General features: G+C 70.1%; 59 protein-coding genes and 1 tRNA gene (1 of these 60 cut by a window edge). 17 read left to right on the top strand and 43 right to left on the bottom strand.

From position 1 onward, the window contains the following. The 6 genes from folE to dacB form a co-directional block, all read right to left on the bottom strand. On the bottom strand, positions 1–468 hold the 5' portion of the coding sequence (gene folE / locus IEZ17_RS20800; RefSeq protein WP_189302290.1) for a GTP cyclohydrolase I FolE. The gene continues 138 nt to the left of window position 1, outside the view; only the first 468 of its 606 coding nucleotides appear in the window; its start codon is at positions 466–468; the stop codon falls past the left edge of the window. A gap of 107 nt (positions 469–575) precedes the next feature. Beyond that, entirely contained in the window at positions 576–2,591 is a 2,016-nt protein-coding gene (ftsH, locus tag IEZ17_RS20795) for an ATP-dependent zinc metalloprotease FtsH (RefSeq protein WP_189302288.1), read from the bottom strand. A 283-nt stretch (positions 2,592–2,874) separates the two neighbouring features. After that, the gene (hpt, locus tag IEZ17_RS20790) at positions 2,875–3,414 is read right to left on the bottom strand and encodes a hypoxanthine phosphoribosyltransferase (protein WP_189302356.1); all 540 of its coding nucleotides are present in this window, start codon (positions 3,412–3,414) and stop codon (positions 2,875–2,877) included. Between the two features lie 113 nt (positions 3,415–3,527). Next, positions 3,528–4,535, bottom strand: coding sequence for a tRNA lysidine(34) synthetase TilS (tilS, locus tag IEZ17_RS20785; RefSeq protein ID WP_189302286.1), 1,008 nt, complete (start codon positions 4,533–4,535; stop codon positions 3,528–3,530). A 195-nt stretch (positions 4,536–4,730) separates the two neighbouring features. After that, complete coding sequence (locus IEZ17_RS20780) at positions 4,731–5,879, bottom strand: Rv3626c family coenzyme F420 biosynthesis-associated protein (protein WP_189302276.1); 1,149 nt, start codon at positions 5,877–5,879, stop codon at positions 4,731–4,733. 443 nt (positions 5,880–6,322) lie between these two features. After that, positions 6,323–7,936, bottom strand: a complete 1,614-nt coding sequence (dacB, locus tag IEZ17_RS20775) for a D-alanyl-D-alanine carboxypeptidase/D-alanyl-D-alanine endopeptidase (protein ID WP_189302275.1) — start codon at positions 7,934–7,936, stop codon at positions 6,323–6,325. A gap of 86 nt (positions 7,937–8,022) precedes the next feature. On the opposite strand from dacB, the gene IEZ17_RS20770 reads away from it, so the two are divergent. Then, positions 8,023–8,517: an inorganic diphosphatase gene (locus IEZ17_RS20770; protein ID WP_019888410.1), complete on the top strand. Its 495-nt coding sequence runs from the start codon at positions 8,023–8,025 to the stop codon at positions 8,515–8,517. A gap of 202 nt (positions 8,518–8,719) precedes the next feature. Here IEZ17_RS20770 and IEZ17_RS20765 read toward each other — a convergent pair whose 3' ends face one another. The 10 genes from IEZ17_RS20765 to IEZ17_RS20720 all read right to left on the bottom strand — a co-directional run bounded on the left by IEZ17_RS20765 (position 8,720) and on the right by IEZ17_RS20720 (position 19,757). Next, entirely contained in the window at positions 8,720–9,574 is an 855-nt protein-coding gene (locus IEZ17_RS20765; protein ID WP_189302273.1) for an HTTM domain-containing protein, read from the bottom strand. A 146-nt stretch (positions 9,575–9,720) separates the two neighbouring features. Beyond that, positions 9,721–9,906 (bottom strand): linaridin family RiPP, encoded by a 186-nt coding sequence (locus IEZ17_RS20760; RefSeq protein ID WP_189302271.1) that lies wholly within the window; start codon positions 9,904–9,906, stop codon positions 9,721–9,723. Between the two features lie 124 nt (positions 9,907–10,030). After that, positions 10,031–10,615: a hypothetical protein gene (locus IEZ17_RS20755; protein WP_229852447.1), complete on the bottom strand. Its 585-nt coding sequence runs from the start codon at positions 10,613–10,615 to the stop codon at positions 10,031–10,033. A gap of 2 nt (positions 10,616–10,617) precedes the next feature. Then, positions 10,618–11,637: an alpha/beta fold hydrolase gene (locus IEZ17_RS20750; RefSeq protein WP_189302267.1), complete on the bottom strand. Its 1,020-nt coding sequence runs from the start codon at positions 11,635–11,637 to the stop codon at positions 10,618–10,620. A gap of 72 nt (positions 11,638–11,709) precedes the next feature. After that, complete coding sequence (locus IEZ17_RS20745) at positions 11,710–12,057, bottom strand: helix-turn-helix domain-containing protein (protein ID WP_189302265.1); 348 nt, start codon at positions 12,055–12,057, stop codon at positions 11,710–11,712. A 209-nt stretch (positions 12,058–12,266) separates the two neighbouring features. After that, the gene (locus tag IEZ17_RS20740) at positions 12,267–12,512 is read right to left on the bottom strand and encodes a hypothetical protein (protein ID WP_189302263.1); all 246 of its coding nucleotides are present in this window, start codon (positions 12,510–12,512) and stop codon (positions 12,267–12,269) included. A gap of 658 nt (positions 12,513–13,170) precedes the next feature. Then, the gene (locus tag IEZ17_RS20735) at positions 13,171–14,637 is read right to left on the bottom strand and encodes a phytoene desaturase family protein (protein WP_189302261.1); all 1,467 of its coding nucleotides are present in this window, start codon (positions 14,635–14,637) and stop codon (positions 13,171–13,173) included. Beyond that, positions 14,634–16,568, bottom strand: a complete 1,935-nt coding sequence (locus IEZ17_RS20730) for an ABC transporter ATP-binding protein (protein WP_189302258.1) — start codon at positions 16,566–16,568, stop codon at positions 14,634–14,636. Before IEZ17_RS20730 ends, IEZ17_RS20735 begins: the two co-directional genes overlap by 4 nt. Before the next feature lie 546 nt (positions 16,569–17,114). After that, positions 17,115–18,884 (bottom strand): threonine/serine exporter family protein, encoded by a 1,770-nt coding sequence (locus IEZ17_RS20725; RefSeq protein WP_189302256.1) that lies wholly within the window; start codon positions 18,882–18,884, stop codon positions 17,115–17,117. A 153-nt stretch (positions 18,885–19,037) separates the two neighbouring features. Further along, positions 19,038–19,757, bottom strand: a complete 720-nt coding sequence (locus tag IEZ17_RS20720) for a DedA family protein (RefSeq protein WP_189302255.1) — start codon at positions 19,755–19,757, stop codon at positions 19,038–19,040. Positions 19,758–20,058: 301 nt separating this feature from the next. On the opposite strand from IEZ17_RS20720, the gene IEZ17_RS20715 reads away from it, so the two are divergent. Further along, a complete protein-coding gene (locus IEZ17_RS20715; protein WP_189302253.1) occupies positions 20,059–20,424 on the top strand; it encodes a YbjQ family protein in 366 nt (121 codons plus the stop codon). Between the two features lie 132 nt (positions 20,425–20,556). Here IEZ17_RS20715 and IEZ17_RS20710 read toward each other — a convergent pair whose 3' ends face one another. Further along, a complete protein-coding gene (locus IEZ17_RS20710) occupies positions 20,557–21,315 on the bottom strand; it encodes a MerR family transcriptional regulator (protein WP_189302355.1) in 759 nt (252 codons plus the stop codon). 165 nt (positions 21,316–21,480) lie between these two features. Between IEZ17_RS20710 and leuE the strand changes: the two genes are divergently transcribed. The 3 genes from leuE to gad all read left to right on the top strand — a co-directional run bounded on the left by leuE (position 21,481) and on the right by gad (position 24,395). Then, positions 21,481–22,182, top strand: coding sequence for a leucine efflux protein LeuE (leuE, locus tag IEZ17_RS20705; RefSeq protein WP_189302251.1), 702 nt, complete (start codon positions 21,481–21,483; stop codon positions 22,180–22,182). A gap of 157 nt (positions 22,183–22,339) precedes the next feature. Then, positions 22,340–22,963 (top strand): NAD(P)H:quinone oxidoreductase, encoded by a 624-nt coding sequence (gene wrbA, locus IEZ17_RS20700; protein ID WP_189302249.1) that lies wholly within the window; start codon positions 22,340–22,342, stop codon positions 22,961–22,963. Positions 22,964–22,979: 16 nt separating this feature from the next. Further along, the gene (gene gad, locus IEZ17_RS20695) at positions 22,980–24,395 is read left to right on the top strand and encodes a glutamate decarboxylase (protein WP_189302247.1); all 1,416 of its coding nucleotides are present in this window, start codon (positions 22,980–22,982) and stop codon (positions 24,393–24,395) included. Here the strand turns inward: gad and IEZ17_RS20690 are convergent. The 4 genes from IEZ17_RS20690 to IEZ17_RS20675 all read right to left on the bottom strand — a co-directional run bounded on the left by IEZ17_RS20690 (position 24,392) and on the right by IEZ17_RS20675 (position 28,215). Further along, on the bottom strand, positions 24,392–25,063 hold the full coding sequence (locus IEZ17_RS20690; RefSeq protein WP_189302245.1) for a PadR family transcriptional regulator: 672 nt from the start codon (positions 25,061–25,063) through the stop codon (positions 24,392–24,394). The two genes, gad and IEZ17_RS20690, sit on opposite strands and share 4 nt — an antisense overlap. Before the next feature lie 72 nt (positions 25,064–25,135). Beyond that, positions 25,136–25,684: a DinB family protein gene (locus IEZ17_RS20685; RefSeq protein WP_189302243.1), complete on the bottom strand. Its 549-nt coding sequence runs from the start codon at positions 25,682–25,684 to the stop codon at positions 25,136–25,138. Between the two features lie 144 nt (positions 25,685–25,828). Continuing rightward, positions 25,829–27,286 carry an aldehyde dehydrogenase family protein gene (locus IEZ17_RS20680; protein WP_189302241.1) on the bottom strand — a complete coding sequence of 486 codons (1,458 nt, stop codon included), beginning with the start codon at positions 27,284–27,286 and terminating at the stop codon, positions 25,829–25,831. Positions 27,287–27,351: 65 nt separating this feature from the next. Then, complete coding sequence (locus tag IEZ17_RS20675) at positions 27,352–28,215, bottom strand: Sco1979 family transcriptional regulator (RefSeq protein ID WP_189302239.1); 864 nt, start codon at positions 28,213–28,215, stop codon at positions 27,352–27,354. Positions 28,216–28,528: 313 nt separating this feature from the next. Between IEZ17_RS20675 and IEZ17_RS20670 the strand changes: the two genes are divergently transcribed. Beyond that, on the top strand, positions 28,529–29,059 hold the full coding sequence (locus tag IEZ17_RS20670) for an ATP-binding protein (RefSeq protein ID WP_189302238.1): 531 nt from the start codon (positions 28,529–28,531) through the stop codon (positions 29,057–29,059). A 178-nt stretch (positions 29,060–29,237) separates the two neighbouring features. Here IEZ17_RS20670 and IEZ17_RS20665 read toward each other — a convergent pair whose 3' ends face one another. From IEZ17_RS20665 to rpmG, 7 genes are all read right to left on the bottom strand, one after another. After that, positions 29,238–29,477 (bottom strand): DUF397 domain-containing protein, encoded by a 240-nt coding sequence (locus IEZ17_RS20665; RefSeq protein WP_189302236.1) that lies wholly within the window; start codon positions 29,475–29,477, stop codon positions 29,238–29,240. Positions 29,478–29,612: 135 nt separating this feature from the next. Continuing rightward, complete coding sequence (locus IEZ17_RS45230; protein WP_308427678.1) at positions 29,613–29,837, bottom strand: SRPBCC family protein; 225 nt, start codon at positions 29,835–29,837, stop codon at positions 29,613–29,615. A gap of 198 nt (positions 29,838–30,035) precedes the next feature. After that, on the bottom strand, positions 30,036–30,425 hold the full coding sequence (locus IEZ17_RS20655; RefSeq protein WP_229852445.1) for an ArsR/SmtB family transcription factor: 390 nt from the start codon (positions 30,423–30,425) through the stop codon (positions 30,036–30,038). A 57-nt stretch (positions 30,426–30,482) separates the two neighbouring features. Next, positions 30,483–30,719, bottom strand: coding sequence for a 30S ribosomal protein S18 (gene rpsR, locus IEZ17_RS20650; protein WP_189302234.1), 237 nt, complete (start codon positions 30,717–30,719; stop codon positions 30,483–30,485). Between the two features lie 96 nt (positions 30,720–30,815). Then, positions 30,816–31,964: a CobW family GTP-binding protein gene (locus IEZ17_RS20645; protein WP_189302232.1), complete on the bottom strand. Its 1,149-nt coding sequence runs from the start codon at positions 31,962–31,964 to the stop codon at positions 30,816–30,818. Continuing rightward, positions 31,964–32,218: a type B 50S ribosomal protein L31 gene (locus tag IEZ17_RS20640; protein ID WP_189302230.1), complete on the bottom strand. Its 255-nt coding sequence runs from the start codon at positions 32,216–32,218 to the stop codon at positions 31,964–31,966. Before IEZ17_RS20640 ends, IEZ17_RS20645 begins: the two co-directional genes overlap by 1 nt. 6 nt (positions 32,219–32,224) lie before the next feature. Further along, positions 32,225–32,389 (bottom strand): 50S ribosomal protein L33, encoded by a 165-nt coding sequence (gene rpmG, locus IEZ17_RS20635; RefSeq protein ID WP_189302228.1) that lies wholly within the window; start codon positions 32,387–32,389, stop codon positions 32,225–32,227. Positions 32,390–32,463: 74 nt separating this feature from the next. Between rpmG and rpmB the strand changes: the two genes are divergently transcribed. From rpmB to tatA, 3 genes are all read left to right on the top strand, one after another. Beyond that, the gene (rpmB, locus tag IEZ17_RS20630; protein WP_189302226.1) at positions 32,464–32,700 is read left to right on the top strand and encodes a 50S ribosomal protein L28; all 237 of its coding nucleotides are present in this window, start codon (positions 32,464–32,466) and stop codon (positions 32,698–32,700) included. Further along, complete coding sequence (rpsN, locus tag IEZ17_RS20625) at positions 32,700–33,005, top strand: 30S ribosomal protein S14 (protein ID WP_189302224.1); 306 nt, start codon at positions 32,700–32,702, stop codon at positions 33,003–33,005. Before rpmB ends, rpsN begins: the two co-directional genes overlap by 1 nt. 111 nt (positions 33,006–33,116) lie before the next feature. Next, positions 33,117–33,332, top strand: coding sequence for a Sec-independent protein translocase subunit TatA (gene tatA / locus IEZ17_RS20620; protein WP_189302222.1), 216 nt, complete (start codon positions 33,117–33,119; stop codon positions 33,330–33,332). A 21-nt stretch (positions 33,333–33,353) separates the two neighbouring features. On the opposite strand, the gene IEZ17_RS20615 is transcribed toward tatA, so the two are convergent. From IEZ17_RS20615 to IEZ17_RS20590, 7 genes are all read right to left on the bottom strand, one after another. After that, positions 33,354–34,199, bottom strand: coding sequence for a nitrilase-related carbon-nitrogen hydrolase (locus IEZ17_RS20615; RefSeq protein WP_189302220.1), 846 nt, complete (start codon positions 34,197–34,199; stop codon positions 33,354–33,356). Between the two features lie 207 nt (positions 34,200–34,406). Next, the gene (locus IEZ17_RS20610; protein WP_189302218.1) at positions 34,407–34,775 is read right to left on the bottom strand and encodes a rodlin; all 369 of its coding nucleotides are present in this window, start codon (positions 34,773–34,775) and stop codon (positions 34,407–34,409) included. Between the two features lie 437 nt (positions 34,776–35,212). Then, a complete protein-coding gene (locus IEZ17_RS45690) occupies positions 35,213–35,293 on the bottom strand; it encodes a hypothetical protein (protein WP_506005251.1) in 81 nt (26 codons plus the stop codon). Between the two features lie 387 nt (positions 35,294–35,680). Further along, positions 35,681–35,965: a hypothetical protein gene (locus IEZ17_RS20605; RefSeq protein WP_189302216.1), complete on the bottom strand. Its 285-nt coding sequence runs from the start codon at positions 35,963–35,965 to the stop codon at positions 35,681–35,683. 270 nt (positions 35,966–36,235) lie between these two features. Continuing rightward, positions 36,236–36,469: a chaplin gene (locus IEZ17_RS20600; RefSeq protein ID WP_189302215.1), complete on the bottom strand. Its 234-nt coding sequence runs from the start codon at positions 36,467–36,469 to the stop codon at positions 36,236–36,238. Between the two features lie 359 nt (positions 36,470–36,828). After that, positions 36,829–37,242 carry a rodlin gene (locus IEZ17_RS20595; RefSeq protein WP_189302213.1) on the bottom strand — a complete coding sequence of 138 codons (414 nt, stop codon included), beginning with the start codon at positions 37,240–37,242 and terminating at the stop codon, positions 36,829–36,831. 245 nt (positions 37,243–37,487) lie between these two features. Then, the gene (locus IEZ17_RS20590) at positions 37,488–37,760 is read right to left on the bottom strand and encodes a chaplin (protein WP_229852444.1); all 273 of its coding nucleotides are present in this window, start codon (positions 37,758–37,760) and stop codon (positions 37,488–37,490) included. A gap of 252 nt (positions 37,761–38,012) precedes the next feature. Between IEZ17_RS20590 and IEZ17_RS20585 the strand changes: the two genes are divergently transcribed. From IEZ17_RS20585 to IEZ17_RS20575, 3 genes are all read left to right on the top strand, one after another. Then, complete coding sequence (locus IEZ17_RS20585) at positions 38,013–39,128, top strand: winged helix DNA-binding domain-containing protein (RefSeq protein ID WP_189302210.1); 1,116 nt, start codon at positions 38,013–38,015, stop codon at positions 39,126–39,128. A 292-nt stretch (positions 39,129–39,420) separates the two neighbouring features. Next, positions 39,421–41,100 carry a bifunctional 3'-5' exonuclease/DNA polymerase gene (locus tag IEZ17_RS20580; protein ID WP_189302208.1) on the top strand — a complete coding sequence of 560 codons (1,680 nt, stop codon included), beginning with the start codon at positions 39,421–39,423 and terminating at the stop codon, positions 41,098–41,100. Positions 41,101–41,432: 332 nt separating this feature from the next. Then, a complete protein-coding gene (locus IEZ17_RS20575; protein ID WP_189302206.1) occupies positions 41,433–42,437 on the top strand; it encodes an alpha/beta hydrolase in 1,005 nt (334 codons plus the stop codon). A gap of 845 nt (positions 42,438–43,282) precedes the next feature. Here IEZ17_RS20575 and IEZ17_RS20570 read toward each other — a convergent pair. Beyond that, complete coding sequence (locus IEZ17_RS20570) at positions 43,283–43,906, bottom strand: TetR/AcrR family transcriptional regulator (RefSeq protein ID WP_189302204.1); 624 nt, start codon at positions 43,904–43,906, stop codon at positions 43,283–43,285. A 132-nt stretch (positions 43,907–44,038) separates the two neighbouring features. Between IEZ17_RS20570 and IEZ17_RS20565 the strand changes: the two genes are divergently transcribed. From IEZ17_RS20565 to IEZ17_RS20555, 3 genes are all read left to right on the top strand, one after another. Further along, entirely contained in the window at positions 44,039–44,773 is a 735-nt protein-coding gene (locus IEZ17_RS20565; RefSeq protein WP_229852442.1) for a spheroidene monooxygenase, read from the top strand. A 51-nt stretch (positions 44,774–44,824) separates the two neighbouring features. Beyond that, a complete protein-coding gene (locus tag IEZ17_RS20560; protein ID WP_189302202.1) occupies positions 44,825–45,175 on the top strand; it encodes a DeoR family transcriptional regulator in 351 nt (116 codons plus the stop codon). A 284-nt stretch (positions 45,176–45,459) separates the two neighbouring features. After that, positions 45,460–45,858: a RidA family protein gene (locus IEZ17_RS20555; RefSeq protein ID WP_189302349.1), complete on the top strand. Its 399-nt coding sequence runs from the start codon at positions 45,460–45,462 to the stop codon at positions 45,856–45,858. Positions 45,859–46,145: 287 nt separating this feature from the next. Here the strand turns inward: IEZ17_RS20555 and IEZ17_RS20550 are convergent, their stop codons facing one another. The 4 genes from IEZ17_RS20550 to IEZ17_RS20535 all read right to left on the bottom strand — a co-directional run bounded on the left by IEZ17_RS20550 (position 46,146) and on the right by IEZ17_RS20535 (position 50,826). Beyond that, positions 46,146–46,973 carry an arylamine N-acetyltransferase family protein gene (locus tag IEZ17_RS20550; RefSeq protein ID WP_189302200.1) on the bottom strand — a complete coding sequence of 276 codons (828 nt, stop codon included), beginning with the start codon at positions 46,971–46,973 and terminating at the stop codon, positions 46,146–46,148. A gap of 344 nt (positions 46,974–47,317) precedes the next feature. Beyond that, the gene (locus IEZ17_RS20545; protein ID WP_189302347.1) at positions 47,318–48,433 is read right to left on the bottom strand and encodes an acyltransferase family protein; all 1,116 of its coding nucleotides are present in this window, start codon (positions 48,431–48,433) and stop codon (positions 47,318–47,320) included. Positions 48,434–49,220: 787 nt separating this feature from the next. After that, positions 49,221–49,808, bottom strand: coding sequence for a DUF3995 domain-containing protein (locus IEZ17_RS20540; protein WP_189302198.1), 588 nt, complete (start codon positions 49,806–49,808; stop codon positions 49,221–49,223). A gap of 142 nt (positions 49,809–49,950) precedes the next feature. Beyond that, complete coding sequence (locus IEZ17_RS20535; RefSeq protein ID WP_308427677.1) at positions 49,951–50,826, bottom strand: glycerophosphodiester phosphodiesterase; 876 nt, start codon at positions 50,824–50,826, stop codon at positions 49,951–49,953. Between the two features lie 426 nt (positions 50,827–51,252). Here IEZ17_RS20535 and IEZ17_RS20530 point away from each other — a divergent pair, with 426 nt between their 5' ends. Then, a complete protein-coding gene (locus tag IEZ17_RS20530; protein WP_189302195.1) occupies positions 51,253–51,435 on the top strand; it encodes a DUF6336 family protein in 183 nt (60 codons plus the stop codon). Beyond that, complete coding sequence (locus tag IEZ17_RS20525) at positions 51,432–51,677, top strand: DUF6336 family protein (protein ID WP_189302193.1); 246 nt, start codon at positions 51,432–51,434, stop codon at positions 51,675–51,677. Before IEZ17_RS20530 ends, IEZ17_RS20525 begins: the two co-directional genes overlap by 4 nt. A gap of 247 nt (positions 51,678–51,924) precedes the next feature. Here IEZ17_RS20525 and IEZ17_RS20520 read toward each other — a convergent pair. From IEZ17_RS20520 to IEZ17_RS20510, 3 genes are all read right to left on the bottom strand, one after another. Continuing rightward, a tRNA-Thr gene (locus IEZ17_RS20520) sits at positions 51,925–51,998 on the bottom strand. 81 nt (positions 51,999–52,079) lie between these two features. Beyond that, complete coding sequence (locus IEZ17_RS20515; protein ID WP_189302191.1) at positions 52,080–53,684, bottom strand: alpha/beta hydrolase; 1,605 nt, start codon at positions 53,682–53,684, stop codon at positions 52,080–52,082. Positions 53,685–53,816: 132 nt separating this feature from the next. Beyond that, positions 53,817–55,064, bottom strand: a complete 1,248-nt coding sequence (locus IEZ17_RS20510; RefSeq protein WP_189302189.1) for a DNA polymerase III subunit delta' — start codon at positions 55,062–55,064, stop codon at positions 53,817–53,819. Positions 55,065–55,206: the final 142 nt, after the last annotated feature.

Genomic DNA, 55,206 nt, shown 5'->3' with positions numbered 1-55,206 from the left:
GACCACGATCACCCCGCGCGGCTCCAGGATCTCCATCAGCGAGTCCGCGATCTGCGTCGTCAGCCGCTCCTGGACCTGCGGGCGCCGGGCGAACACATCGACCAGCCGGGCCAGCTTGGACAGCCCGGTGATCTTCCCGTCGGTGGACGGGATGTAGCCGACGTGGGCCACTCCGACGAACGGGACGAGGTGGTGCTCGCAGTTCGAGACCACCTCGATGCCCTTGACCAGCACCATCTCGTCATGGCCGATGTCGAAGGTGGTGGTCAGCACATCCTCGGGCTTCTGCCACAGACCGGCGAACAGCTCCTTGTACGCCCGTGCCACGCGCGCCGGCGTCTCCAGCAGGCCCTCGCGGTCCGGGTCCTCGCCCACCGCGATGAGCAGCTCGCGGACGGCGTTCTCGGCGCGCTTCTCGTCAAACGTGCCGATCTTGCTGTCGACGTCCAGCGTCACAGGGTCCGTCATTGGTGCCTCGTTCCTTCTGCGCCCGCTCGAAAACGCGGAGTGCCGCGCCCCCAGGCTAAACCTGGTGGGCGCGGCACGTATTCCAGGGCCCGGGCGGGCCGCCGGGCTCAGCTCTCGGGACGCCGGTCCTCGGGGGCCTCCGCCTTTTCCGTCGAAACGGTGCCGGACGCCGCCGCCACGGAGCCGTTGGCCGGGGCCAGCTCCTTCGGCGACAGCACCGGCGGGCGGGTCGAGGGCGTACGGCGCGAGGAGCCGGTCCACGCCGGGCGGGCCGGGCGCTTGACGATGTGCTTGAAGAGTTCGGCGATCTCCTCCTTGTTGAGCGTCTCCTTCTCCAGGAGCGTCAGCACGAGGTTGTCGAGCACATCGCGGTTCTCGACCAGGATCTCCCACGCCTCGTTGTGCGCGGTCTCGATCAGCTTCTTGACTTCCTCGTCGACCAGCGCGGCGACCTCTTCCGAGTAGTCGCGCTGGTGACCCATCTCACGGCCCAGGAACGGCTCGGAGTTGTCCGTGCCGAACTTGATCGCGCCGAGCCGCTCGGTCATGCCGTACTGCGTGACCATCGCGCGGGCCGTCGCGGTCGCCTTCTCGATGTCGTTCGCGGCGCCCGTGGTCGGGTCGTGGAAGACCAGCTCCTCCGCCGCTCGGCCACCCAGCATGTACGCCAGCTGGTCGAGCATCTCGTTGCGGGTGGTGGAGTACTTGTCCTCGTCGGGCAGGACCATGGTGTAGCCCAGGGCCCGGCCGCGGGACAGGATCGTGATCTTGTGGACCGGGTCGGAGTTCGGCGAAGCCGCCGCGACCAGGGCGTGTCCGCCCTCGTGGTACGCGGTGATCTTCTTCTCCTTCTCGGACATGATCCGGGTCCGCTTCTGCGGTCCGGCCACGACGCGGTCGATCGCCTCGTCCAGGAAGTGGTTGTTGATCAGCTTCTCGTCGCTCCGGGCCGTCAGCAGCGCGGCCTCGTTGAGGACGTTGGACAGATCGGCACCGGTGAAGCCGGGGGTGCGCTTGGCGACGGCCGAGAGGTCGACGTCCGGCGCGACCGGCTTGCCCTTCTGGTGGACCTTGAGGATCTCCAGACGGCCCTGGAGGTCCGGGCGGTCGACGGCGATCTGCCGGTCGAACCGGCCCGGGCGCAGCAGCGCCGGGTCGAGGATGTCCGGGCGGTTCGTGGCGGCGATCAGGATCACGCCGCCCTTCACGTCGAAGCCGTCCATCTCGACGAGGAGCTGGTTCAGGGTCTGCTCGCGCTCGTCGTGGCCGCCGCCGAGGCCCGCACCGCGGTGCCGGCCGACGGCGTCGATCTCGTCGACGAAGACGATCGCCGGGGCGTTCGCCTTGGCCTGCTCGAAGAGGTCGCGGACCCGGGAGGCACCGACACCGACGAACATCTCGACGAAGTCGGAGCCGGAGATCGAGTAGAACGGGACGCCGGCCTCGCCCGCGACGGCGCGCGCGAGCAGCGTCTTGCCCGTACCGGGCGGACCGTACAGCAGCACACCCTTGGGGATCTTGGCGCCGACGGCCTGGAACTTCGCCGGGTCCTGGAGGAATTCCTTGATCTCGTGGAGTTCCTCGACGGCCTCGTCGGATCCCGCGACGTCCGCGAAGGTCGTCTTGGGGGTGTCCTTGGTGATCAGCTTCGCCTTCGACTTGCCGAAGTTCATCACCCGGGAGCCGCCGCCCTGCACCTGGTTCATCACGATCAGGATGCCGATGGGCAGGAGGATGAAGGGCAGCAGCGAGATCAGCACGCCGACGAACGGGTTCTGCTTCGACGGGGAGACGGTGTACCCGTCCTTGATCTCGCCGGTCTGGTACTTGGCCTGCAAATTCTTGGCGATGTCGACGCCCTGGTCGCCGATGTAGCTCGCCTGGATCTTGTTGGAGCCGTCGATCTTGTTGTTGCCCGACAGCTCGATCTTGATCTTGTTCTCGTCGCCGGTGGTCAGCTCGGCGGATTTCACCTTGTTGTCAGCGATCGCCTTGACGACCTGACCGGTGTCCACCGTCTTGTAACCGCCGGACGAGCCGACGACCTGCATCAACACGACCACGGCGAGGACGGCCAGCACGATCCACATGACCGGCCCACGGAAGTATCGCTTCACGTCCATCCATACGGAGCCGCTTGAGGCCCCGTCCCTCCTGCCACAGTGAGGCACAACGCCCTCGGGAGGGCTGGTCGTGCGTACGGTGTTTTACTGGCCCGAAAACAGACTGCCTTCGGACGGTACCCCAGCATTGTCACCCGGCGCCTGCGCCGACAGTGAACAATGAAGCCGAGGAATCCCCTCTTCCTGCTCCAACGGCGGGAAACCGCGAACGGTTCCCGCCGGGCGAAGCAGGCTGGTCCGGGCCCTCTCCGGCCACGGCAGCCGGCGAGCGGACGGTGCGCTCTCAGCCGCCGTAGACGTGGGGCGAGAGGGTACCGACGAACGGCAGATTGCGGTACTTCTCCGCGAAGTCCAGGCCGTAGCCGACGACGAATTCGTTGGGAATGTCGAAGCCGATCCACTTCACGTCGATCGCCACCTTGGCCGCCTCCGGCTTGCGCAGCAGCGTGCACACCTCCAGCGAGGCGGGCTCCCGCGAGCCGAGGTTCGACAGCAGCCACGACAGCGTCAGGCCGGAGTCGATGATGTCCTCGACGATCAGGACGTGCTTGCCCTTGATGTCGGTGTCCAGGTCCTTGAGGATGCGGACCACACCGGAGGACTGGGTGCCCGCGCCGTAGGAGGACACGGCCATCCAGTCCATCGTGACGGGGGTGGACAGCGCGCGCGCCAGGTCCGCCATCACCATCACCGCGCCCTTGAGGACACCGACGATGAGCAGGTCCTTGCCCGCGTACTCCGCGTCGATCTTCGCGGCCAGCTCGGCCAGCTTCGCTTCGATCTCTTCTTTGCTGATGAGCACCGACTGAAGGTCGGCGCCCATGTCCTTGTCGTCCACCCGTGCCACTCTCGCTCGCTTCGGTGTGCAGATCAGCCGTGAACCTCACGAAGCGGTACCCGGTCGCAAGATCACGGGGCAGGGCGGTCTTCTGCGGCTCAGCCCTGCCGAACGACCAGTCTGCCACCCTGCCGTCGCACACCCACGCGCCCGGGGAGGTTGATGGCGCCCTGCCCGCGCCAGGCCGTGATCAATCGGTCCACTTCTTCGATATGCCGGGCGAAGAGCGAACCGGCAGGTGAGCCGGCCGCGATGACGGCCCGGCGCAGCACCCGGCGGCGTACCGCGGGCGGCAGCGCGAAGAGGGCGGCGACGTCGAGGGTGCCGGATTCGTCCAGCACCGTGCCCTCGGCCTCGGCGGCCCAGGCGTCCAGCGCGTCGGCGTCGTCCCGCGAGAGCTGGGCGGTGCGCGCCAGCGCCTCGACGACGCCCTTGCCGAGGCACTTCTCCAGGGCGGGCAGCCCCTCGTGCCGCAGTCGTGAGCGGGTGTAGGCGGGGTCGGTGTTGTGGGGGTCGTCCCAGACGGGCAGCGCCTGGACGAGGCACGCCTTGCGGGCGGTCTGCCGGTCGAGGTCCAGGAAGGGGCGGCGGTAGCGGCCGTCCGTCCCGGTGGTCGCGGCCATCCCGGAGAGCGAGCGGGTGCCGGACCCGCGGGCGAGGCCGAGGAGCACGGTCTCCGCCTGGTCGTCGCGGGTGTGGCCGAGCAGGATCGCGCTGGCGCCGTGGCGGTCGGCGGCGGCGTCCAAGGCGGCGTAGCGGGCGTCGCGGGCGGCGGCTTCCGGGCCGCCCTCGCGCCCGACGTGGATGCTGACGACGTCGACGGGGTCGAGCCGCAGGGCCCGCAGCCGTACGGCGACCTCGGCGGCGCGGAGGTCGGAACCTTCCTGGAGGCCGTGGTCGATGGTCACGCCACCGGCGCGGACACCCAGCTTGGGCGCTTCGAAGGCGAGGGCGGAGGCGAGCGCCATGGAATCGGCGCCGCCGGAGCAGGCGGCAAGCACGAGCGGGGCCTCGTGCCGGTCCTGCGCGCAGTGGTGGTTGAGGACGTCGTGGAGTACGCGGCGGACCGCCAGGCGTATCGCGGCGACCGCTGGATGGGGACCCATGTCCGTTTCCAATCGTTCAGCTGGGGGGCGAGCCTCGGGACGTGGACGGCACTTCGTCACACAGAGTGCCTAGATGGTGACAGAGACGAGCAGTTCCCCGAGCATTGCACGCCTATCCATCGGTCACGGTCCCTCAGACGGGTGATTGGAGGGGCGCGCTACTGCCGCACGGCGTGCCCAGCTCACGCCGTGCGCTTACGGTGCCCCGTCGGCCTTCCGATGCACCCGCGCGACCCAGTCCGCCGGTTTGGCGATCTCCAGTTTCGTGGGGAGGGTGTTCGGCGACGTCCAGATCCGGTTGAAGCCGTCCATGCCGACCTCCTCGACGACGGACCGCACGAACCGCTCCCCGTCACGGTACTGCCGCAGCTTCGCATCCAGCCCCAGCAGCTTGCGCAGCGCCAGGTCCAGCCGGCCCGCGCCGCTGGCCCGGCGCTGCTGGAACTTCTCCCGGATCTCCGCGACCGACGGCACCACCTCGGGCCCCACCCCGTCCATGACGAAGTCGGCGTGCCCCTCCAGCAGCGACATCACCGCCGTCAGCCGCCCGAGGATCTCCCGCTGGGCGGGCGTCTGCACGAGATCGACGATCGACCGGCTGCCGTCGTCACCCTGCTCGCCCTCCGGCTTGGCGCCGGCCAGTGACTGGGCCGCCTCCCGCAACCGCTCCAGCAGCGTCCCCGGGTCGATGTCGGTCTCCCCCAGGAACGACTGGATCTCGCCCTCGATGTGGTCCCGCAGCCAGGGCACGGCGGTGAACTGGGTCCGGTGCGTCTCCTCATGGAGGCACACCCACAGCCGGAAGTCGTGCGGCGCGACGTCCAGTTCGCGCTCCACGTGGACGATGTTCGGCGCCACGAGCAGCAGCCGGCCGCCCTGCGCCGCGGCCGGCAGATCGCGCGTGGGCGGCGCGAACGTCTCGTACTGGCCCAGGACCCGCGACGCCAGGAACGACAGCAGCATCCCCAGCTCCACGCCGGTCACCTTGCCGCCGACCGCGCCGAGCACCGCGCCACCGGGAACGTTCGAGCGCCGGTCCTCCATCTTGGCCAGCAGGGGCTTGAGGACGGCCCGGAAGCCGGCCACATTGGCCCGGATCCAGCCAGGCCGGTCCACGACCAGCACCGGCGTGTCAGGCGGCGACGCCTCGCCCTCCGCACCCGGCTGCGCCATCCGGGTGAACGCCCGGACGTGCTCCTCGGAGGACTTGGCATGCCTCCGCAACTCCGCGACGATCTTCCGCGCCTCGTCCCGGCTCACCTCTGGACCTGGCCGGACGAATCGCGTCGCGGTCGAAACCGCGAGATTCCAGTCGACCATCTCCACACCACCGATGCTCGTCATGGGTTCACGGTACGGGGGCGCTGCGCTTGCTGGTAGCCGATCCGCTGCGCTTAGCTCGCTTCCCACGTTCCGCTGCGCCTGGCCGGCTTCCTACGTTGGCGACTTTCCCGTCGTTTCGCTGCGCTTCTCCGGCTTCCCAGGTTTGCGACTCTCCCACCGTGGGGGGTTTGGCCGTGTTCCGCCTGCGGCGCGGGGCACGGCTTCTCGCGGTGGCGGCTTTCCCGCCGTGAGAGGAGTTGATCCGCTGCGCGGGGCTTTCGGGGTGCGGTGACGGTCCTCCGGGGCAGGGGATGTCCGGACTGCGTCGCTTTACGGTTCGCTGCGCCTCGCCTCTGCTCTTGTTCGAGCCTTCGGAAGCAGAGCCCGGACATCCCCTGCCCCTCCGGCCCGTCCCCTCCCGTGGGTGGTGGGGAGGAATGGTGGGCGGGGGCGGGCCGATCAGGTCACCGGCAGCCGCAGTTGGCCACCGTGGAGGCCATGCGGTCGAGGGCCTTCTGCGCGGCCTGGGCGTCGGTGGTGCCGGTGGTCATGAAGGCGAAGGCCAGCAGTCGGCCGTCCGCGTCCACGACGGTGCCGGCCAGGGTGTTGACCCCGGTGAGGGTGCCGGTCTTGGCCCGTACGGCGCCGGCGCCGGCGGTGTCGCCCACGTAGCGCCCGCTCAGGGTGCCGGTGAACGCGGCCACCGGGAGGCCGGTGACGACCGGGCGCAGGTCGGGCTTGTCGGGAGCGGCGGCGGCCAGCAGGAGGTGCGAGAGCAGGTTCGCGGAGACCTTGTCGCCGCGGTCCAGGCCGCTGCCGTCCTCGAAGACGGCGCCGGCCAGCGGGAGGTGCTGGGCGGCCAGGGCGTCGCGTACGGCCGTGGCGGCACCGTCGAAGCTGGCGGGCTGCCCGGACGCGCGGGCGGTCTGGCGGGCCAGCGCCTCGGCGATGTCGTTGTCGCTGTTGGTCAGCATCCGCTCGACGAGAGCGGAGAGCGGGAGGGAGTGGACGGTGGCGATCCGGTCGGGCCGCTGCGGGGCGGTGGCCTCGCCGGAGTCGCCGTCCACGGTGATCCCGCGCTGCCGGAGCAGACCGGCGAAGACGCCCGCCGCGTCGCCCGCCGGGTCGGTGGCGCGCGGCGCGGGACCGTGGTCGCTGCCGTCGAGGCGGGCCTCGTCGGTCATCAGGGCGGTGACGGGGGCGAGGTTCTCGTTGGGGCCGATGGGGTGCTCGACGGGTCCCGTGTAGGCGGAGGTGTCGTAGCCGAGGCCGACCTTGGTGATCCCGCGCCGTTTGAGGACGCGGGCGGTGTCGTCGGCGAGGGCGCGCAGGCCGGCGGGCTGTTCCCCGGCACCCGGTACGGGCGCCCGCGCGGTGAGGGTCGGATCGCCGCCGCCGACCAGCACGATCCGGTCCTTGCCGCCCATGACGACGGATGTGTCGATGCGGTGGTCGGCGCCGAGCTTGGACAGCGCGGCGACGGCGGTGGCGAGCTTCACCGTGGAGGCGGGGGTGGCGGCCTCGTCCTGTTCGGCGCCGAACACCTGCCGGCCGGCCGCGATGTCCAGGACGGACGCCGTACGCAGCGGGCCGAGCGCCGGATCCGCCAGTAGCGGCGCGAGCGCGTCGGCCAGCCCGGCGCCGGTCGGCGCGGGTGCCGTGCCGGGCCCCGCGGCGCCGTGCGCGGGCCCGCTGAGCGCCGCCAGCACGGGCGGCGCGCTGGGCACCGGGCGGGGCGCCCGGCCGTCATCGTGATGCTCGCCACCTGTGTCCGGTACGCCCGCCGCCGCGGCCCGCTCGGCCGTACGCTGACCGGAGTCCCACGGCCCGGCCGCCGCCACCGCGACGACCGCGACCGCCAGTCCGGTAGCGGCGGACAGCGCCGTCAGCCGCCAGGTCTGCCGCGTATGCCGCGGTGCGGCCCGCCACGCCTGCCGGGCGGCGTCCGACGCCGCGAACGCAGCGCGGTGCGCGGTCCGTCCCGCGGTGCGGGCGGAACGCTGTGCCCGGCGCGCCGCCACCCGTGCGGAGCGCTGCGCCGACTGCCATCTGACCTGCCATGTTCGGGTCTCGGGCACCTCGGACCAGCCCCTTTCGCCACCACACACCTGCGTGGGGGACACTTAATCACCAGACGTATGTGTTGATCATGGAGGAGCCACCCGTGGAGTTCGACGTCACCATCGAGATCCCGAAGGGTTCGCGGAACAAGTACGAGGTGGACCACGAGACCGGTCGGATCCGCCTGGACCGTCGACTCTTCACCTCGACCAGCTACCCGGCCGACTACGGTTTTGTCGAGAACACCCTGGGCGAGGACGGCGACCCGCTGGACGCCCTCGTCATCCTGGACGAGCCGACCTTCCCCGGCTGCCTCATCAAGTGCCGCGCCATCGGCATGTTCCGGATGACGGACGAGGCCGGCGGCGACGACAAGCTGCTGTGCGTGCCCGCCTCCGACCCGCGGGTGGAGCACCTCCGCGACATCCACCACGTCTCGGAGTTCGACCGCCTGGAGATCCAGCACTTCTTCGAGGTCTACAAGGACCTGGAGCCCGGCAAGTCCGTCGAGGGTGCCAACTGGGTCGGCCGCGCCGAGGCCGAGGCCGAGATCGAGGCGTCCTACAAGCGCCTCGAGGCGCAGGGCGGCGCGCACTGACCTGACGGATCGGACACGGCGCCGTGCGGGGCTCTCCGGCCCCGCCGCGCCCTCCGCCGCGCTCTGATTTTCGTACGCGAACGGGCGGCACCCAGTCGGGGTGCCGCCCGTCGTTCGTGTCGTGGGTCCGCGGGGGGGGCGGAAGTCAGGGGTCGCGGCCGGGGTTTGCCGACCGCGGCGGCCCGGGGCGCGGGCCGCGGTGTTACGCAGCGGCGGGCGCGAGGGCCGCCGCCGCCTTGCCGGCCACCGCCGGGCGCTTGTCGCTCTGCGCGAAGACATAGAGGAGCGCCGGGTGGGTGGCGCCGAAGGCCAGCACGAAGCGGTTGAGCCCCATGAACTGCCCGATTCCCAGGTGGAACAGCGTCATCGAGCCGAGGTACGCCCGCGCCGCCGGCTTCGGCAGGACGAAGACCAGCGGGAAGCCGACCTCCGCGGCGACCGTCGTCCAGGTGATGAGCTTCCCCAGCATCGGGTACTTGTGCACGAGCTTGTAGATGTTCGGATCCCCGTAGTTGTGCGTGCGGATGACGCCGCTGAACGCCTCTCCGCTGAGCCACACCGGGGACACGAGCTTGACCACGCCGGACGCGACGTAGGAGAGGGTCGTCTCCAGGGCCAGCGCGCGCATGGCCACGTCGCGGGCCTTCTCGCTGTCCTTGAAGGTGCCGGTCGAGGCGAGGACGACGTTGATCACCTGCTGGAGCTGGTCCGCTCCGTCCCCGCCGTAGGGGGTGCGCACGCGTGAGGCGGCGCCCGTCACCGCCAGAACGGCGCTGCCCGCCGCGCGCACTCCGCGCTTGTGACCCCAGATCAGCGTGGCGGCAGAGGCTCCCGCCTGGATCCCGTAAAGAGCGACCCCGGCCTTCTTGGAGCTGAGGGCGCGGGTCAGCCGGGGAAAGCGCTTGGCGAGCCCGGGGTGGGTGTTCTCCAGCTGGGCACTCAGCAAGTCGCCGTCCGCGAGCTTACGGTGCTGGCTCAGCATTTCCAGGGCGGAGACCAGCGTCCCCACGGAAGCCACTCGGCGGGCCGTGACCTCGGGCGGAGCGCTGAGAAACATGAGTGAGTGCTCCTGATGAATTGATACGAGTACGGTGGGTATAAGAGGACGGCGGCACGGTATGTGTATCGGACGTACCGTGCCGCCGTCCGCCTTCATCAGCCGGGACTAACGATGCCGGTCAGCATCGCTACCGACTGGTTCTCTTAGTGGCGCAGGACCTCGTGGGTGGCCATGTTCACCGTCGCGGCGGTCGCCGCGGTCACCGCGACGCCCTCGGGGGTCGCGAGGACGGTCAGCGGAGTGGTCATGGTCGGGGTCGCGTCAGAACCGATACGGCCCGGCGTCGCGTCGGACAGCTCGGTGTTAGCGAATTCAGCCACAACAGACATTTGCGTTCCTTTCTCTCAGAATTCTCAGCAAGTTCTCCAGCCGTTCGGCGGGAGGGCGCGGACTCACGCGGCAAGGGTTATCGAGTGAGTTCGCGACTTCCAGTCGAGAGGGTTGGTCGGCTCGCTATGCGGCTACCGGAATTTCGGCCGTACTGGGGGCGCCGTCTTCCTCCAGCGGGAATTCCATGGAGACGAAGACGGGTTCGATGTGCCGGTCTTCCGGATTGGTGGGGTGCGAATACATCAGCAGGAACTGGCTGTGCGAGGCGCCCTCGGCATGAGGCAGATGGCGCTGGATATAGCCGGCAAGCAGCTTGTACCCGGTCCCCATCGTTACGGGGCGCACTTCCGATCCGAAGGCGATCGACTGGGCGATGACGTGCTGGCTCGCGTCGAACAGGGCCTTCGGGCACCGGTTGCGCGCGTTCCACGCCAGTGCGTACCACGGCCGGTCACGGGTGACCGGAACTTCCATCCACTCACCGGGCTTGCCGTCCGTGATGTCCCGGTAGAGGAGATGACTGTCCTTGACTCCGGGGTTGGGCCCGAAGAAGCGCCAGTTGGGGGTGGGTATCCGCCACCACTTCCCGCGGCGCAGGAGACCGTCGAAGCGCTGCTCGGGGATTTGCGCCACGGCCGTCGCCACCAGCCAGCCGGCGAGTGTCGCCGTGACAGCGGCCGTCTTCACCCGTTCCGTGTTCACGCTCACCCTCACGTCAGTTCCTTTTCCCGCTCCGCAGCGCTGTCTGCAACCTGGCGGCTCTTGCCGGGCCGCGACTGCTTCGAGCCGGTCCGCTCGGCGGGCGGTTCGCCGGCGATCAACTCCGCCACCTCACCGGCGTGCTCCGGCACGGAGAGAAGGGACTCGTGATCGGAGCCGTCGACGAAGTGGTGCCGGGACCTCGCCGAGATGAGGGGCAGCCTGGCCTGGATCCCGTGGTGTATGGCGTTGTCACCGACGTTGTTCTCCGCCGTGATGACGGTCAACGGGCAGGCCAGTTCCGTCAGTTCCGGATAGGTCATCGCGTCCCGGTACTCCCGGCCGGCGGTGGCCCACGTACTCGGCTGCGCCAGGAACGCCGTGTAGCTCCGGTTGATTTCGGGGCGGTATTGCTTGTTCACGTTCAGGGCGGGGCGGAAGACCGAAAGGCCCGTCCCCGAATACACCTGCTCCATCACCATCGACCGGCGGGACCACCGGTCGACTTCGGTACGGCGGGAGTGACGCAGGCTGACCACTTCAGTGGCGTCGATCATCACCACTGCGGTGACGCCCTTCACCGCGTCCGGATGGAGCGACGCATAGGCGGCAATGAGGTACCCGCCGAGGGAGTGCCCGGCCAGCACCAGCGGAAGATCGCCGACGTACGTTTCGCGCAGTTCCTGCACCAACTCGAAATGCCGGTCCAGGCCGTACTGCTTCGACGGTGTGCTGAGCCCGTAGCCGGGCCGGTTGAACCGTACGTACCCCATGTCTGCGGGAAGTGCTTCGCAGACCCAGTCCCAGTATTCGTGGGCCATGCCCAGCCCGCTGTCGAGCAGGACCATGCGCCGGGCATTCGGAGGAATATTGACGTCAACCTCTACGAAGCTGCCGTCCGGCCTCTCGTGCGTCATGTAGCGACGCGCACGTTCACGTTTCCCCGTGAATCGCGTTGCTGCGCCGGCCAGCAGGCTCGCGCCGGCCAACCCAGCGATACCCACGGCGAATTGGCGTTCCAGTGACGCCACAATTCCTCCCCCGTGATTTCAAGTGGCTGATACCCAGAACACTAACACCGAGTGCCGGGGTAAAGTAATGAGTTAGTTGACTCTCCGGACCGGGTGCGTCTTCCCGCGAGGCTGCGGAACACGGCCTGGAGCACTCCGGCCATACTTCCGGAGTTCCATGTACAACTCGCCTATCGTGGCCTTCAGCATGGCGTTTTCCTGGGTCAACTCAGCTATCCGGGACGCCTCCTCGGAGTCCCTTCCGCTCTCGCCGGACAGGCCGTTGCGAGCCCCCTCAATAAACTGTCGGCGCCAGTTTGATACTGACTGCTCGGAGACGCCGGCTTCACGCGCGGCTTCTGCCGCGGTCAGTTGGCCACTCATGACTCTGACCAGGAGACCGAGTTTCTTGTCTGCGGGCAAAATCGGTGGACGTCCCATGTGGAACCCCCTTCTACGATCCGCGTTCGGGTATGCCGCACTCAGGGTTTGACGTAGCAACTGATGAACAGGGCGACCGATCGGCTGTGGTGAGCGCCGTCCCAGTTCGTGGGCTGCGCGCTCCAGCCCGGCCGCGCGGGCATGATCGTGGGCGTCATCCGGGGTGGTCAGCCGGGTGAATTCGGTTCCCAGCCGGATGCTGCCAGTGGTTAAAGTTCCAGGATCGGCTGGTTGTTGCGCAGCTCGATCACCAGGCTGCCGCCGGGGACGAGAAGCCGGCCACTCGCCGGACGACCCGGTGGTTGTTCCTCGCGAATGTGCCGGAGCGACGAGGTCGCAGAGGCGCGGGGCATCAGCCCGCAGCGGAATTCCGAGGTGTGGTTACGTGTGCCCCCGAGGCCGAATTCAATGGCCACCGCCTCGGGTGCGGGATGGACGGCCGGCAGACCCTTCACGGTCTCCGTGGTACGTCTGCCGCCATGAAAGAGGCGATCGCGTCGGCCTTCGAACTGCCACCCACAGCCATTTTCTTCTCCCCCGTTTTCCACACGTGCTCCCTCGTTTTGTCCCCACTGTCGATCCCGACGGGAACGTCGTGAGGCGGAAGAGCCGGAACGAGGCAAGACGCCGTTGCCAGAAATGACGTCATACGCCAACACGGCTGCGCAGTAGAACCACAGCCGCCTGCATGGTGGGTCAGACCAGCAGTCCTATCGATCCAGTGGTATCGCCTCGACGAGATGTGGGGGGTTTCACGTTTATGCCGTGTCAGCCCATCATATACGCCGGCACGGATACCAGTGAATAGTACACAGAGCCACGAAGACACCCAGGCGCCGCTGCCACGCACCGGCCGGCCGACGCGTGTCCGAATTGACTGACTGCGGCCCCTTTGCGCCGATCACTCCCGGGCCACATCAGCTTTCCGTATCGCGTTCCCCTTACTCGACCTGGACTCCATCCCACACCAGACCCTCCGGTGTCGCCCAGTCCTTTGCCTACTTTTGGCGACAGGACTACCGATGGCCCAGCCAAGAAGGTCAGGCCTCCGGCACCGACTCGGACCGACGGCAACAAAGAATGGCACAGCCGCTTTAGCGGGAAAGTCCGCATTTAAATAGCGGCAGCCTTCGGTGACAGCTCGGGCACGTTACGTATATCGAAACGGTGCCGCAGCGCGGAAATTGCGGCCAGATAGCCGGACATGCCGTGCACGCTGGGCCCCGGAGGGGTGGCCGAGGAGCACAGGAAGACTCCGGGCAGCGGTGTGCGGTAGGGGTCGACGCGGGGCACGGGCCGCGCGATGCTCTGGTACAGCGTCATCGCGCCCGAACCGATGTCCCCGCCCACGTAGTTGGGGTTGTAGGTCTCGTACGCGGCGGCGGGCACGGAGCGGTGGGCGAGGATCGTGTCCCCGAACCCCGGGGCGTAGCGCTCGATGCGGGCGCGCACCAGGTCGTAGGGGTCGGTGGGATCGCCGTTCGGCACATGCGCGTACGCCCACACGGGCCGCTTCCCGGGCAGCGCACGTCCCGGATCGGTCACCGCGGGGTCCACCAGCAGGACGAACGGCTCCCTGGTCCGCACCCGGCGTGCGTTCCTGGTCTCCTGGCGGACCATCTCGGCATGGGTGCCGCCCAGATGCACCGTTCCGGCGCGACCCACGGCGGGGTCGGCCCAGGGGATCGGCTCGGAGACCAGGAAGTCGACCTTGGCGGCGCCCGGACCGTAGCGGAAGCGCGAGAGGCCGCGCGCGTAGGAACGGGGCAGCCGGCCGCCCGCGAGGGCCAGGAAGCCCTTGGGGCTGGTGTCGAGCAACACCGCCCGCGCGCCGCTCAGTTGTGCCAGGTCCTCCACCGTGTGCCCGGTGTGGAAGACGCCGCCGTGCGCGCTGATGTCCTGGGCCATCGCCTCCGCGATACGGGCGCTGCCGCCGCGCGGCAGCGGCCATCCCGTCCCGTGCGCCAGGTGGCCGAGCAGCATGGCCACCGCGCCGGCCGCGAAACTCGGCAGCCTGCCGACCGCGTGCGCGGCGACGCCGGTGAGCAGGGCCGCCGCCTCCTCGCCCTGGAAGCGTGCCGCGCCGAGCCCGGTGCCGTGGACGGCCACCCGGCCGGCCAGCAGCAGGGCGGCGGCGGGGTCGCGCGGCAGACTGCGCTGCCCGCCGAGGATCAGGTCGACGACGGCTTCGCTGTGCTCCAGCAGCGGGCCCATCAGCCGCTGCCAGCGCGGGCCGTCGGGGCCCAGGTGCGCGCAGGTGTCCGCCAGCGAGCGGTAGGCCAGGGCGGCCCGGCCCCCGTCCAGCGGATGGGCGTAGCTGATCTCGGGATGCAGCAGCTCGACCCCGCGGGCCGCGAGGTCGAACGCGCGGAAGAATGGGGAGGCGGCGGCCATGGGGTGGACGGCGGAGCAGATGTCGTGCACGACGCCGCTGTCGAAGAGCGGCGCGCTGCGCAGCCCTCCGCCGATGGTCTCGGCCGCTTCGTGGAGCTCGACTCTCAGGCCGGCCCGGGCCAGGACCACGCCGGCCGCCAGGCCGTTGGGTCCGGTGCCGACGATGGCCACGTCGGTGCTGCTCACCACTGCTCCTCGATCCTGATGGGCCGAAGCCGCACCGTCTGCTCGTTGAGGCTGCCCCACTGGGGCCAGCCGAGCGCGGACGAGAGCGGACCCGCCCCCGGTTCGCCGCGGACCCAGTAGGTCGCCGCGGCGACGGGAGCCGTCCCGGCGTGCAGTTGGGAGCCCGCCAGCCGCCGGTACAGCTCGTCGTGCTCCATCAGGTCCTGGTGCACTCCGGTGGCGCGGACCCGGCCGCCCTCCAGCACCACGATCTTCTCGGCGTCGACCACCGTGGAGATGCGGTGGGCGATGGCGATGACCGCGCACTGCTGGGAGACCCGGCGCAGCACGTCGCGGAAATCCCGCTCCGAGTCGGAGTCCAGGTTGGAGGTGGCCTCGTCCAGCAGCATGACCGCGGGCTTCTGGAGCAGGGTACGGGCGATGCACAGGCGCTGGCGCTGCCCGCCGGACAACCCGCTTCCCTGGTCGCCGAGTTCGGTGTCGAGCCCCTTCGGGAGAGTGGCGACCACCGAGGTGAGGCCGGCCATCTCCACCGCCTCCCAGATGTCGTCCTCGCTCGCGTGCGGATGGGCGTAGGTCAGGTTCTCCCGGACCGTGCCGCGCATGGTCGCGCTGTCCTGCTGGACGTAGCCGACCAGCCCGCGGACGGTGTCGAGCGGCAGCGTCTCGATGTTCTGCCCGCCGAGCAGGATGACGCCGCCGTCCACCGCGTAGAAGCGCTCGATGAGCTGGAACATGCTGGTCTTGCCCGCGCCCGAGGGCCCGACCACCGCCGTCAGCCCACGCGCCGGCACGGTGAGCGAGACGCCGTGGAGGACCTGCGTCCGGTCCCCCTCCTCGCCCCGTCGGTACCCGAACCGCACGTCGTGGAACTCGACCGCCGGCAGGTGCAGGGCGAGCGGCGCGATGGGCACGGGCCCCTGTGCGTCCTCGTTCCCGTTGCCTTCCTGGGGCATTCGGGCGAGCTCGTCGACGCGCTGGATGGCGGCCCGGCCCTGGATGAACTGGCCTATCCCCATGAAGAACATCACCAGCGGCGACACCAGCTGGAACAGGTACATGATGAACGTGGTCAGGTCGGCCATCTTCATCTCGCCGCGGGCCACCCAGGCCATGCCGGCACCGACGACGACGGCCAGCGCGCCCTGCGTACCGACGTTCATGGACGGCGTGAACAGGGCGTTGTAGGCGTTGACCCGGATGCCCGAACGCCGCGCCCGCTCGGCCAGCTTGCCGATGCGGGCGGCCTCCCGCGGCTCGGCGCGGGACGCCTTGACCGTGGGCAGCGCGGCGAGCACGCGCTGTACAGCGACGCCGAACTCACCGGTGTCGTCCCGGTTTTGCAGCGCCACCCTGCGCAACTTGCGTGCGATGGAGAGGGAGATGAGGCTGGCGGCTCCGAGGCAGGCGATGGTGATGAGCATCAGCCGCACGTCGATGAGGAACATCAGCACGACGCCGCCGATCACGGTGGCGCCGCTGACGATCAGCTGGGCGAGGCTCTGCGAGAGGGCGATCTTCACCAGCGAGGTGTCGGTGACCGTGCGGGTGAGGATGTCGCCCTGGGGCCGCTTCCCGAACTCGGTGAGGTCGGCGCGGAGCAGCCGCCCGGTCAGCAGGTGGCGGACGTCGTGGACGATGTTCTCGCCGGCTCGCCCGATGACGTATGCCTGGAGCGAGGAGAAGACCGCGCCCACGCAGAAGAGAGCGACGAGCCGGACGATCGGGAAGGCCAGCGATTCGCCCTTGCCCGCCGCCTCGATCAGTTTTCCGATGGACCACGGCTGGGTGAGCGAGGCGCCCACGCCCAGCAGACCCAGCAGCACGCCCGTGGCGAGCAGCGTGGTGTGTTGTCTGACGACCCGCGAGACCGATCCGGCGCCGCGTCCGGTCTTGCTACTCAGGCTCGATTTGTCGGCATGACTCGCCATGAGTGCTCCCCCCGTTTTGACGACGGTCACGGCGCGTGCGCGACCAAGAGAACAGCCCTGTCTTATAGGGACTCGTCGTCAAGATGTTCGAAGCTAACATGGCGCGCCCGGCGTAAAGTTATGGGTAAGTTGAGCCACCGGCACACAGCCCCGCGATTCCGTGGCGGGAATATACGGCCGCGTAAGTTAACTCATCTCTTCTTTACTTGGCGCATGTTCAGGAGGCCTTTCGAGGAGCCGGGCCGCGGCGGGCCCCTGCGCTCCTCCCGGCCGGCTGCCAGGAGGAGCGCAGGGGTCCGGCCCTGGCGCCGCTCGGCGCCGAACGCCATGAACGTAGCGTCCGCCACATCGGCTGACAAGACCGTTCCGATGCGACAGCGAAAATCCGGACGGAAATCGCCGGCGGCCCGCCGAATTCCCGACTGCTCGCATGTAAAACCACAGCCGATATCACCCGGGGTTTTACCGGGAACCGGAGAGGGGAATTCTGCCCACGGCCCCGGCCTTCCGGCCCCGGCCTTCCGGCCCCGGCCCGTCGGACAGGCCCTAGAAGCCGCGGGTCCGCTTGGCCGCCCGGCGGCCCGCGCCCGCCTCCGTGATGCCCGGCGCCCGCAGGAACAGCCGGGCGACCTCGCTTCCCAGGTTGACCCCGACAGCGATCGCGAGCGCCAGCGAGGCGGCCCGGATCAGCGACGAGATGCCCTCCAGCAGATTGCCCTGGGCGAAGTTGAGCAGCCCGAAGTACGTCGCGCTACCGGGCAGCAGCGGGCCGATCGCCGCGGTGACGTACGGCAGCGCCGAGGCGTAGCGGTACCGGGAGAGCAACTGGCCGAAGAGGCCGACGAGTCCGGCGGCGATGGCCGTGGACGGTACGGCGTTGAAGCCGGCGGTGACGTTCAGCGCCCCGTACACGACCCAGGCGACCCCGCCGTTCAGGGTCGCGAACGCGACCGTGTGCCGCTCCTGTTGGAGCAGCACGCAGAACGCCAGCGCCAGCAGCATGGACGCGCCGGTCTGCACCAGCGGCGCGTTGTAGAGCTGCAACGCCTGTTCCGGGTTGAGCCGCTTGAGGCCGGGATCGATCTGGAGCCCGATATAGAGCACCGACAGCACGCCGACGACGATGCCGACGATCAGGTAGCCGACCTCCAGCAGACGCGCGGCGGCGGTGATGTAGTAACCCGTCAGCCCGTCCTGCACACCGGCGACCAGCGCCCGCCCCGGGATCAGCGCGAACAGCCCACCGGTGATCACCGCGGACGCCTGCACGTTGGAGTGCGCCAGGCCGAACGCGAGCCCTATCGCGGCCGGTGGCATCGCCGCGCACACGAACTGGTAGAACTCCGGCAGCCCGCGCCCGGACGCCAGCCACGCCAGCCGGTCGCCGAGCATCGAGCCCACCGCCGCCGCCGCGAACACCAGCGCCCCGCCACCGACCAGCATGCTCGCCGCGCCGGAGAGCAGCCCGGAGGCGAGCGTCAGCGCCCAGCTCGGGTACGGGTGGCGGTTCCGCCGGATCTCGGCCAGACCGCGGTACGCCTCCTCAAGGGTGATGCCCTCGGAGGTGATGTCGTCGACCAGCCGGAAGACCGCGGACAGCCGGTTGTAGTCGACACCGCGCCGCCGCACCGTCCGGCTCGCGGTGACCGGGTCGTCGACCAGCGAAGGCTGGTACGAGATCGACAGCAGCGTGAACGTGACGGTCGGCTCGACCCGCTCCAGCCCGTACGCGTGCGCCACGCCGAACATCGCCGCCTCGACGTCCTCGGCGCCCTCGCCGCCGGCCAGCAGGATCTCGCCGATGCGCAGCGTCAGGTCGAGCACGCGGGGGACGGCGGGGCCGCCGGTCTCGTCCTCGGCGCGCTCCACGCGCTCGGGCACCGGCCGCTCGTGGATCGGCATCCGGAGCATCGTGCGCATCCGGTCCTGCCACGGAGCCTCCTTGGTGAGGCTGAGGACGGGTATGCCGTGCGGCGGGGTGAACGCCAGACCGCCGGCGACGGTCCCCGGCAGCGGCGTCTGCCCGGTGGTGCTCCCGGGCGGCGCGAACGCCGACCCCTCGTGCTCGGCCGGCGTCTCCGGACGCAGGCCGTCGGGGAGCGCGAACTCGGAGGTGGGGTGCTCCTCCTCGGGGAGCGGCGGCAGCGGCACACCCAGTGGCGGTGTGAAGGCGCTGTGCGCCTCGTCCGACTGCGGTTTGCGCTCCTCGGGTAGACCGGCCCGCTCCGAAGTCCCGTCGGCGCTGCTGCCGCCGCTGCTCTTGCCCGCGCCGTTGCCGCTGCTGCCGCGCTGCCCGCGCGGTGGGTCCGACACCACGTCTCTCCGCTCCTCTTACGCCTCCTGCCGACCGGTCATGGACACGATGCCGTATACGGAGTCGTGGCGCTTGCCCGGGTGCCACGTTTTTCGGGAGCGCGTGTTGTGGGATGCGGCAGTGCGGGAGCGGGGCCGGGTGCTGGCGGCGGGGCGTCAGCGCTTGGCGTGCCGCCCGCGCCGGCCGTCGGCCGGGGCGCCCAGGGGCCGGTCCGAGCCCGTCGCCGAGCGGCCGGCCGCGCCCGCCGGCTCCTTCGCCGCCTTGCCGCGCGCCCGGAGGTACTCGATGACGATCGGGACCACGGAGATCAGCACGATCGCCACGAGCATCAGCTCGATGTTCTTGTGCACGAACGCGACGTTGCCCAGCGCGGCGCCCAGCAGCGTCACCCCGGCGCCCCACATCGCACCGCCGATGAGGTTGAAGGTGATGAAGGAGCGGTAGTTCATCCGGCTCACACCGGCGATGATCGGCGTGAACGTCCGCACGATCGGCACGAAACGGGCCAGGATCAGCGACTTCGGGCCGTGCTTCTCGAAGAAGAGATTCGCCTTCTCGACGTTCTCCTGCTTGAAGAGCCGCGAGTCGGGCCGCTTGAAGAGGGACGGGCCGACCTTGCGCCCGAAGAGGTAGCCGGCCTGGTCGCCGAGGACGGCGGCCAGCACCACCAGCAGGCACACCGCCCACAGCGGGGTGTGCAGCTTGTTCGCCGTCACCAGCAGCCCGGTCGTGAACAGCAGCGAGTCACCCGGCAGGAAGAAGCCGATCAGCAGGCCGGACTCGGCGAAGACGATGAACAGGAGGCCGACCAGACCGAAGGTCTGGAGGAGATAGTCCGGGTCCAGCCACTGGGGGCCGAGCGCGAGGGTATTCACGGGGTGAAGGCTCCTGGGTCGAGGGCGCCGGGTCGCGCGATGCGACGAGCAAAAGCGGGGGTGCAGGCGCAGTGTGCGGCCCAAAGCTATCAACGGACTATGCCGCCCCGTGGTTCCAGCCGGAGGACCGGGGGCCTGCGGAGCCGGGGGTTCCGGGGCAGCCCCCGGAACCCCCGGCTCCGTGCCGCCGCGGATCCGCGCCGGGTGGCAGGCGCGGCTCCGCGCCTGCCACCCGACCGCTCCCCGACCGGTGGCCGCCCCCGCCGGGCCGGGTGATGCTGGCCGCAAGGAGGTGCGGATCATGGGCATCGAGGAGTACGGCGGCGGACAGCAGGCGGCGGACGTCCTGGTGGTCACCACGAACGACGTCCCGGGCTTCCACGTGGACCGGGTGATCGGCGAGGTCTTCGGCCTGACCGTCCGCTCGCGGCACCTCGGCAGCCAGATCGGCGCCGGCCTGAAGTCGATGATCGGCGGCGAGCTGCGCGGGCTGACCAAGACCCTCGTCGAGACCCGCAACCAGGCCATGGAGCGGCTGGTGGAGCAGGCCCGCGCCCGCGGTGCGAACGCGGTGCTCATGTTCCGCTTCGACGTCACCGAGGCCGCCGACGTCGGCACCGAGGTGTGCGCCTACGGCACGGCCGTGGTCCTGGCCCCCCTGAGCTGAGCAGGCGGGCCGCAGCGGGCCGCAGCGCCCGCGGCCGTGCGGGCCCCCCGGCCCCCACGCATCCGCCGGGAGGCGCCCCCGCCCGCGCAGGAAGAGACCCCCGCACGCGCAAGAGGCGCCCCCGTCCTCACCTCACAGATGCCGGACCGCGTTCGCCAGCATCGCGTCCCGCAGGTAGACGGCCAGACCGGGCCGGATCGCCTCGTACGTGGCGGTGAACCGCTCGTCCGCGACGTACATCTCGCCGAGCCCGGTGTGGATCTCGTAGGTGCAGTCGTAGTAGGCGCCCCCGATGAAGCGGCGGTGCTCCTCCGCGACGTCCATCGCCGCCTCGGAGTCCGCCGGGACACCCTGTTCCAGCAGGTCGGCCATCTTGCGGTGGATGGCGTCGAACTCCGCCCCCAGCCGCTTCCAGTCGTCCTTGGTGTACGCGACCGTCCGCCGCTGCGACTCCTTGTAGGCGTCGGTGCCGCCCCAGCGCTCCTCCACCTCGGCGGCGTACCGGTCCGGGTCGAAGTCCCCGAAGACCTCGAACTTCTCCTCCGGGGTGAGCCGTACGTTCATTCTGCGTGCCTCCATCGCGTGTTCCACGGCGGCGGCCATGTCCTGGAGCTTGCCGATCCGCGCGGTCAGCAGGTCGTGCTGGCGCCGCAGGTGCTCCTGCGGGTGCGCGTCCGGATCGTCCAGGAGGACCGCCACCTCGTCGAGCGGAAAGCCGAGTTCGCGGTAGAACAGGATCTGCTGGAGCCGGTCCAGGTCGTGGTCGCCGTAGCGGCGGTGACCTGCGTGGCTGCGCTCGCCGGGCGCCAGCAGCCCGATCTCGTCGTAGTGGTGCAGGGTGCGCACCGTGATCCCGGCGAAACCGGCGACCTGCCCTACCGAATAGCTCACTTCCGCTCCCTCGTCGGTCATCGGTACGCGCTTCACGATGGGTCCTCACGCCGCGTGAGGTGCAAGCCCGCAGCCGTGCGGATACGGATACGGGCGGCCGGCTGCGGCGGTCCGGATGGTGAACGGCCGGTGGGGCACCGGACGCCCGGTGGCATCCTTCCGGCCATGCTCGGAATAACGGATCTGTCCACGTATCTGGCGGGCCTGGCACTGATCATTCTGCTGCCGGGCCCCAATTCGCTCTATGTCGTCTCGGTGGCCGCCCGGCGCGGCCGGCGGGTGGCGTACCGCGCCGCGGCGGGCGTGCTGTGCGGCGACACGGTGCTGATGACGCTGTCCGCGGGCGGGGTGGCCTCGCTGCTGAAGGCCAGCCCGCTGCTCTTCGGCATCGTGAAGTTCGCCGGTGCGGGCTACCTCACGTGGCTGGCCGTCGGGATGCTGCGCGGCGCCTGGTCCCTGTGGCGCGGCGGCCGGGCCGGCAAGGCCGTACGGGACGGCGCGGCCGTACGGGACGCCGAGGACGCCGGCGCCACGGCGGCGGCCCCGGGCCCCAAGGAGGCCGCCGAACGGCCGTTCCGCCGGGCGCTGGTGGTCAGCCTGCTCAACCCGAAGGCGATCTTGTTCTTCATCTCCTTCTTCGTGCAGTTCGTGGACCCGTCCTATGCGCACCCGGTGCTGTCGTTCCTGGCCCTCGGCGCGTGGGCGCAGCTGTTCAGCTTCACCTACCTCTCGGTCCTGATCTTCAGCGGGACGTTCCTGGCGGCGACCTTCCGGCGCCGCAAGCGGCTGACGGCCGGGCTGTCCGCGGGCGCCGGCGCCGCCTTCCTCGGTTTCGCGGCGAAGCTGTCGCTGGCCAGCGCGAGCTGAGCGACCGGGAGCCGAGCCGGCACACCGGGCCACGTCCCCACCGCACCGGGCCGCGCCTCCGCGGCCCGGTCGCACGGTCCCCGGCGCTTCCACTGGGCGAACCCTGGAGGCCGCGTACCCCTTATGCCCCTATTGTCGGGTTCCAGGAGGTGCGCCCATGCCCACGCACGACGTGAACGTCGCGGTCATCTACTACTCCGCGACCGGCACCGTCGCCGAGCTGGCCCGCCTGATCGCGGACGCCGCCGAGCACGCCGGCGCCGACGTGCGCCTGCGCCGGACCACCGAACTCGCCCCGCAGGCCGCCATCGACGCCAACCCGGCCTGGGCCGCGAACGTCACCGCCACCGCCGACATCCTGGAGGCGACCCACGAGGACATGCTCTGGGCGGACGCGGTGATCCTCGGCACCCCCACCCGCTTCGGCAACGTCACGTCCCAGCTCAAGCAGTTCCTCGACACCCTGGGCGGCCTCTGGCGGCAGGGCAGGCTGGCCGACAAGGTCTACAGCGGCTTCACCGCCTCCGCCACCCCGCACGGCGGCCAGGAGTCCACCCTCCTCGCCCTCTACCACTCCGTCCACCACTTCGGCGGCATCCTCATCGCCCCCGGCTATACGGACCCGGCGAAGTTCACCGACGGCAACCCCTACGGCACCTCGCACGTCGGCGGCCCGGACACCCCGGTCGACGCGGACGCCCGTACCGCCGCCCGCATCCAGGCGGAACGTGTCGTGAAGTTCACCAAAGCCATCAAAGCCGGTCTTTCCTCTGCGAGTTGACGGGTATCCCCATCAGATGACTCTCCACAAAGGCGCCTCCGACCGCGACCGCTCGCGCCAGCCGCGCCCGGTCAACCCCTTCTACGGCGAGGCCGACCCGGTCGCCGGCATGGAAACCTCTCCGCCGCGCGACACCCTGCCCGAGGGCCCGGTCTCCCCGCACACCGCCTACCAGTTCGTGCACGACGAGCTGATGCTGGACGGCAACTCCCGGCTGAATCTGGCCACGTTCGTCACCACGTGGATGGAACCGCAGGCCGGCGTCCTGATGTCGGAGTGCCAGGACAAGAACATGATCGACAAGGACGAGTACCCGCGCACCGCCGAACTGGAGCGGCGCTGCGTGGCCATGCTCGCCGACCTCTGGCACGCGCCCGACCCGTCCGCCACCATCGGCTGCTCGACGACCGGTTCCAGCGAAGCCTGCATGCTCGCCGGGATGGCCCTCAAACGGCGCTGGTCCCGGCGCAACGCGGACCGTTATCCCGCCACCGCCCGCCCCAACCTCGTCATGGGCGCCAACGTCCAGGTCTGCTGGGAGAAGTTCTGCACCTTCTGGGAGGTCGAGACCCGCCAGGTCCCCATGGAGGGCGACCGCTTCCACCTCGACGCGGCCTGTGCCGCCGCGCTCTGCGACGAGAACACCATCGGCGTGGTGGCCGTCCTCGGCTCGACCTTCGACGGGTCGTACGAGCCGGTGGCGGAGATCTGCGCGGCGCTCGACGCCCTCCAGGAACGCACCGGCCTGGACGTCCCGGTCCACGTGGACGGCGCGTCCGGCGCCATGATCGCCCCGTTCCTCGACCCCGACCTGGTCTGGGACTTCCGGCTCCCCCGGGTCGCCTCCATCAACACCTCCGGCCACAAGTACGGCCTGGTCTACCCGGGTGTCGGCTGGGCGCTGTGGCGCGACCAGGACGCGCTCCCCGAGGAGCTGGTCTTCCGCGTCAACTACCTCGGCGGCGACATGCCGACCTTCGCCCTCAACTTCTCACGGCCGGGCGCCCAGGTCGCCGCCCAGTACTACACCTTCCTGCGGCTGGGCAGGGAGGGCTACCGCGCCGTACAGCAGGCCACCCGCGACGTGGCCCGCTCGCTGGCCGAACAGATCGGCGCGCTGGGCGACTTCCGGCTGCTCACCCACGGCGACCAGCTGCCGGTCTTCGCCTTCACGACCGCGGACGGCGTCACCGCCTTCGACGTCTTCGACGTGTCCCGCCGGATGAAGGAGCGCGGCTGGCTGCTCCCCGCCTACACCTTCCCGCCCCACCGCGAGGACCTCTCCGTCCTCCGGATCGTCTGCCGCAACGGCTTCTCCGAGGACCTCGCCGACCTCTTCCTCACGGACCTGGAGAGCCTGCTGCCCGAACTCCGGCAGCAGCCCTGCCCGTTGGACCGCCCGGAGAACGTCGCCACCGCGTTCCACCACTAGGGCCTGTCCGGCCCCGACCCATCGGACAGGCCCGCACGCCCGTCGTCGGCGCCACCCGTCGCGTACGGGTTCTCCTCCCCCTCCGCGAGCACCCCCTTGAACGGCTCCCCCTCGCCCGCGAAGACATAGGCGCCGCCCTCGATCCGCGCGATCAGCCCCCGCGTCCACTCCGCACCGCTGTCCGCCGAGTGCACCCACATGTTCATGATCTCGCCGATATGGCCGAGCTGCCCGGTCCCGCCCTCGGGCGTGTAGTACGAGGTCACCGTGGACCGCCACTCGTCCAGCGCCCGCACCCGCTCCTTGAGCAGCGCCACCGCCTCGTCCCGCGGCAGGTCCACCACGAAGCCGAGGCCGGCGCTCAGCACATCGGTCTTCGGATCCCGCTGCGCCAGCGCCGCCCGCAGCAGCGTGAAGTACTCCGCCTCACCCGCCGCGGTCAGCTCGTACTCCGTACGCGGCGGGCCGCCGGCGGTGCTGGGCGCGATGTCATGGGCGTGCAGCAGTCCCTGCTTCGCCATCTGCTTCAGCGCGTGGTAGATCGACCCCGGCTTGGCGCTGGACCACTCGTGGGCGCCCCAGTACTCCAGGTCGTTGCGCACCTGATAGCCGTGCGCCCTGCCGTGCTGCCGCACGGCCCCCAGCACCAGCAGCCGGATCGCCGACATCGTCTCCTCAATCCCTCGCGCGTCCGCACGTCCCTGCCGTCAGCCTAGGACGCCGCGCACCGGGACCGGCGGTCACCCCTCCCGGGCCGCCCGCTCCTCGGCCACCAGCGCGAAGGCGGTCCTGCCGTCCAGGGACTCCCGGATGATGTCGGCATGGCCCGCGTGCCGCGCGGTCTCCTCGATCAGGTGCAGCATCAGCCAGCGCATCGAGTGCCGGCCCCCGTCCGGGAACCAGGGCGCCTTCGGCAGCGGGAAGGTGTCGTCCAGGCTCGGCACGGAGCGGAGGAACTTCTCGGTCTTCTCCGCGACCTCGTCCCAGAACGCCAGCAGCCCGGCCACCGTCTGGCCGTCCTCCAGCTGGAAGGACAGATGCCAGTTGTCCCGGTCCCGCGGAATGGAGTGCTCCCGCTGCTGCGCGGTCTCCAGCCAGCGGAGCTCGACCTCCGCGGCATGCTTGACCAGCCCGGCCGGCGACAGCTCGCTGGCGCTCGGCGCCTGCCACGCCTGCTCGTCGGTCAGCCCGAGGACCGCCCGGCGCAGTCCGCCGCGCTGCGCCTCCAGGAACGCCAGCAGGGCACCGCGCTCGTCACCGTGGTCCTCGGCAGGGACGTGAGTGGGCATGGCAGCCGCCTTTCGTGACAGGTAACCGGCGACCGGGGTATCCGGCCGCCTTCCGGCACCCCGCACACTACGAGCCCTTGCGGTCAGCTTGCGTCCTCAAGTGTCCTCAACCTGCCGCGGCCCGGGCCGGATTGCGGTGCCGCCTCAGATCGGGAACCGGGACCGCCCGTGCTGAATGGACACCCACTTCTGCGTCGTGAACGCCTCGACCGTGGACTCCCCGTTCAGCCGCCCGACCCCCGAGAACTTCTCCCCGCCGAACGCCACCTGCGGCTCGTCGTGGACCGTCCCGTCATTGACGTGGATCATCCCGGTCTCTATCCGCTGGGCGATCCGCACCCCGCGCTCCACATTGGCGGTGTGCACCGCCCCGCTGAGTCCGTAGGGCGAGTCGTTGGCGATCCGCACCGCCTCCTCCTCCCCGTCGAACGAGACCAGCAGGACGACCGGCCCGAAGATCTCCTGGCTGTGCAGCCCGGAGTCCGCCGGCAGCCCGGCCAGCACGCTCGGCTCGACGAGGTTGCCGTCCGTACGGCCGCGCAGCAGCGCCGTGGCCCCCTCGGCGACCGCCCGGTCGACCAGCGAGGTCAGCGCCTCCGCCTGGAACCCGTTGATCAGCGGGCCTATCTGGGTCTGCGGATCGCGCGGATCGCCGGTGCGCAGCGCCGCCACCCTGGCCACGAACTTCTTGGTGAACTCGGCCTCCACGGCGCGGTCCAGCAGCACCCTGTTGGCCGCCATGCAGACCTGCCCCTGGTAGACGAACCGGCTGAAGACGGCGGCGTCCACGGCGTAGTCGATATCGGCGTCGTCCATGACGATCAGCGCGCTGTTGCCGCTGAGTTCGAGGACCACCCGCTTGAAGTGCCCGGCGCTGACCGCCGCGACATGCCGGCCGACCTTGTCCGACCCGGCGAACGAGATCACCCGCGGCACCGGGTGCTCGATCAGCGCATCACCGATCTCCGCGATGTCGGTGATCAGGACGTTGAGCAGCCCGTCCGGCAGTCCGGCGTCCTGGAAGAGCTTGGCGATCAGCCCGCCACCGGTGATCGGGGTGTTCTGGTTGGGCTTGATCACGACGGCGTTGCCGAGCGCCAGCGCCGGGGCCACCGACTTCATGGAGATCAGGAACGGGAAGTTGAACGGGCTGATCACCCCGATGACGCCGACCGGCACGCCGTAGACACGGTTCTCCTTGCCGTCCACCGGCGAGGGCAGTATCCGCCCCTGGGGCCGCAGGGAGAGCTGTATCGCCTCGCGCACGAACTCCTTGGCGAGCCGGATCTCGTAGACGGCCTTGCTGCGGGTGCCGCCCAGTTCGAGGACGAGCGCCTCGATGATCTCCTCTTCGCGTTCCTCGATCAGCCGCAGCAGCCGCTCGGTGACCTCTCGCCGCTCGTAGGGATTCTTCCGGGCCCAGTCGCGCTGCGCCCGTTCGGCGGCGCGGTACGCCTCGTCGACCTGGTCCACGCCGGCGACCGTGATCGACGCCAGCTTTTCCTGGTCGTAGGGGTTGAAATCGATGATGTCCCACGAGCCGCTGCCGGCCCGCCACTCACCGTCGATGAACTGGTAGGCCAGGTCTGCGAAGAAGGACATGGCATCCCTACTCTGTGCGGCTCTGCTCTGCGGGGGGGCTGATCCGGCGTCATCCTACTGCCGCGTCAAATGAGTTGGAGTAGACCGCGCAAGAGGTCCCTGGTCTGGGAGGGATTCGGACTGTCCTCCTGGAGCCGCGTCATCGCCCGCTCGTACTGGGCGACCTCCTCCGCCTTGTCCAAGTAGAGGGCGCTGGTGAGCTGTTCGAGATAGATCACGTCGGACAGATCGGACTCCGGGAACCGCAGCATGGTGAACGCACCGCTCTCGCCCGCATGCCCGCCGAAGTTGAACGGCATGACCTGAAGCTGCACATTGGGCCGCTCGGAGATGTCGATCAGATGCTTCAACTGGCCCCGCATCACGGCCCGTCCGCCGTACGGGCGCCTCAGCGCCGCCTCGTCCAGCACGCAGTGCAGCTGCGGCGCCCGCTCGGATATCAGCAGCTTCTGCCGCTCCTGGCGCAGCGCCACCCGGCGCTGGACGTCGGCCGCCGGCGCGCCCGGCATGCCCCGCGAGACGACGGCGTGCGCGTACTCCTCGGTCTGCAACAGCCCGTGGACGAACTGGACTTCGTAGACGCGGATCAGCGACGCCGCCCCTTCCAGCCCCACATACGTCTGGAACCACCCGGGCAGCACATCGCCGTAACTGTGCCACCAGCCCGCGACGTTGGCCTCGCGGGCCAGTGCGAGCAGCGCCTCGCGCTCCTGCTCGTCGCCCACGCCGTACAGCGTGAGGAGATCGGCGACATCGCGTGCTTTGAAGCTCACTCTGCCCAACTCCATGCGGCTGATCTTCGACTCGGACGCACGGATCGAGTAGCCGGCCGCTTCACGGGTTATCCCGCGCGATTCACGCAGCCGACGGAGCTGCGACCCGAGCAGGATCCGCCGCACCACCGACCCGCTCGACTCACTTGCGGACACCTCTCTGACCCTCCTGTGACCCCACCCCGTCCAACAGTGGGCCGCAGTCTGCCATGTTCAGGCTTCGTTGAGTGCTCATCCGGTTACTGATATGTGCCGCCCCCGCAAGCCCTCCACAAGAAATCACAGGAAGAATACGGCGCTTATACGGCCAGCCCTACGCAATCACGTCAGCTGCACGTGCATCTGCCCTTGCATCTGTCCTACGCATTGGGAACCATAGGCGTCGCACGCATGCTCGCTCGTGAAAGATCCGCCAGATCCGGCTGACCGGCCAGGGTCATGACGTCCGCGAACGCCAGGAGTGCCTCGCATGGGGACCAAGGTTATGACCATGCTCGATTTCGAGCCGTTATGGCAGGGCTTTCCTCCCGTCGACCCCTTGGCCGTCTCCGGATCCGCGTCCTGCTCGCTCCCGCCGCGCTACGAATCGGTCGGCGGGGCACGGAAGTTCACCCGCGAAACGCTCTGCGGCTGGGGCCTGGACGACCTCTTCGACGGGGTCGCCCTCGTGGTCTCCGAGCTCGTCACCAACGCCCTGCGCCACGCGGTCCTCGCCGCTCCCGGCCGGTCCTGCGAATTCGGCCCGGAATACGCGGAGCACCCGGAGTACCCGGACTCGGCGCCCCCCGCCCGGCTCCACCTGATGCGCTGGTCCTCCCGGCTCGTCTGCGCCGTACGGGACCCCAGCGACGCCTCCCCGGAGGCCGGCGAGGCGGACTCCGCCGCCGAGTCGGGGCGCGGGCTCTACCTGGTCGACTCCTTCAGCGACAGCTGGGGCTGGCACCGGCTGTCCGGGGCGCAGCACGGAAAGATCGTGTGGGCCCTCTTCCGGCTGCCGTGAGCGCCGGCCGCCGCGGGCCCGCCGCCACGGCGCCCGCGGCCCGCGCACACGACGAACGGGCGCCCGTTTCCACGGGCGCCCGTTCGCCTGTCCGCGCCGCGCCACCCGGCCGCACAGGGCCGGCTCCGTCGCGTACGAGGCGTCAGTCGCGTACGAGGTATCAGTCGCCTACGGGGTGTCAGTCCCGTACGAGGTGGTCGAACTCCCCGTCCTTGATGCCCAGCAGCATCGCCTCGACCTCGGCCGGCGTGTAGACCAGCGCCGGGCCGTCCGGGAAGCGGGAGTTGCGGACCGCGATGTCACCGCCGGGCAGCTTCGCGAACTCCACGCAGGACCCCTGGGAGTTGCTGTGCCGGCTCTTCTGCCATGACACATCGCGGAGATCCGTTGCGGCCATGCCGTTGTATGCGTGGGGCACAGGGCTCTCCCGGTGGTGAACGCGGTGATAAACGGTGTCAACTGCCCGGGATCATAGCTGCGTTCACATGCGGATGCATGCGCAGATGCACGTGCACGACAGCCGGTACCGACACCGTCACCGCCCGTGGAGCGCTCACAGCTCCTGGAGCACCTTCCCCAAACCCTCCGTCACAATCGACCGCCATCCGCCGCCCATGACCTTGTACGCCTGCACCTGGAACGGGTCGTCCGGGTCGAAGCCCTCGTGGACGAGGAAGAGACGCGTGCCGCACCCTTCGGGTTCCAGGGTCCAGGTGATCGTCCAGCCGGCGGGGTTGCCCTGCCCCTCGTCCGCGCCCCGCCGGCGCAGCCGCAGCATCCTCCCCCGAGCTTCGAAGGGGCAGGGGGGAGGTGGCCGACCTCCAGCCGGAAGTCGCCGGGCATCAGCCACTGGGCGATCGGCTCCGGCTCGGTCAGCGCCCGCCAGACCTTTGCTTGGCGGGAGGGTGCGCGAGGAAGTGCGCGATACGGATCGTGGTCGGATCGCCGTCCGGAACCGCGAAAGAAGCGCGCACGGTCATTGCGCCTCATCATCGGGTGCGTCGGGATCGTCGGGAAGGCGGTCGAGCAGCTCGCCGAGGCTCGCGAGCTTCGCGCGCCAGAACCGCTCGTAGGGGCCGAGCCAGTCCTGCACCTCGCCGAGCGGCGCGGCCTCCAGGCGGTAGATCCGCTGCCGGCCGGCCCGCTGCTCGCTCACCAGCCCGGCCTGGCGCAGCACCTTCAGATGCTCGGACAGACTCGGCCGGCTCATCGCGAAGTGCTCGGCCAGCCGCTGGACGGGCTGCGGCCCGCCGTCGCGCAGCAGGCAGAGCACCTCGCGCCGGGTGCCGTTGGCGAGCGCCGCGAAGACGCGGTCCTGAGCCGGTTCGGACAGGACGGCGCGCGGCGGTACAGGAGTGGCGTTCACACCCCGACGATACGTAGGAGATTCCCTACGCGTCAAACATAGGGAATCTCCTACGCGTCACCGCGAGGCGTACGGCAGCAGCGCCATCTCCCGGGCGTTCTTGACCGCGCGGGCCAGCTGCCGCTGCTGCCGGGCCGTGATCCGGGTGACCCGGCGGCTCCGGATCTTGCCGCGGTCCGAGAGGAACTTCCGCAGCAGGTCGGTGTCCTTGTAGTCGATATACGTGATCCCGGCCGCGTCCAGCGGGTTGGGGCGGGTCGCGGTCCTACGGCGCGGGTCGTGCCGACGGGGCATGGGCGGAGCTTTCTCGTGCGGGCGGATGCGGCCGGTTCCCCACCGGAAAACGGCCGGTTCGGTCACAGGCGGAACGGGTGCTTACGGAACGGCGCCTCACGACACGGGGTCGAGGAGCGCGTCGAAGGCGGGCGGCAGGCTCTTCCAGGCGGGCGGCCCGCCGGCGTACTCGGCGTCGGTGAGCAGACAGGACTCCAGCAGGGACCGGAGCCCCTCGCGGTCCAGGCCGGGCGAGGTGAAGACCAGGTGCTGCGCCCGGTCGCCGTGCTCGGGGTGCCAGTCCAGCGCGGCGGCGGCCCGGCGCGTCGGCGACACCAGCTCCCAGGCGGCGTCCGGCAGTGAGGCCAGCCACGGCCCGGCGCTCTCCACGCACAGCGCACCGCCCGCCGCGTCCCAGGACAGCAGTGCATCCGGCCGGTCGGCGAGCCAGAACCGGCCCCGGCTGCGCGCCGCCGCACAGGCCAGGTCCTCCAGGGCCGCGTAGAGCCGCTCGGGATGGAAGGGCCGGGTGCGCCGCCAGACGAGCGTGCCGACCCCGGCCGCATCGGCCTCCTGGGGCAGCAGCGCACACGCCGGATGCTGCCGGGCGGCAGCCGCCTCCACATCGAAGCCGGCCAGCGCCGCGGCGGCCAACTCGACGGACGCCACGTCCACTTGGCGCGCCGTCGGGTGCAGCTGCGCCAGCAGCGCGAGATCGGCCTCGTCCGCGGCCTCCTCCCCCGCGGCCAGCGCCAGCACCGGCGCGTACTCCAGCTGCCGCGCCCAGGTGTCGGCGACCGTGCGCTGATCGGAGGCCGCAGCCGCCAGCCCCGCCTCCGACAGATCGTCGCCGCAGGCGAGATACGGCAGCAGCAGCGCCGGGTCGACGGCGGTGATCACCCCGGTCAGCGCCAGGTTCTCGCTGCCGCACGAGGTGATCACCTCGGCCATCGCCTTCGGCTCGACCGAGTCCCACAGCTCCACGACCGCCAGCCGGCAGGTCCGCCCGGCGGCCAGTCGCTCCAGCTCGGGCACCAGGTCCTCGCGCAGCGCACAGCAGGCGCAGTCGTTGACCAGCGGCGCCGCACCGGTGTCCAGCGTGCCGCCGGCGTCGCGGACGGTGCGCCGTACGGTGCCGTCCGCGGCCGAGGCCAGGTCGTGGTGGAGGGCGACGCTGCCGGGCACGGCGCCCAGCAGCCGCTCGACCGCGGCCCGCCGGGCATCCGCGTGCAGCCCGCCCACCAGCACGACGCTCAGCCGCTCCATCAGCGGGCCCCGCGCGTGCCGTACCGGCGCTCGAACCGCTCGACGCGGCCCGCGGTGTCCAGCACCCGGGCGGTGCCCGTGTAGAAGGGGTGGCTCGCCGAGGAGATCTCGACGTCGATGACGGGATAGGTGTTCCCGTCCTCCCACTCGACGGTCTTGTCGCTCGTCGCCGTCGAGCGGGTCAGGAAGGCGAAGCCGCCGGCCCGGTCGCGGAAGACGACGGGCTCGTAGGCGGGGTGGATTCCAGGCTTCATCGGACCTCAGCGCTCCTCTCGGAAGGTGACGTGCCGGCCGGCGACCGGGTCGTACTTGCGCAGTTCCAGGCGGTCGGGGTCGTTACGGCGGTTCTTGCGGGTCACGTAGGTGTAGCCGGTGCCGGCGGTGGACCGGAGCTTGACGACCGGGCGTATTTCGTTGCGGGCCATGCCAGGTAGTATACGCAAATGGTTTCCATTTTCAATAAGCCCTCAGAGGGCCCGACCACCGAAGGGACCGCACCATGTCCGCCCACTGCCAGCTGACCGGCCGCAAGCCGGGCTTCGGCAAGACCGTCTCGCACTCGCACCGCCGCACCCCGCGCCGCTTCGACCCCAACATCCAGCGCAAGCGCTACTGGCTGGAGAGCGAGGGCCGGCACATCCGGCTGACGCTCAGCGCCAAGGGCGTCAAGACCATCGACGCGATCGGCATCGAAGCGGCCGTCGCCCGCATCCGCGCCCGGGGGGAGAAGGCCTGATGGCCAAGAAGAGCAAGATCGCCAAGAACGAGCAGCGCCGCGCCACCGTCGCCCGCTACGCCGCCCGGCGGGCCGTCCTCAAGGCCGTCATCCGCAGCCCGCACACCCCCGAAGAGGAGCGCACCGCCGCCCGGCGCGAGCTCTCCCGCCAGCCCCGGGACGCCAGCGCCACCCGCGTCCGCAACCGCGACGGCGTCGACGGCCGCCCGCGCGGCTACTTCCGCGCCTTCGGGCTCTCCCGCGTCCGGCTGCGCGAGCAGGCCCACCAGGGCTACCTTCCGGGCGTACGCAAGTCCAGCTGGTAGCCGGCCGGCCGGCTGCCGCCCCCGGGAACGCCCCCTGGGGGTCGGCAGCCGGGCCGTTCGGGTAATACTGGACAGACTCCGCAGGACCCCCCGACGAAAGCGAGAGCGTCCATGTTCCGCAACGCCCTGGAGCCCTGGCACCTGATCCTGGTCGTCGCCGTGCTCGTGCTGCTCTTCGGTTCCAAGAAGCTCCCCGACATGGCGCGCGGCCTCGGTCGCTCGATGCGCATCCTCAAGTCGGAGGCCAAGGCCCTCAAGGACGAGCGCCCGGCCGACGCCCCCCGCACGGAGCAGGCCCCCCACCCGGAGCAGGCCCCCGGCCACTGACCCGGCCGGCGGCCACCGCACTCAGCTGTCGCCGCCCTCCTCGATCAGCCGCCGCACCTCGCGGTCGATCAGCCCCAGCCGGGCCTCCGCGACCAGCGGCACCGCCCGGCGCTGCCGGCGCGCCTCGGTGAGATCGATGTCCACGGTGACCAGCGCGGGCTCCCACTTGGGCGCCTGCGCCACCACCGCGCCCCGCGGGTCCACCACCCGCGAGCCGCCCCAGAACGCCGCACCGTGCTCATTGCCGACCCGGTTGACGAACACCACCCAGCACTGGAGCATCTTCGCCGTATAGGCCAGCAGCGTGTCCCAGTACAGCCCGGTGTCCATCGCCTCCGGATCCAGGGTCGCCGCACTGTTGGTCGGCACGAACAGCACCTCGGCCCCGTCCTGCACCGCCAGCCACGGCAGTACGGGCTGCCAGGCGTCGTTGCACACCAGCGTCGCCCCCCGCCCGCCGCTCTTCGACTTCGTCAGCTCGTACGCGCGCAGCGACTGCCCCGGGCTGACGTGCTTGCGCTCCTCCCACGCCAGGTAATTCGGGAGATAGAGCTTCCGGTGCGCATGCACCAGCGCCCCGTCCGCATAATGCGCCGAGGTGTTGTACGCCCGCAGGCTGGTGTGCTCGTGGAAGCCGACCAGCACATCCGGCCCCAGCGTGCTGAGCTCCCGCAGCCGCGGATCGCCCACATCGAGGGACTCGTCCCGCTTGAGCGCCCCCAAGTGGTAGCCGTGCAGGCTGAGTTCGGGGAACACTACGAGGTCGGCCCCTTGGGCCGCCGCCTGCTCGATCTGCTCCCGTGCGATCCGGAGGTTCTCCGGCACATCCCCCAGCGCACAGTCCGTCTGCGCCAGCGCGATGAGCATGCCCACTCCCCCTCGATCAATTACCCTTAATGGCTTTTATAACCTTTCTCCGATTTTGCCAGAAAAAACATCCGCTGACCGGAGCGAACCCACCCTCACGGATGGGTCCGGCACGACCGACAGCCGCACACGGCGGTTCGGAGGGGCCGATCACCGCCAGCGGTTCCGCACGCCGTTGCCCGAGAAGATCGGTATGTCGTCAACGATCTACGCCGGCGCCTCGTCGCCCGTGGCCTGCGTCAGGTTCCTGGCGCACTGCCGCATCTGCGGCTGCACCTGCGACGAGGACAGGACATCGATGTCCTGAACCCCGATGCCGGTGACACCGACCAGCGACTGCACACTCCCCTTGGCGGGGATACCGACACAGAAGCAGTTCAGGCCGCCCTGGAGGATCCCCGGCTGCGTGCGGCGCTCGCCGTGCGTCGTGGAGTTGCCGTACACGCTCTTCGAACCGTTGCCGTCGACGGTGCGGGAGCCGTCCTGGTCACCGATCGCCAGGGCATGGGGAGCAGCCGCGGCCGAAACTCCGACGGACGACGTCGCAATCGCCCCGGCACCCGTCATCTCCTTCATCGCGCGCAACCCTCCAGGAGAAGGAATTCCCGGCACGGGTTCCCTGTTCCAACAACACGCCATAAAGGCGCGAGTTCCACCCCCTCACCCGAACCGATGGTGCTGCATCTCCCGAAAAGGAGCCCGCTATTTCCCCGGCCCCGACCAGCACCTTCACCGAAGCACGAATAACGCCACACAACAGGGCCTGATAAACCCGCACAACGGCATCTCAGACCACTTTCTCACTTCCGGCCACCATGCCAATGCCCCGGCAACCCCATCAATCTCACGATGGCGTTGACATGCGCCCCTCCATACGCCATCCATAACGATCCGGCCGCGCCGATCCGCGGTCACGAGCGCATAACAATTCCACGCACCAGTACGGCCGGAATAACGCAAAATCGGGTTGCCCAGAGAAGGAACTCTGCGCAACCCGTGAATGGCGCCTCCGGTCAGCGGCTGTGCCTGCCGTTTTTGCACTTGCCGTTCGCGGAGAGGATCTGAAGGTCGTCGATGATGCGCGACAGCAGCAAGCCACCCCTAGCCTGGGTGGAATTCTCGGCGCACTGCCGATTCTACTGATTCTACGGCGAGGACAGGACGTCGAGGTCCTCAATCCCGAAGTCGGTGACGCCGACCAGCGACTGCGCGCTCAGCTTCGCGGGCAGCCCGTGCAGGACTTGTTGAGCGAGCTTTGAATGAGACCGATCTGCGGGCTCATGTATCCCATTTCTTTGTGCTCGCCGCCTGGAATCCCGCATGGAACAACGCGGCTGCGATTCGCCATCCGGACCATAGCGCCGACCGCCCGGTTACGGCCGGCACACACGTTGTTGGTCCGGCGGCTGAGGCGTCTCACAGCCGCGTCGATTTCACCGGGCGAACACACAGGAAAGTGAGATTCCGCGTCGCCGGATGCGTTACTTGACCGGCAGACCGCCGAGCAGCGAACCCTTCTTGGTGGCCCCCGTGGCGCCACCGAGAATCCTCTTCGGGCCGTACTTGACGGTTTCCGCCGTATTCTTGACGGTTTCGACCAGCGGCGTGATCTGGTGACTTTCCAGGTGCTTGTTGTGCATCGCGTCGGCCACTCCGCCCTTGTGGCTCGTGTGCGACGAGCCGGGATTGGCAGCGAAAGCGGGGACAACCGCGCCCAGCGCCATGACAGAACCGGCCACAACCGCGGCAGACTTCGCGTACTTCACTTTCAACTGTCCCTTCTGGGGCGGTGCTTGTTGAGATCGCGACATCAGCGCCGCGTGAGCAATCACTTCGCTGCTCGGAACACCGCTTTTCCCCCTGACTAACGAGTGCCGCCCCCCGGAGAAACTATGTATTTCCGCCTTCTTGGCGGCGCCACTCGAAAGCTGCCGGCCGTTCCGATACGCCCCCGACGGAACGAATGCCACCGGCCCCGACACGCAGCGAGGGCGAGCCGGGGCCGGTCAACACGACACGGCTCGATTTCCGTCGAGTCAGCGGTTGATGCACTTGTTGCCGAATGCCGGGTTGAGCACCCCGATGATGTTGACGGTGTTGCCGCAGATGTTGATCGGAATGTGGATCGGCATCTGGAAGACGTTTCCCGAGAGCACCCCCGGGGATCCCTTGGCGGCACCCTTGGCACCCGCGTCGGCGAACGCCGGCGCAGCGGCGCCCACTGCGATGAGCGTGCCGGCAGTGACTGCTGCAACCTTTGCGTACTTCACTTTGTGCCCTTCCTGCAGCGGGTCCGTAGCACACACGACCGTCGTGTCGCACGGGCGCGGATCTGCTCGCCCGTAACTCCGCTGTCGATATTGGTAACGATTTCTCCTCGTCAGCGAAACTCTTGTGGAGAAGTTTTCGGAGGAATCGCCCGAATGTCGCAAGGCCATTCCAGGAAACCCCCGCACATACGATGCGGAAAAAACACCGCAATTCGAACAGGCGAGGCGGCTACCGAATATTGATTCCCGCAGATAGGGAGTGGAGAATTCCGTCCCCATTGCTCGTCACGCGATTCCGCAGGCTCAGGGCCGCGCGGAGAGCGGGCCGCAGAGATCCGGGCCGGCGACCGATGGCCGACTCAGCGGTAGTGCACGCCGTTGCCCGAGAAGATCGGGATGTCGTCCGCGATGCGCGACAGCGCCTCGCCACCCATGGCCTGCGTCGAGTTCCTGGTGCACTGCGGGATCTGCGGCGAGGACAGCACGTTGACGTCGTCCCGAACCGTGACCGGGACGAACCCCGCCGGCGAACCGCTGTCGGCCTTGCCAAGGAAACCGATGCAGGGCTTGTTCAACGAGCCCTGGATCAGCTCCCGCTGCGGGCTCACCCTGCCGTGCCTCGTGGAGTTGCCGAATACGCTCTTGGCACCGATCCCGTTGAGGGTCGAAGTGCCGTGGTGATCACCGATCGCCAACGCCTGGGGGGCGACCGTCGCCGAGATACCGACCAGGGGTGCGGCTACCGCCGTCGTGGCCAGAACCTTCTTGATCACGTTTCCCCCTTCTCGAATCGGAGTGCCCGAATCCACAGCGCACTGGCTCAACTCCCCTTCACGGGTGTGGTTTCGGCGATTCACCCGGTTGCCACGCAGCCATGGACAGATATCACCGCACCCGGGCGTCAGCGCTGCGTGATCTTCGCCAGGCCGCACCGAACGCCGATACGGGAAGCCCACTGGCCCGGGACACGGGAAGGCCCGCCCCAGGAGGGGGGCGGGCCTCCACCGCTCGGCGGGGATTACTCGTTGATGCAGAGGTTGCCGAACGCCGGGTTGAGCACCCCGACGAAGGGGTTGACGGTGTTGCCGCAGACGTTGATCGGCATGTCGATCGGCACCTGGATGAGGTTGCCGGAGAGCACGCCGGGCGAGCCCACGGCCTTGCCCACGGCGAGGGCGCCCTTGTGGTGGTGGTGACGGTGGTGGCCGCCGGCGCTGGCCACACCGGCCCCACCGACGACGGCGATGCCCGCGGCGGCGGACAGGGCGACGGCCTTGGAGACAAACTTCACGATGAACCTCATTCACTGAGCAGAATTCAGGATTCTGTACGCGCCGCCTGGAGCGACAAGCAGTTCAACGCAACAAACCGGTCAAAAGTAGCGCGACCAATCGGGTGATAATGGACGAAAGTGTCGTATGGGACAGCAGTGACGCCCATACGACGCGCACTCAACCGCTTCCGATGCCCGCCGTCCGCGCCATCGTCGCACGTCGGCCGTCACTCACCGTCGATTGTCAGTGGCGTCGTGTGCAATGGCGCCATGAAGGTATCCCACGCGCAGGTGCTGGCCTGGCGGTTGCGGCAGCAGAGTCTGACGCCGCGCACCGCCGCCCCGGCCGAGGAACTGGTGGCGCGGCTGGCCGGTGTCCAGGCGCAGGTCGCCTCGGCCGCCGAACTTGCCGTGACGACACGGCAGACGGCCCCGGACGCCGCCGTGCGGCGGGCCCTGTCCGCGCGCACCGTGATAAGGACCTGGGCGATGCGCGGCACCCTGCATCTGCTGCCGGCCGGCGGGTCGGCCGGGTACCTCTCGCTGCTGGGGGCCGCACGGACATGGGAAAAGCCGTCCTGGCAGCGGGCCTTCGGTGTGGACCCGCAGCAGATGGCGGTGCTCGGCGAGGCCGTCGACGACCTCCTGGACGGCCGGCCGCTGACCCGTCAGGAGCTGACCGCGGCCCTGTTGGAGCGCCCGGGGCTGGAAGGGCTGGGCGAGCAGCTCTCCTCGGGCTGGGGCACCGTCCTCAAACCGCTCGCCTGGACCGGACGGCTGTGCCAGGGGCCGCCCCGGGGGCAGAACGTGACCTTCACCGCTCCGCGATCCTGGGTGCCCGGATGGCGCGGCCTGCCGGACCCCGAGGAAGCCGCCGCGGCGGTGATTCCGGCCTATCTGGCGGCGCACGGCCCGGCGACGCCCGCCGCGTTCGATGCCTGGCTGCTGCGCGGGGCGACCCGTAAGGCCGTGCTCCGCGGCTGGTTCGCGGCGCTCGGCGACCGGCTGACGGAGGTTCAGGTCGATGGCCAGGAGGGCGCCTTCGTACGGGCCGAGGACGCCGACGCGCTGGCGCGGACCGAGCCGTCGCACGAGGTGCGGCTGCTGGCGGGCTTCGACCAGTACGTCCTCGGGCCCGGCAGCAGCGACACCCGGCTGATCGCGCCCGCCCGGCGCAAGGAGGTGAGCCGGGCCGGGGGCTGGATCTCACCGGTGGTGGTGCACGAGGGCCGGGTGGCCGGGGTGTGGGAGTTCACCGAGGGGGCGGTGGCGGTGACGCTCTTCGCGGAGCACGGCGGCATACCCCGGGCGGCCCTGGAGGCGGAGGCCGCGCATCTGTCCCGCTGCACAGGGCGCGAGCGTGTGCTGGAGGTGCGTACGGGATAGCCCGCCCGATGGGGACAGCTCCATGGGGTGGCGGGCGGGCCCCAGGGAGCTGTCCCCGGGCGGGCTGTCCGCGCCGCGGTAGGTCGGACAGGGGGAGCCATATCCGCAGGGCGGAGGCATCCTCGCGAGCGGCGCTGCCCGGGGCTCTGCCCTACGGCGCTGCCGGGCCGCCGGGCCGCCGCCGCGGATTGTGGCGGGGGGTGCCGGGAGAGACACCGTCGCCGACGCCACCGGAGCCTCGGCAGGGGCGGCCTCGGCGGCATTGTCAGACCCTGGTGCAAGACTCGGAGGCATGAGATGGGCGGTGGCGGAGACGGGCGACGGGGGTGTTCGTCTCTGCCCGCTCACTCAGGACGGACGGCCCGCGGGTCCCGTGGTGTGCGAGCCCTCGCTCACCGAGGCGGTGCGGTCGCGCCCCGAGGTCGCGCGCTGGGTGTGGCGGTCCACGGCCGAGATCTACCGGCGCCTGCTGGCCGCCGGGGTGCGGGTCGAGCGCTGCTACGACGTCGAGGCCGCGGAGGCGCTGCTGATCGGCCACGAGGAGGGCCAGTCGGGCCAGCCGCGTTCGCTGGCCGCCGCCTGGGCGCGGCTGCACGGCCTGCCCGTCCCGCAGGACGCCCCCGCGCGCGCCGCCGAGACCCAGCCGTCCCTGTTCGAGCCGGGCCCGGTGCCGCTGCCGCCCGGCACGGACGAGTTCACCGCGCTGCTGGAGGTCTATGCCGGCCAGGTGGCGCGTACGGCGAAGGCCGAGCATCCGGAGCGGATGCGCCTGCTGCTGGCGTCCGAGTCGGCGGGCATGCTGGTCGCCGCGGAGATGGCACGGACCGGAGTGCCCTGGCGGGCGGATGTGCACCGGGAGGTGCTGGACGAGCTGCTGGGCGAGCGCTATCCGGGCGGGCTGGAGCCGCGTCGTATGGCGGAGCTGGCCGACGAGGTGTCGCGGGCCTTCGGGGAGGGCATACGGGTCCGCCCCGACCTGCCCCACGACATCATCAGGGCCTTCGCCCGTGCCGGCATCGCCCTGACCTCGACGCGCAAATGGGAGCTCCAGCAGATCGACCACCCCGCGGTGGCGCCGTTGCTCGCGTACAAGTCCCTCTACCGCCTGTACACCGCCCATGGCTGGTCCTGGCTCCAGCAGTGGGTGCACGAGGGCCGCTTCCGCGCCGAGTATCTGCCCGGCAGCACGGTCTCCGGCCGCTGGACCACCAACGGCGGGGGCGCCCTCCAGATCCCCAAGGTGATCCGGCAGGCCGTGCGCGCCGACCCGGGCTGGCGTCTGGTGGTCGCCGACGCCGACCAGATGGAGCCGCGGGTGCTGGCCGCCGTCTCCCGCGACCGGGGTCTGATGGAGGTGGCCGGCAGCGGCAGGGACCTGTACGCGGATCTGGCCGCGCGCGCTTTCGGCGGCGACCGCGACCAGGCCAAACTCGCGCTGCTGGGCGCCATTTACGGCCAGACCTCGGGCGATGCCCTCAAGCACATGGCCGATCTGCGCCGCCGCTATCCGGCCGCGGTGGCGTATGTGGACGACGCCGCCCGCGCCGGCGAGGAGGGCCGCCTGGTGCGTACGTGGATGGGCCGCACCTGCCCGCCCGCGTCCATGACCACGCCCGACGAAGCAGGCCTGCCCCAGGAGGACGAAGCGCCCACCGGATACGGCAGCAGCTCGGCGGCCCGCGCCCGCGGCCGTTTCACCCGTAACTTCGTCGTGCAGGGCAGCGCCGCCGACTGGGCACTCCTGATGCTGGCCGCACTGCGTCAGTCCATGGCGCGGGCCCGGCTCCGCGCCGAACTGGTCTTCTTCCAGCATGACGAGGTGATCGTGCACTGTCCGGCGGAGGAGGCCGGGACGGTGTCCGAGGCGATCGCGACGGCGGCGGACTCGGCGGGACGGATCGCCTTCGGGCCGACGCCGGTGCGGTTCCCTTTCACGACGGCAGTGGTGGAGTGCTACGCGGAGGCGAAGTGAGCCGGCAATCCGGGTGCGCGGACGCGCCGGGGCGCGGGGGCGGGGGCGCGGGCGCCGTAGCGCCGTAGCGCCGGGTGACGCTGCGGCACTGCGGCACTGCGGCACTGCGGCACTGCGGCACTCTGCCAATGGGGCGGCCTCACTTGTCTGTTGCCTGCCGCTGTCGGTCGGCACTCCCGCAGAAATCGGATGTGCCGCTACCGGGCCGCCCCCCGACCTGACGGGCAGGGGTTTTGCCGTTCTTCCACCGGGCTGTCAGTGCCGCGGTGCAGAGTGGGGTGGGTGCGTACGCGCTCTGCGTACGCCTGTCGTGACCAGAGGAGAACGCCCCTATGGCCGTGCCGCCCGAAATACGGGTCCATCCTGAACTCGTACCGTTCCTGGAGAAGTTGCCCCCGTATTCCGATCCGTACGAGGACATCGCGGCCACCCGCGAGAGGTTCCACGCGCTGCTGAAGATGCGTGCGGCCGATCGCTCGGGCGTGCGCAGCAAGCGCTATGACGTTCCGCGGCCGGACGGCAGCGCGCTGACCGTCGAGGTCTACTGGCCGGAGGACACCGGTGACGCCTCCTCCGCGGCGCCGTTGCCTGCCGTACTGCACTTCCACGGTGGCGGCTATGCCATCGGCCGTTCGCTGCCCGGGCAGGACCGCACCGCGCTCGAACTCTGCCGCAGCCTGCGCGCCGTCACCATCGCCGTGGAATACCGTCTCGCGCCCGAGCACCGCTATCCGGCCGGTGTGGAGGACTGCTATCTCGCCCTGGAATGGACGGCGGCGCAGGCGGTCGAACTGGGCGTCGACCCCGAACGGATCGCCGTCACCGGCAAGTCGGCGGGCGGCGGGCTGAGCGCGGCGGTCGCCCTGATGGCACGCGACCGCGGCGGCCCGGCGATCACCTACCAGTCGATGTGCATCCCGGACCTGGACGACCGCGTCGCCGACGGGCCCATCCCGGCGGACACAGCCGACACCTCCCCGAACCCCATGGTGAACACCTGGCGTTCGGTCCGCGCGGCGTGGCGCCACTACCTCCCGGAGGGTTATCCGCCGGAGGGAACGACACCGGATCCCTACTCCTCCCCGGCCCGCGCCTCCGACCTCTCTGGCCTGCCGCCCGCCTACATCCAGGTCTGCGACCTCGATCCCCTGCGTGACGCGGGCCTGGCATACGCGCGGCGCCTGATGGACGCCGGTGTGCCGGTCACCGTCCGCAATGTGCCCGGCGCCTGGCACGGCTTCGAGCTGTACGCACCCGAAACCCGTGTGGCGAAGGAGTCGACGGCCCACTGGACGGGGCACCTGCGGGCGGCACTGTATCCGGGGACGGTGGCTTAGGGGCCTGGGCCGAGGGCTCAGGGTGGGGGTGTGGGGTGGGGGCGTGCGGGGAGGGCCCAAGCCGCGGCGGCGGGCCGGGGCCGGGGTAGCGAGCCGTGGGTGACGACGCCGGGTACCGGTCGGGGCGACGGGCCCAAGGCAGCGCTGGGGCTCGGGGGTTCGCCCTGGCGAGGTTCCCTTCCCAGCGCCTCCGGATTTTCCGCCGCTCCAGTTTTCGCTACGCCTGCCCCGCTTGCGCTTCCTACATATTTTTTCCCCTCCGCCCACCCCCCTTCGGGGGGTGGGCGGGTGTGGAGCGTACGCGGAGCCGAGCGTCGACGAGCATTGCCGAGCGATACGCCGCGATACGCCGCGATACGCCGCGATACGCCGCGGAGCGGAGGGGAGCGGGACCGAACGATGCGGTTCGGCGCCAGTCCGATTCGTTCGGCGGCGGCGCGTTGCCTTACGGCAGCACGATGCGATACCGAGGCGGCTCAATGCCCTACGCCGCGGGTGCGTTCCCGTAGGTCGCGGGTGCGTCCCGTACAGCGCAGGTGCGTTGCCGTACAGCGCGGCTGCGTTGCCACACGGCACCGGAGCGGCGCGGCACCGGTGCCGTGTGGCAACGTTTCGGCACAGCACCATTTCGGCACGGCACCGGTACGACGCGCTGGAGTGCAGTGGCCATGGCGCAAGGGCCGGCGCGCCGAAACCGCTGCACCGAGGCCACCGCACAGAACCGCGCACAGAACCGCCGCACAGGACCCTCCGTGCAGAACTCGCCGCGCAGAGACTGGACTGGCCACACAGAACCAGTGCGCCGAGCCGGCATGGAGCAGCTCCTGCCCGTGCCGTGCGGCCTCTCAGCCGTCCGAACGCCCCTCCCTCGCCCCCTCAACCGTTGATATCAAGCCACGCGTGATCCGGGTCATGGTCGCCACCAGGATCTCGCGTGGTTGTTCCGGGCGGTCCAGCCACCACAGGGCGAGCCCGTAGAGCGAGCTGCGGATGGCCTCGCCGAGGGGTTCCAGCTCGGCCTCGGGGACGCCGGGGACGAACTCGCGCAGCAGGGCCATGTCCGTTTCGCGCTGCCTGCGCTGGAGTTCGCGGTGGAAGTCTTGTACCTCCGCGTCGCCCGTGGTGTCGCGGAACATCATCCGCCAGGTGTACGGGTGGGACTGCACATACCCGAACCAGGCGTCGTACATCGCCTCCATGCGCCGACCCAAGTCGCCCTCGCCGTGCAGAAGTTCACGGATGGGAGCGGCGGCCAGCTCGTCTCGGTGCCGTTCCAGCAGGGCGAGGTGGAGCTCCTGCTTGGAGTCGAAGTGGCGGTAGAGCATCGGCTTGCTCAGACCGGCTTCGGCGGCGATCTCCCCGATGGTCGTGCCCGCGAAGCCGCGCTCCGCGAACAGCCGGGCGGCCACGTCCTCGATGCGCGTCCTGGCCTCGGCCCGGGCGGCGCGGTTCCGGTCGATCTCGCTCATGCGACGTCCTCGTGCGGTGTCGGTGCGGGTGATGGGATCTGGCTCATTTCGGCCGCGGAATTCCGCTCGCAATTGTCTCTGCGATGAAGCATACTCAGTCGTGTACCAAATGGTATACGCATCAGTAACTTCATGGAGCAGGCGACGGGGGTCACCATGATCGTTTCCGTGCACATCGCCGACATCGGCGTCCGCTCCGTGCGGACCGTCCTCAGCCAGTGCCCACGCCACGGAGCGACCCCCGGCCTGCGCTACGCCGAGACCACGCTCACCGGCGCCATCGCCTCCGGCCTGCCCAAGCTGCACCCCGGCCGGGCCGCCCTGATCGCCTCATGGGAGGACGACGTCGCCCTGGACCGCTTCCTCGCCGAAGACCCGCTGGCCCGCCGGATGTCCGGCGGCTGGCATGTGCGGCTGCGGCCGGTCCGGATCTCGGGCGCGTGGAGTCCGATGCCGGTCGAGACGGACCCGGGCACCGCGATGGCGGACGAGGACGGTCCGGTCGCCGTCCTCACCCTGGGAAAGCTGCGGCTGCGACGCGCGGTCCCCTTCCTGCGCGCCAATTCCTCCGCCTCCAGCCGGGCCGCGGCCGATCCCGCACTGCTCGCGTCCACCGCTCTGGCCAGACCGCCGCGCTTCGTCGGTACGTTCTCCATATGGCAGAGCGTCTCCGCGATGAGCCGCTACGCGTACGGCTCCGCGCAGCCTCAGCACAAGGCGGCGGTCCAGGAGCACCGGGCGGCACCGTTCCATCACGAAGCCGCGTTTCTCCGCTGCCACCCCTACGGCGCCCAGGGCACGCTGGACGGCGCCGAGCCGATAACCACGGCTGCCGCAGCCCCGCCCCGTCCTAAACTCGCCGGGTAGGGGGCTGACAGCAGACGGACGGCCGACATCCGATCCGCGAAGGGACCAGCGTTGACCGACACCGAAGGGGCAGTCGACGCCCCGGTCGCGACCGCCGCGCCGGTCACGAAGCCGAGCCCCAAGGGCCGCCGCAGGCGGATCAGCGACCGGGTGCCGGCCGAGGACCAGGTGACCATCGAGGACCTGGCCCAGGAGCTCGGCGTCAGCCAGATGACGGTGCACCGCGATCTGGACACCCCGGAGCATCAGGGCAGGCTGCTCCAGGCCATCAACGAGCCGGCGCCGCCGACCGACTTCGATCTCGTCATCTCCGATGAACTCCTTCCCCAGGAGGAGCAGGACGCGCTTCAATCCCTGGGAGTGCGATACGAGTTGGCAGCAGAGGGGAGCCGGCGGGGATGAGCGTTGACCGTGGGGAGACGGACAAGCTGAGCGCGGCCGACCCGCACGGCCCGCACGGCCTACGCGGGCAGACCGGACAGCACGAACAGGCCGGGCAGCACGAACAGGCCGACCAGACGGGGCAGCACGGCCAGACCGGCGGGTGCGACGCGGAGAACGGCACCGCCCCCGGAAGCGATTCCGTCCCGTCCGTCGGCACCGCCCCCGGCAGCGATGACGTCCGGGCCGCCGGCGCCGTCAAGGACAGCGGTACCCCTGTCACCGGTGCCGTCGGCAGCCGCGACCTGGAGCGCATCAATCCACCCCACCTCGCGCCACCGACCGGATTCAGCCACGCCGTCCGTGCCACCGCCCCCGGCACCCTGGTCTTCCTGGCCGGGCAGACCGCCCTCGACGGTGCGGGCCGAATCGTCGGGAACGGCATCGTCGAGCAGTTCGAGCGGGCTCTGACCAACCTCCTGGAGGTCGCAGCCGCCTCCGGCGCCGGTCCGTCCGACCTGGCCAAGCTCACCGTCTTCGCCGTCGATATCGCCGACTACCGCCTGCACGCCCGGGAGATCGGACGGGTGTGGAAACGCCTGGTGGGCAGCGATTTCCCGGCCATGGCCGTCATCGGCGCCACCCGCCTGTGGGACGAAACAGCCCTGGTCGAAATCGAGGGTATCGCCGTCATCCGGCACTGACCCTGTCGTCCACCACTGACCCCGTCGTCCGGCAGCGTTCAACGACCCGACACTGACCGCGCATCCGCTGTAGCCGCAAGCCCCCGGCGCCAAGGAGCCGGAGCACTCACGCTGCCCTCCCGGCCCCAGCTCCCCCGCCCACTACCCGTACACCAACCCTCTCCCCGTACCTCTACTCACTCCCCGTACGTCCACTCCCCCCGTACGCCCGCCGACTTCCCGTGCGTCCGCCGACTTCCCGTACGTCCGCTCACTCCCGTACGTACGCTCACTCCCCGTACGTCCGCTCACTCCCCGTACGTCGCCACCAGCGCCTCGGCGTCCGCCGGCGACAGCGTGATCCCGAACTCCGAGTCCAGCAGCCCCGGGATCTCCTCAGGTGCGACCTCCCGCACCTCCCGCGACCAGTCCGGCCGGGTCCGGACGAATTCCCGCGCGACGAGCGTGCGGCGCACATCGGCCAGCGGCAGCTGCACCACGACCTTGCCGGTGAACGGCGACCGCGAATGGGTCGATATGTAGTGGTTGAAGACGCTGTAGTCGACCGGGAAGCGCCGCTCGGCCCCGAAGGCGTACAGGTCGAACCAGCCGTCATCGTGCAGCGAGCGCAGCACCCACGCCTCGGCCTCCTTCTCGTACGCCAGGCCAAAGGTCCAGTCGCCCTGCTGCGCCTCGACACCGTCCCGCAACGGGATCGGTGCGAGCAGCGCCTCACCGCCGAAGCCGACGTCGGTGATCCAGTCCGTACCGTCCAGGTCGACCCTCAGCAGCGCGTGCGTGACCGGACGCACCTTGCGCTCGCCCATCCGGATACGCGCGCCGAGCCCGGTGACGCGGAAGCCCAGGCGCTCCAGGGCGGCGGCGTAGAGGAGGTTCTGCTCGTAGCAGTAGCCGCCGCGCCGCTGCCGGACCATCTTCGCCTGCAACGCCTCCAGGTCGAGCAGGATCGGGCGGCCGAGCACGATCTCGATGTTCTCGAAGCCGATCGACGCGCTGTGCCCGGCATGCAGCTTCCGCAGCGTCTCCAGGGTCGGCCGGCGGTCGCCCTCGTAGCCGATGCGCGCCAGATACGCGTCCAGATCGAGCTGGTCGCCGCCCCAGTGGGATTCGGTCATGGTGCTGTGCCCCCCTCGTCGTGGCGTGCTCCTGTCGGCGCCAGGAGGGAGCTTAGGAGACGCCGCATTCGGGAGGCGATCGACTCCTCGACCGGCGACCGGGGCCGACCGGGCGTACCACCGGGCGAGTTCGGCTCACGACCGGGCGAGCCCGGGCTTACGACCTACAGCGACGGGCCCTACATCCAACGCCCCACCCGCAACAGGCACCAACATCGCCCACCACGGGCACCAACATCCAGACGCCCACCCCCTCCCCTCTTCCCCGGTCATCCCCCGTCCGGAACCACGGCCGCCACCCCGGCCGGCTCCCCGGCCGGGTCCCCGGCCGGGTCCCCCGCCCCTCACCCCAGCCCGCGCGCCGCCTCCCGCGGATCCTTCCTGAACGCCCACGCCATCTTCGGCTCCACCGCGAACCGGAAGATCCGCTGCACCGGCGGCGTGCACAGCAGCGTGACCACCGTGCCCGCGAACAGGGTCAGCAGCACCTCGCCCCAAGCGGTGTGCAGCCATGCCTGGTGGTACCAGCCCCAGAAACGCGACCCCTTGGCGAGGAACCCGTGCAGGAGGTAGCCGTAGAGGGTGCCCGCGCCCAGCGCCGTACACCACATCGTGCGGCCCGGCACCCAGGCGAAGAAGCAGGCCACCAGCACCAGCGAGCAGCCGAACATCGCCAGCGTCATCACCACACCGCTCCACCACGGGGCGCCCAATTCCTGTGCACTGTCGCAGTGGTAGAACCAGTCGGCGTTCATCCGGGGTGCGGCCCAGTACGCGACGAGCAGCGCGACGCCGAGGACCGGTACGGCCGCGATCCGCGCCCACCGACCGCGTACGAGCGCGAAGTGCTCCGGCCGCAGGTTCAGCCCCAGCACGAAGAACGGCAGGAATTGCAGCACCCGTTGGAGGTTGAGATCGTCGCCGATCTCCGGCGTGACGGACGCCATCATGGCGATGATCAGGGCCAGCAGCAGCGGCCGGCGCACGATCTTCCACAGCGGTGCGGTCAGCCGCCAGATGAACAGCGCCACCAGGAACCAGGTCAAATACCAGGGGTCCAGGAGGTTGATGGGGTAGCTGGGGTCGTTGCCCGCCCAGCGTTTGAAGAAGGTATAGGCGATCTCGAAGATGAGGTAGGGGACCGCGACACCGGTGATCAGCCGCTGCAACCGGTCCCTGCGCATATCGAAACTGCGCGAGAAATAACCTGAGATAATGATGAACGCCGGCATGTGGAACGCGTAGACGGCGATATAGAGCGCCGCCGCCGTCCGACTCCCGGAGCCCAGCGGCTCCCAGGCGTGCCCCATAGCAACCAGCACGATGGCCAAATATTTAGCGTTGTCGAAAAACGCGTCGCGGGTTTTCCCCTGAGCACCACCGGCCGCCGCCCGCCCGGTGTCCGTACGGGCTTTCTCTGTACGGCCGTTGACCGTACCGGCTTGGCCCTTACGAACGATGACTGCGCCGGCCCGGCCCTTACGGTCTTGGCCCTCACAGCCCTGGTTCTTACGCTCGTGATCCTCGCGGTCGTGGCCCTCACGGTCTTGGTCCGTAAGGGCGCCGTACGGCTGGCCGCCTCCCGTCTCCCCGCCATCTCGACTTTCGCCCCCCGTCAGCGATTTGGCGTCCGCGTCATCCTCCCCCGCAGTTACCGCCGAGGAGAGCGTGGCCGTCGAAACACCTGTGCTGTCCGCCGTGCCTTCCGAGTCCAGCGCGTCGTCCGGCAACTGCCGTGGCGCCGGAAGCGGCACCCGCCGCTCGCCGGGCGCCGGAAAATCGTTCGTCAAGAGCCCTCCTCGTACGCACCCAGAGGACGAGCCGGACACGGACACGGACCTGTCCCCAAAAGGGGACCCCAAAGCCAAATCCTGCGTCTTAGTTCTTTTACGGGGGATGACGTGGTGCCGAACATCCCAGGCACCTTAGCCTCGCCACCGGAATCCCGTAAATCCCGCCCTGCCATGCCCGCCCACCATGCCCCGCCCTACGCGACTCCTCCACTCAACACGGGAAAAATGCTGCAAAATATGGGTGGATGGAAAGGCGACACGTACACCGAACACACGCTCGTAAATCCCCGACGCGCACCTGCCGATCCCGAACGCGCCTGCACTGCACCGGACTTCACCATCGGACGCGCCGAAGTCCCGACTCATGTACGCACCGTGCGCACCCCACGCGCCCCACACACCGTGCGCACCCTGCGCGCCCTACGCCCGTACGCGCCGCGCACCCCCGCGAAGATCAACCGATTCCGGCGACAAGCGCCATGACGGACAGCAGCAGCGCCCCGGCACCGCCCACCATCCCGGCAATCCGGGCGCTCCGCTGCTCGGTCAAGCCGCCCAAATGGGTCCAGGCGGCAAGCAGAAAGGCGATTCCGCCGGCCACGAACCACGGTCCCCACAGATACGTGTACCAGCGGCTCATCCCCCGCAATTCCGGCGCGAGTTCGATGGCGTGCGCCTCTACGAGCAACCCCTGCCCGACGAACAACGCCCCGTGCCAGACCAAGAGCACCCCCGCGCCCCACGCCAGCAACTGGAGCAGGCGGCTCATCCCACGCCCCCATGCGCGCCGGCGAACCAGCGCCAACCCCACGAGCCCGCCGACGACTTTGAGAATGCCGGTGAGCCACAACACGACGAGGAAATCGGGGTCCCGCTCCTCCGCCAGGTGGACCAGCGACGGCGAAACCATGGATTCCGCCCCGAGCAGTCCGCCCAGCGCCCAGTAGAAGCTCGGTATGGCGAAGACAAAGCCCCATACGGCGGCGGCATACCCCGGCCAGGCGACCGAATAGTGGCTCTCGGCGGCATTCGCACTCTTCATGGCCGCGATTCTGCCCGCCGGTTCACCGACGGACCGCCGATTTACCGAACACGTGCCAATCGAAGCGAACCGAACAGGTCGGATGTCGGATCAGGCCAGGTCAGGTAAGCCCCCGGCCTGAACCCGGCCGATAGCGCCCGTCCTAGTCGATAACCCCTTCCACTCCCCGACCCTGTACCGACCGCGCACTCGCCTTCGCCCCGACGTCCCACGCATAGATCTCCAGCCGCCGCCCGTGCGGCCCGCGCAGCCGGTGCACGGCTCTGGCCCACTGCGAACTGACCTCGGCCATACGGGGATTGATCTGATCGGCGAACCGCGCGTAACGCCGCAGTTTGCTCACCGGCGGTGCCCCCAGGATCCCCGTACGTACTTTGGGCATCAGCCGGTGCACCCGCTTCACGCAGCGTACGCAGAAACTCTGCACCACCAGGCGATGGCGGATGTGCGCACGATCCAGCCACCCCAGTTCCCGCAGTTCGCGCAGCGCCTGCGCCTCGATTCCCGGGTATTCCTCGGGCACCTTGAGTTCCAGCAGCAGGCCCTGCCCGTTACGGTCCAGCCTGCGCAGATAGTCGGCGAGCGTCGGCACCCGCTCCCCCGCGAACTGCTTTCCGAACCAGCTCCCGGCGTCCAGCCGCGCGATCTCGGACGCGGTGAAATCCCCCACCCGCCACGGCGCCCGCCCCGGAAACACCTTCGCGGCATTGGTGGTCCGATTGAGCGTGGTGTCATGTATCACCACCAGCCGGCCGTCCTTGGTCCGCTGCACATCGTTCTCGACCCATACGAGCCCGCGGCGGTGCGCCGCATCGACGGCGGCGAGGGTGTTCTCCGGCGCGTAACGGGACGCGCCACGGTGCGCGATCACAAAAGGCGCCTGATGGCCGGCCCTGATACCCACGAGCGTCCCGCCCCTGGTGGCCAGTTCGGGATGCCCCTCGGGGCCGGACGCCAGCGCCACCGACGCCATGGCCGCCGTCACCAGGAACGCGACTCCGCCGGCCGCGATCCGCATCGATCTCCGCAGCATGCGGGGGCCTCCAGGTCGCTCGGCGCAGACGGTGCCATCTGCGTCAGGTACGCCCCCTAGGGCCCCTCCGCTCTCCACGAAGGCGGATACGCCCTGCCTCCCGACTCTGCCCCCGTCCCCGCATCCCCGCCACGGGAACGCTCCCCCTCCGCTCCGTCCCCAGCACCCCGGCCCACCGCCTTTCCGCAGGCCGGCCCCCACCTCGGCCATCCAGGACCCATCCGGCCATTCGTGCGAATCCTCCCCGCACCCGTCCCGCCCCGCCCCTCGGCACCAGACCCAGAATTTCGCGTCCCCGCCCCGCCCCCTTGCCCACCCGTCCCTATCGTTTGCGTGCATGGCCAACCGAATAGATCAAGCCTGCGGACCGGAGCCCCCTGAGCCGCCGGCGGCAACGGCAAGCAGACCCGCATGGCCGCAGCCGCCGAGGAAGAGGGCGTGATCATGCCCAGGCTCCGCTTCAGGGACGTCGTCCCGCACGGTGCCCTCTACGGGGCGGCGGCCACCCTGATACCCGCGGTCGCCTCGGTGACCGCCGGGCCTACACATGGCATGAACACCGCACCACGTTCCTCGGCACCCTCACCATCGTGAGCCTCGGCGTCTCGGTCCTCCTCTGGGCGGTCGGCGGCTTCTGCTGGGCCTGCTCCTCCGGCGACATCCGCCGCCTGCGCGACTTCCGCACGGCCCGTGGCCGCTCCGGAGGCGTCCTCGCCTGGGGCGCCGCCTACGTCCGCGCCGACGCCTTCACCCTCACCACCGGCGCCCTCACCTGGCTCCTCACCGTGCCCATCAACGCGAGCCAGGGCAGCGGATGGCTTTACGGTCGGCACTGAGGCCCGGCAGCGCGCAAGCGCAAAACCCCCTGCGCCCGTACCCGCACCGGTGATCGCCCGACCCACCGGCACTCCCCCAACGCCCCCCAACGCCGCCACGCGGTCGGCGAATTGCTCCCGACGCCCCTGACCGGCCCGGCCGCCCCCTACCGGCCTGCCTCGGGTACGCCGCCGTCCGAACGGCGGCGCACCCGCCCCAACCAAGAAAAAACCCAGGTCAGAAATTCCTGACCTGGGTCTTCGCAAGAGCCGCCTTCGGGATTCGAACCCGAGACCTACGCATTACGAGTGCGTTGCTCTGGCCAACTGAGCTAAGGCGGCGTGGTGCGCGGCCCAGTCTACACAGGAGCGGGGGGTGCTTTGTAATCGGTTCGGGGGCTGGTCAGGGGCGTGTGGGATGGGTCACGTGCAGCGCTTGTTCTTGGCGGGTGGGGTGCCTTCGAGGAGGTAGGTGTTGATGGCGGTGTCGATGCAGTCGCTGCCGCGGCCGTAGGCGGTGTGGCCGTCGCCCACGTACGTGAGGAGGGTGGCGCTGGAGAGCTGGGCGGCGAGGCCCTTGGCCCAGGTGTACGGGGTGGCCGGGTCGCGGGTGGTGCCGACGACGACGATCGGGTCGGCGCCCTTGGCCTGGATGCGGTGGGTCGCGCCGGTGTACTTGACCGGCCAGTACGCGCAGTTCAGGGCGGACCAGGCGAAGTTGTCGCCGAAGACCGGGGATGCCTTGCGGAAGGCGGGCAGGGCGGCGCGGACCTGGTCGGGGCCGGTGAAGGCGGGGGCGAGGTCGAGGCAGTTGACGGCGGGGTTGGCGAACATCTGGTTGGCGTAGTGACCGTCGGCGTCGCGCTCGTAGTAGCTGTCCGAGAGGGCGAGCAGTCCGCGGCCGTTGCCGGCCTCGGCCTGGGCGAGGTATTCGCGCAGTTCGGCCCAGGCGCCCTGGTCGTACATGGCGGCGATGACGCCGGTCGTGGCGAGGGACTCGGTGAGCTTGCGGTCCTGGCCGGTGTCCACCGGGTGCGCGTCCAGCTTCTTGAAGAAGGCGGAGAGCCGCTTGCCGGCGTCTTCGGGGCTCGTGGTGCCGAGCGGGCAGTTCTTCTTCTTGATGCAGTCCGCGGCGAAGGCCAGGAAGGCGGTGTTGAAGCCGGCGGTCTGGTCGAGGTTGATGGTGCGCGAGTTCAGTGACGGGTTCATGGCGCCGTCGAGGACCATGCGGCCGGAGTGGGAGGGGAAGAGGCCCGCGTAGGTCGCGCCGAGGAAGGTGCCGTAGGAGGCGCCGACGTATGTCAGCTTCTTGTCGCCCAGGACGGCGCGCAGGACGTCCATGTCGCGGGCCGCCTCGATGGTGGAGACGTGCGGCAGCAGCTTGCCGGAGTGGGTCTCGCAGCCCTTGGCGAAGTCGCGGTAGGCGGTGACCAGCTGATTGACCTCGGCGGGGGTGTCGGGGGTCGTATCGGTCTGGGTGTAGCGGTCCATCTGCTGGTTGGTGAGGCATTCGACGGGCTCGCTGCGGGCCACGCCGCGCGGGTCCATCGCCACCATGTCGTAGCGCGCGCGGACGGCGGCCGGCTGGGGCGCGTACTGCTCCAGGTACTTGATCGCGGAGCCGCCGGGGCCGCCGGGGTTGACCATCAGGGAGCCGAGCCGCGCCCCCGGGCCGGCGGCCTGCTTACGGGCCACGGCGAGCTTCAGGTCGGTGGCCGCGCTGGGCTTGGCGTAGTCCAGGGGGGCCTTCATCGTCGCGCACTGGAAGCCCGCCACCCCGCAGTCGTGCCAGCTCAGCTTCTGGTCGTAGTACGGGCGGAGGTTGGCCGGGACAGCGGTGGGGAGCGGCGCGAGGAGCGAGCCGTTGGGCGCCTGGCGATCGGTGCCGGCCTCTTTCGTATGCCCCGGGGCCGCCGCGCCACCGGGCGACGAACTCCCGGAGGAGCAGCCGGAGATCAGCAGGGCGAGGGCCGTGGCGGCAGCGGCGGCTGCGGCGGCGGGGGTGCGGAGCAGGCGGCTCGGCTGCATGGGCGGTCCCTGGGGGTGGTTGGCCGGTGTTCCTGGGGCGGGGCGGGCATCCTTCAATCGCGGGTTGCTTTACGGAGCGTATCGACACGGGGACGGTGAGTGTGCACTCCTGGGGAGGATGGGGGACGTGATTCAGCCTTCGCGCAGCGCGGCCGTCATCGCCTCGACCGCGAGCAAGGGGGCGACGTTGCGGTCCAGGGCCTCCCGGCAGGCGATGACCGCTTCTATGCGGCGCAGGGTGCGCTCCGGCGTGGACGTCGTGGCGATGCGCTGGATGCTGTCGCGCACCTCGTCGTTGGCGAGCGGGACCGCGGCGCCCATCTGGAGGGCCAGGACGTCGCGGTAGAAGCCGGTGAGGTCGACGAGGGCCAGGTCGAGGCTGTCCCGCTGGGTGCGGGTGGAGCGGCGCTTCTGCCGGTCCTGGAGCTCCTTCATGGCGCCGGCGGTGCCGCGGGGCAGCCGGCCGCCGGTGCCCGCGGCGGCGCCGAGGGCGGCGCGCAGCTCCTCGGTCTCCTTGGCGTCGACCTCCTCGGCGACCTGCTTGGCGTCCTCGCCCGCCGCGTCGATCAGCTCCTGGGCGGCCTTGAGGCAGCCGCCGATGTCGTCGATCCGGAGCGGGAGCTTCAGGACGGCCGCCCGGCGGGCCCGGGCGCGCTCGTCGGTGGCGAGCCGGCGGGCCCGGTCGATGTGCCCCTGGGTGGCGCGGGCGGCCCGGTCGGCGGTCTCCGGATCGATGCCGTCGCGCCGCACGAGGACGTCGGCGACCGCGCCGACCGGGGGCGTACGGAGGGTGAGGTGGCGGCAGCGGGAGCGGATCGTGGGGAGCACGTCCTCGATGGAGGGCGCGCACAGGAGCCAGACCGTACGCGGAGCGGGCTCCTCCACCGCCTTGAGGAGGACATTGCCGGCGCCTTCGGTGAGGCGGTCGGCGTCCTCCAGGACGATCACCTGCCAGCGCCCGCCGGCCGGGGAGAGCGAGGCCCTACGGACCAGGTCGCGGGTCTCCTTGACGCCGATGGACAGCAGGTCCGTACGGACGATCTCGACGTCGGCGTGGGTGCCGACGAGGGTGGTGTGGCAGCCGTCGCAGAAGCCGCAGCCGGGGGTGGGACCGGAGGGGCCGAATCCGGCGCCGTCCGGGCTGACGCACTGGAGGGCCGCCGCGAAGGCGCGCGCTGCGGTGTCCCGGCCGGCGCCGGGCGGGCCCGTGAACAGCCAGGCGTGGGTCATCTGGGAGGCGCCGCTCCGCTCCGCCGGCGGCTGCCCGCCGGCCGCCCGCGCCGCGCTCTCGGCGGCCACTATGGCGTCCGCGTCGCGCGCAGCCGCGGCGAGCTGCGCCGTCACCCGGTCCTGGCCGACCACGTCGTCCCATACCGCCATCGCTGCCGCCGTCCTGTCCGTTCTGCGTGCCTTGCCGGCGCGGTCGCACGTCCGGGCGCGAACGCCGGACGCCTCACCCGCGCAGATCCCATTGTGGTCCAACCCACTGACAACCGAATCCCGGCAGCGGTCGGCGCCGCCG

This window comes from Streptomyces albospinus (assembly GCF_014648695.1).
Lineage (GTDB): Bacteria > Actinomycetota > Actinomycetes > Streptomycetales > Streptomycetaceae > Streptomyces > Streptomyces albospinus.
This window is presented reverse-complemented; position numbering and strand designations above follow the sequence as displayed.

Bases quoted from the DNA above. Each gene is read 5' to 3' on its own strand.
- IEZ17_RS20730 (WP_189302258.1), bottom strand. From the start codon at position 16,568: ATGGCGAGTCATGCCGACAAATCGAGCCTGAGTAGCAAGACCGGACGC.
- IEZ17_RS20760 (WP_189302271.1), bottom strand. From the start codon at position 9,906: ATGTCTGTTGTGGCTGAATTCGCTAACACCGAGCTGTCCGACGCGACG.
- IEZ17_RS20685 (WP_189302243.1), bottom strand. From the start codon at position 25,684: ATGCCCACTCACGTCCCTGCCGAGGACCACGGTGACGAGCGCGGTGCC.
- IEZ17_RS20570 (WP_189302204.1), bottom strand. From the start codon at position 43,906: ATGAGCGAGATCGACCGGAACCGCGCCGCCCGGGCCGAGGCCAGGACG.
- IEZ17_RS45230 (WP_308427678.1), bottom strand. From the start codon at position 29,837: ATGCTGCGGCTGCGCCGGCGGGGCGCGGACGAGGGGCAGGGCAACCCC.
- IEZ17_RS20680 (WP_189302241.1), bottom strand. From the start codon at position 27,286: ATGTCCTTCTTCGCAGACCTGGCCTACCAGTTCATCGACGGTGAGTGG.
- IEZ17_RS20510 (WP_189302189.1), bottom strand. From the start codon at position 55,064: ATGGCGGTATGGGACGACGTGGTCGGCCAGGACCGGGTGACGGCGCAG.
- rpmG (WP_189302228.1), bottom strand. From the start codon at position 32,389: ATGGCCCGCAACGAAATACGCCCGGTCGTCAAGCTCCGGTCCACCGCC.
- IEZ17_RS20565 (WP_229852442.1), top strand. From the start codon at position 44,039: ATGGAGCAGGCGACGGGGGTCACCATGATCGTTTCCGTGCACATCGCC.
- gad (WP_189302247.1), top strand. From the start codon at position 22,980: ATGACTCTCCACAAAGGCGCCTCCGACCGCGACCGCTCGCGCCAGCCG.
- IEZ17_RS20535 (WP_308427677.1), bottom strand. From the start codon at position 50,826: ATGCGGATCGCGGCCGGCGGAGTCGCGTTCCTGGTGACGGCGGCCATG.
- IEZ17_RS20745 (WP_189302265.1), bottom strand. From the start codon at position 12,057: ATGGGACGTCCACCGATTTTGCCCGCAGACAAGAAACTCGGTCTCCTG.
- IEZ17_RS20640 (WP_189302230.1), bottom strand. From the start codon at position 32,218: ATGAAGCCTGGAATCCACCCCGCCTACGAGCCCGTCGTCTTCCGCGAC.
- wrbA (WP_189302249.1), top strand. From the start codon at position 22,340: ATGCCCACGCACGACGTGAACGTCGCGGTCATCTACTACTCCGCGACC.
- IEZ17_RS20690 (WP_189302245.1), bottom strand. From the start codon at position 25,063: ATGTCGGCGATCCGGCTGCTGGTGCTGGGGGCCGTGCGGCAGCACGGC.
- IEZ17_RS20585 (WP_189302210.1), top strand. From the start codon at position 38,013: ATGAAGGTATCCCACGCGCAGGTGCTGGCCTGGCGGTTGCGGCAGCAG.
- leuE (WP_189302251.1), top strand. From the start codon at position 21,481: ATGCTCGGAATAACGGATCTGTCCACGTATCTGGCGGGCCTGGCACTG.
- IEZ17_RS20515 (WP_189302191.1), bottom strand. From the start codon at position 53,684: ATGCAGCCGAGCCGCCTGCTCCGCACCCCCGCCGCCGCAGCCGCCGCT.
- IEZ17_RS20580 (WP_189302208.1), top strand. From the start codon at position 39,421: ATGAGATGGGCGGTGGCGGAGACGGGCGACGGGGGTGTTCGTCTCTGC.
- IEZ17_RS20715 (WP_189302253.1), top strand. From the start codon at position 20,059: ATGGGCATCGAGGAGTACGGCGGCGGACAGCAGGCGGCGGACGTCCTG.
- IEZ17_RS20540 (WP_189302198.1), bottom strand. From the start codon at position 49,808: ATGAAGAGTGCGAATGCCGCCGAGAGCCACTATTCGGTCGCCTGGCCG.
- IEZ17_RS20530 (WP_189302195.1), top strand. From the start codon at position 51,253: ATGGCCGCAGCCGCCGAGGAAGAGGGCGTGATCATGCCCAGGCTCCGC.
- IEZ17_RS20670 (WP_189302238.1), top strand. From the start codon at position 28,529: ATGGGGACCAAGGTTATGACCATGCTCGATTTCGAGCCGTTATGGCAG.
- rpsN (WP_189302224.1), top strand. From the start codon at position 32,700: ATGGCCAAGAAGAGCAAGATCGCCAAGAACGAGCAGCGCCGCGCCACC.
- rpmB (WP_189302226.1), top strand. From the start codon at position 32,464: ATGTCCGCCCACTGCCAGCTGACCGGCCGCAAGCCGGGCTTCGGCAAG.
- tatA (WP_189302222.1), top strand. From the start codon at position 33,117: ATGTTCCGCAACGCCCTGGAGCCCTGGCACCTGATCCTGGTCGTCGCC.
- IEZ17_RS20765 (WP_189302273.1), bottom strand. From the start codon at position 9,574: ATGTTTCTCAGCGCTCCGCCCGAGGTCACGGCCCGCCGAGTGGCTTCC.
- IEZ17_RS20645 (WP_189302232.1), bottom strand. From the start codon at position 31,964: ATGGAGCGGCTGAGCGTCGTGCTGGTGGGCGGGCTGCACGCGGATGCC.
- hpt (WP_189302356.1), bottom strand. From the start codon at position 3,414: ATGGGCGCCGACCTTCAGTCGGTGCTCATCAGCAAAGAAGAGATCGAA.
- tilS (WP_189302286.1), bottom strand. From the start codon at position 4,535: ATGGGTCCCCATCCAGCGGTCGCCGCGATACGCCTGGCGGTCCGCCGC.
- IEZ17_RS20615 (WP_189302220.1), bottom strand. From the start codon at position 34,199: ATGCTCATCGCGCTGGCGCAGACGGACTGTGCGCTGGGGGATGTGCCG.
- IEZ17_RS20780 (WP_189302276.1), bottom strand. From the start codon at position 5,879: ATGACGAGCATCGGTGGTGTGGAGATGGTCGACTGGAATCTCGCGGTT.
- IEZ17_RS20575 (WP_189302206.1), top strand. From the start codon at position 41,433: ATGGCCGTGCCGCCCGAAATACGGGTCCATCCTGAACTCGTACCGTTC.
- rpsR (WP_189302234.1), bottom strand. From the start codon at position 30,719: ATGCCCCGTCGGCACGACCCGCGCCGTAGGACCGCGACCCGCCCCAAC.
- ftsH (WP_189302288.1), bottom strand. From the start codon at position 2,591: ATGGACGTGAAGCGATACTTCCGTGGGCCGGTCATGTGGATCGTGCTG.
- IEZ17_RS20610 (WP_189302218.1), bottom strand. From the start codon at position 34,775: ATGAAGGAGATGACGGGTGCCGGGGCGATTGCGACGTCGTCCGTCGGA.
- IEZ17_RS20550 (WP_189302200.1), bottom strand. From the start codon at position 46,973: ATGACCGAATCCCACTGGGGCGGCGACCAGCTCGATCTGGACGCGTAT.